At 56.5% G+C, this 57,671-nt stretch carries 48 protein-coding genes (1 of these 48 running past the window's edge); 25 read left to right on the top strand and 23 right to left on the bottom strand.

Features of this window, described 5'->3' with window-relative positions; all coding sequences use genetic code 11:
* Together ACXAG1_RS10135 and ACXAG1_RS10130 are read right to left on the bottom strand one after the other, a co-directional pair.
* A protein-coding gene (locus ACXAG1_RS10135) for a hypothetical protein (protein ID WP_475092626.1) crosses the window boundary here: on the bottom strand, positions 1 to 401 show its 5' portion. The gene continues 55 nt to the left of window position 1, outside the view; only the first 401 of its 456 coding nucleotides appear in the window; it begins with the start codon at positions 399 to 401; its stop codon lies beyond the left edge, outside the window.
* A 127-nt stretch (positions 402 to 528) separates the two neighbouring features.
* A complete protein-coding gene (locus ACXAG1_RS10130; protein WP_475092627.1) occupies positions 529 to 1,062 on the bottom strand; it encodes a PH domain-containing protein in 534 nt (177 codons plus the stop codon).
* A 292-nt stretch (positions 1,063 to 1,354) separates the two neighbouring features.
* Between ACXAG1_RS10130 and gndA the strand changes: the two genes are divergently transcribed.
* Entirely contained in the window at positions 1,355 to 2,875 is a 1,521-nt protein-coding gene (gene gndA, locus ACXAG1_RS10125) for an NADP-dependent phosphogluconate dehydrogenase (protein WP_475092628.1), read from the top strand.
* 80 nt (positions 2,876 to 2,955) lie between these two features.
* Here gndA and ACXAG1_RS10120 read toward each other — a convergent pair whose 3' ends face one another.
* The 7 genes from ACXAG1_RS10120 to ACXAG1_RS10090 all read right to left on the bottom strand — a co-directional run bounded on the left by ACXAG1_RS10120 (position 2,956) and on the right by ACXAG1_RS10090 (position 10,036).
* Positions 2,956 to 3,477, bottom strand: a complete 522-nt coding sequence (locus ACXAG1_RS10120) for a DUF4136 domain-containing protein (RefSeq protein WP_475092629.1) — start codon at positions 3,475 to 3,477, stop codon at positions 2,956 to 2,958.
* Between the two features lie 278 nt (positions 3,478 to 3,755).
* Positions 3,756 to 4,748, bottom strand: coding sequence for a recombination-associated protein RdgC (gene rdgC, locus ACXAG1_RS10115; protein WP_475092630.1), 993 nt, complete (start codon positions 4,746 to 4,748; stop codon positions 3,756 to 3,758).
* A gap of 131 nt (positions 4,749 to 4,879) precedes the next feature.
* Positions 4,880 to 5,191 (bottom strand): YceK/YidQ family lipoprotein, encoded by a 312-nt coding sequence (locus ACXAG1_RS10110; protein WP_475092631.1) that lies wholly within the window; start codon positions 5,189 to 5,191, stop codon positions 4,880 to 4,882.
* A gap of 43 nt (positions 5,192 to 5,234) precedes the next feature.
* The gene (locus ACXAG1_RS10105; protein ID WP_475092632.1) at positions 5,235 to 5,873 is read right to left on the bottom strand and encodes an HAD family hydrolase; all 639 of its coding nucleotides are present in this window, start codon (positions 5,871 to 5,873) and stop codon (positions 5,235 to 5,237) included.
* 44 nt (positions 5,874 to 5,917) lie between these two features.
* Positions 5,918 to 6,385, bottom strand: coding sequence for a Cys-tRNA(Pro) deacylase (gene ybaK / locus ACXAG1_RS10100; RefSeq protein WP_475092633.1), 468 nt, complete (start codon positions 6,383 to 6,385; stop codon positions 5,918 to 5,920).
* A 103-nt stretch (positions 6,386 to 6,488) separates the two neighbouring features.
* Positions 6,489 to 7,961, bottom strand: a complete 1,473-nt coding sequence (locus ACXAG1_RS10095) for an aminoacyl-histidine dipeptidase (RefSeq protein WP_475119651.1) — start codon at positions 7,959 to 7,961, stop codon at positions 6,489 to 6,491.
* Between the two features lie 125 nt (positions 7,962 to 8,086).
* Entirely contained in the window at positions 8,087 to 10,036 is a 1,950-nt protein-coding gene (locus ACXAG1_RS10090) for a VacB/RNase II family 3'-5' exoribonuclease (RefSeq protein WP_475119650.1), read from the bottom strand.
* A 371-nt stretch (positions 10,037 to 10,407) separates the two neighbouring features.
* On the opposite strand from ACXAG1_RS10090, the gene ACXAG1_RS10085 reads away from it, so the two are divergent.
* From ACXAG1_RS10085 to ACXAG1_RS10075, 3 genes are all read left to right on the top strand, one after another.
* Positions 10,408 to 11,496 (top strand): Glu/Leu/Phe/Val dehydrogenase dimerization domain-containing protein, encoded by a 1,089-nt coding sequence (locus tag ACXAG1_RS10085; protein WP_475119649.1) that lies wholly within the window; start codon positions 10,408 to 10,410, stop codon positions 11,494 to 11,496.
* 240 nt (positions 11,497 to 11,736) lie between these two features.
* Positions 11,737 to 14,547, top strand: a complete 2,811-nt coding sequence (locus ACXAG1_RS10080; RefSeq protein WP_475119648.1) for a M16 family metallopeptidase — start codon at positions 11,737 to 11,739, stop codon at positions 14,545 to 14,547.
* Positions 14,548 to 14,691: 144 nt separating this feature from the next.
* On the top strand, positions 14,692 to 16,032 hold the full coding sequence (locus ACXAG1_RS10075; protein ID WP_475119647.1) for a metal-dependent hydrolase family protein: 1,341 nt from the start codon (positions 14,692 to 14,694) through the stop codon (positions 16,030 to 16,032).
* Between the two features lie 179 nt (positions 16,033 to 16,211).
* Here ACXAG1_RS10075 and ACXAG1_RS10070 read toward each other — a convergent pair whose 3' ends face one another.
* Both ACXAG1_RS10070 and ACXAG1_RS10065 read right to left on the bottom strand, forming a co-directional pair.
* Positions 16,212 to 16,937 (bottom strand): SIMPL domain-containing protein, encoded by a 726-nt coding sequence (locus tag ACXAG1_RS10070; protein WP_475119646.1) that lies wholly within the window; start codon positions 16,935 to 16,937, stop codon positions 16,212 to 16,214.
* A gap of 68 nt (positions 16,938 to 17,005) precedes the next feature.
* Positions 17,006 to 18,184, bottom strand: coding sequence for a hypothetical protein (locus ACXAG1_RS10065; RefSeq protein WP_475119645.1), 1,179 nt, complete (start codon positions 18,182 to 18,184; stop codon positions 17,006 to 17,008).
* Positions 18,185 to 18,537: 353 nt separating this feature from the next.
* On the opposite strand from ACXAG1_RS10065, the gene ACXAG1_RS10060 reads away from it, so the two are divergent.
* From ACXAG1_RS10060 to ACXAG1_RS09985, 16 genes are all read left to right on the top strand, one after another.
* Complete coding sequence (locus ACXAG1_RS10060; protein WP_043315848.1) at positions 18,538 to 18,978, top strand: VOC family protein; 441 nt, start codon at positions 18,538 to 18,540, stop codon at positions 18,976 to 18,978.
* 56 nt (positions 18,979 to 19,034) lie between these two features.
* On the top strand, positions 19,035 to 20,147 hold the full coding sequence (locus tag ACXAG1_RS10055; RefSeq protein WP_475092643.1) for a hypothetical protein: 1,113 nt from the start codon (positions 19,035 to 19,037) through the stop codon (positions 20,145 to 20,147).
* Between the two features lie 76 nt (positions 20,148 to 20,223).
* Positions 20,224 to 20,898 carry a GntR family transcriptional regulator gene (locus ACXAG1_RS10050; protein ID WP_475119644.1) on the top strand — a complete coding sequence of 225 codons (675 nt, stop codon included), beginning with the start codon at positions 20,224 to 20,226 and terminating at the stop codon, positions 20,896 to 20,898.
* The gene (locus ACXAG1_RS10045; protein WP_051686841.1) at positions 20,898 to 21,206 is read left to right on the top strand and encodes a DUF6122 family protein; all 309 of its coding nucleotides are present in this window, start codon (positions 20,898 to 20,900) and stop codon (positions 21,204 to 21,206) included. Before ACXAG1_RS10050 ends, ACXAG1_RS10045 begins: the two co-directional genes overlap by 1 nt.
* Before the next feature lie 140 nt (positions 21,207 to 21,346).
* Positions 21,347 to 22,759 (top strand): Type 1 glutamine amidotransferase-like domain-containing protein, encoded by a 1,413-nt coding sequence (locus ACXAG1_RS10040; RefSeq protein WP_475119643.1) that lies wholly within the window; start codon positions 21,347 to 21,349, stop codon positions 22,757 to 22,759.
* An 885-nt stretch (positions 22,760 to 23,644) separates the two neighbouring features.
* Positions 23,645 to 26,353 (top strand): TonB-dependent receptor domain-containing protein, encoded by a 2,709-nt coding sequence (locus tag ACXAG1_RS10035; protein ID WP_475119747.1) that lies wholly within the window; start codon positions 23,645 to 23,647, stop codon positions 26,351 to 26,353.
* 81 nt (positions 26,354 to 26,434) lie between these two features.
* Positions 26,435 to 27,961, top strand: coding sequence for a putative basic amino acid antiporter YfcC (yfcC, locus tag ACXAG1_RS10030; RefSeq protein WP_475119642.1), 1,527 nt, complete (start codon positions 26,435 to 26,437; stop codon positions 27,959 to 27,961).
* A gap of 17 nt (positions 27,962 to 27,978) precedes the next feature.
* Complete coding sequence (gene iadA, locus ACXAG1_RS10025) at positions 27,979 to 29,151, top strand: beta-aspartyl-peptidase (protein ID WP_475092647.1); 1,173 nt, start codon at positions 27,979 to 27,981, stop codon at positions 29,149 to 29,151.
* Positions 29,152 to 29,163: 12 nt separating this feature from the next.
* Entirely contained in the window at positions 29,164 to 29,571 is a 408-nt protein-coding gene (locus ACXAG1_RS10020; protein ID WP_475119641.1) for a helix-turn-helix domain-containing protein, read from the top strand.
* A gap of 80 nt (positions 29,572 to 29,651) precedes the next feature.
* Complete coding sequence (locus ACXAG1_RS10015) at positions 29,652 to 30,908, top strand: cyanophycinase (RefSeq protein ID WP_475119640.1); 1,257 nt, start codon at positions 29,652 to 29,654, stop codon at positions 30,906 to 30,908.
* A gap of 550 nt (positions 30,909 to 31,458) precedes the next feature.
* Complete coding sequence (locus ACXAG1_RS10010) at positions 31,459 to 32,808, top strand: aspartate aminotransferase family protein (RefSeq protein WP_475119639.1); 1,350 nt, start codon at positions 31,459 to 31,461, stop codon at positions 32,806 to 32,808.
* Between the two features lie 81 nt (positions 32,809 to 32,889).
* A complete protein-coding gene (locus ACXAG1_RS10005) occupies positions 32,890 to 34,275 on the top strand; it encodes a glutamine synthetase family protein (RefSeq protein ID WP_475092651.1) in 1,386 nt (461 codons plus the stop codon).
* A 410-nt stretch (positions 34,276 to 34,685) separates the two neighbouring features.
* Positions 34,686 to 35,498, top strand: coding sequence for an OmpW/AlkL family protein (locus tag ACXAG1_RS10000; protein ID WP_475092652.1), 813 nt, complete (start codon positions 34,686 to 34,688; stop codon positions 35,496 to 35,498).
* A 251-nt stretch (positions 35,499 to 35,749) separates the two neighbouring features.
* Positions 35,750 to 37,156: a glycosyltransferase family 4 protein gene (locus ACXAG1_RS09995; RefSeq protein WP_475092653.1), complete on the top strand. Its 1,407-nt coding sequence runs from the start codon at positions 35,750 to 35,752 to the stop codon at positions 37,154 to 37,156.
* Positions 37,156 to 37,932, top strand: coding sequence for a class I SAM-dependent methyltransferase (locus tag ACXAG1_RS09990; protein WP_475119638.1), 777 nt, complete (start codon positions 37,156 to 37,158; stop codon positions 37,930 to 37,932). The genes ACXAG1_RS09995 and ACXAG1_RS09990 overlap by 1 nt, the downstream gene beginning before the upstream one ends.
* The gene (locus ACXAG1_RS09985) at positions 37,929 to 39,104 is read left to right on the top strand and encodes a prenyltransferase/squalene oxidase repeat-containing protein (RefSeq protein WP_475119637.1); all 1,176 of its coding nucleotides are present in this window, start codon (positions 37,929 to 37,931) and stop codon (positions 39,102 to 39,104) included. Before ACXAG1_RS09990 ends, ACXAG1_RS09985 begins: the two co-directional genes overlap by 4 nt.
* On the opposite strand, the gene ACXAG1_RS09980 is transcribed toward ACXAG1_RS09985, so the two are convergent.
* A complete protein-coding gene (locus ACXAG1_RS09980; protein ID WP_475092656.1) occupies positions 39,033 to 39,662 on the bottom strand; it encodes a class I SAM-dependent methyltransferase in 630 nt (209 codons plus the stop codon). The genes ACXAG1_RS09985 and ACXAG1_RS09980 overlap by 72 nt on opposite strands.
* Before the next feature lie 216 nt (positions 39,663 to 39,878).
* Here ACXAG1_RS09980 and ACXAG1_RS09975 point away from each other — a divergent pair, with 216 nt between their 5' ends.
* Both ACXAG1_RS09975 and ACXAG1_RS09970 read left to right on the top strand, forming a co-directional pair.
* Positions 39,879 to 40,601, top strand: a complete 723-nt coding sequence (locus tag ACXAG1_RS09975; protein ID WP_475092657.1) for an acyltransferase — start codon at positions 39,879 to 39,881, stop codon at positions 40,599 to 40,601.
* A gap of 23 nt (positions 40,602 to 40,624) precedes the next feature.
* Positions 40,625 to 41,134 carry a shikimate kinase gene (locus ACXAG1_RS09970; RefSeq protein WP_475119636.1) on the top strand — a complete coding sequence of 170 codons (510 nt, stop codon included), beginning with the start codon at positions 40,625 to 40,627 and terminating at the stop codon, positions 41,132 to 41,134.
* Positions 41,135 to 41,266: 132 nt separating this feature from the next.
* Here the strand turns inward: ACXAG1_RS09970 and ACXAG1_RS09965 are convergent, their stop codons facing one another.
* Positions 41,267 to 41,737, bottom strand: a complete 471-nt coding sequence (locus tag ACXAG1_RS09965) for an Lrp/AsnC family transcriptional regulator (protein ID WP_010131435.1) — start codon at positions 41,735 to 41,737, stop codon at positions 41,267 to 41,269.
* A 267-nt stretch (positions 41,738 to 42,004) separates the two neighbouring features.
* Between ACXAG1_RS09965 and ACXAG1_RS09960 the strand changes: the two genes are divergently transcribed.
* Complete coding sequence (locus ACXAG1_RS09960; protein ID WP_475092659.1) at positions 42,005 to 45,595, top strand: indolepyruvate ferredoxin oxidoreductase family protein; 3,591 nt, start codon at positions 42,005 to 42,007, stop codon at positions 45,593 to 45,595.
* Positions 45,596 to 45,682: 87 nt separating this feature from the next.
* On the opposite strand, the gene ACXAG1_RS09955 is transcribed toward ACXAG1_RS09960, so the two are convergent.
* Together ACXAG1_RS09955 and ACXAG1_RS09950 are read right to left on the bottom strand one after the other, a co-directional pair.
* Entirely contained in the window at positions 45,683 to 46,936 is a 1,254-nt protein-coding gene (locus ACXAG1_RS09955) for an OprO/OprP family phosphate-selective porin (protein WP_475119635.1), read from the bottom strand.
* Between the two features lie 320 nt (positions 46,937 to 47,256).
* A complete protein-coding gene (locus ACXAG1_RS09950) occupies positions 47,257 to 48,204 on the bottom strand; it encodes a TraB/GumN family protein (protein ID WP_475092661.1) in 948 nt (315 codons plus the stop codon).
* A 237-nt stretch (positions 48,205 to 48,441) separates the two neighbouring features.
* On the opposite strand from ACXAG1_RS09950, the gene ACXAG1_RS09945 reads away from it, so the two are divergent.
* Positions 48,442 to 49,593: a glycosyltransferase gene (locus ACXAG1_RS09945; RefSeq protein ID WP_475119634.1), complete on the top strand. Its 1,152-nt coding sequence runs from the start codon at positions 48,442 to 48,444 to the stop codon at positions 49,591 to 49,593.
* 5 nt (positions 49,594 to 49,598) lie between these two features.
* Here ACXAG1_RS09945 and ACXAG1_RS09940 read toward each other — a convergent pair whose 3' ends face one another.
* The 4 genes from ACXAG1_RS09940 to ACXAG1_RS09925 all read right to left on the bottom strand — a co-directional run bounded on the left by ACXAG1_RS09940 (position 49,599) and on the right by ACXAG1_RS09925 (position 53,588).
* Positions 49,599 to 50,648, bottom strand: a complete 1,050-nt coding sequence (locus ACXAG1_RS09940) for a glycosyltransferase family 4 protein (protein WP_475092663.1) — start codon at positions 50,646 to 50,648, stop codon at positions 49,599 to 49,601.
* 209 nt (positions 50,649 to 50,857) lie between these two features.
* A complete protein-coding gene (locus tag ACXAG1_RS09935) occupies positions 50,858 to 51,481 on the bottom strand; it encodes an acyloxyacyl hydrolase (protein WP_475119633.1) in 624 nt (207 codons plus the stop codon).
* Positions 51,482 to 51,598: 117 nt separating this feature from the next.
* Positions 51,599 to 52,750 carry a sigma-70 family RNA polymerase sigma factor gene (locus tag ACXAG1_RS09930; protein ID WP_475092665.1) on the bottom strand — a complete coding sequence of 384 codons (1,152 nt, stop codon included), beginning with the start codon at positions 52,748 to 52,750 and terminating at the stop codon, positions 51,599 to 51,601.
* A 367-nt stretch (positions 52,751 to 53,117) separates the two neighbouring features.
* Positions 53,118 to 53,588: a hypothetical protein gene (locus ACXAG1_RS09925; protein ID WP_475119632.1), complete on the bottom strand. Its 471-nt coding sequence runs from the start codon at positions 53,586 to 53,588 to the stop codon at positions 53,118 to 53,120.
* Between the two features lie 174 nt (positions 53,589 to 53,762).
* Here ACXAG1_RS09925 and ACXAG1_RS09920 point away from each other — a divergent pair, with 174 nt between their 5' ends.
* On the top strand, positions 53,763 to 54,098 hold the full coding sequence (locus ACXAG1_RS09920) for a hypothetical protein (RefSeq protein WP_475119631.1): 336 nt from the start codon (positions 53,763 to 53,765) through the stop codon (positions 54,096 to 54,098).
* Between the two features lie 120 nt (positions 54,099 to 54,218).
* Here the strand turns inward: ACXAG1_RS09920 and murQ are convergent, their stop codons facing one another.
* From murQ to ubiG, 4 genes are all read right to left on the bottom strand, one after another.
* Entirely contained in the window at positions 54,219 to 55,202 is a 984-nt protein-coding gene (gene murQ / locus ACXAG1_RS09915) for an N-acetylmuramic acid 6-phosphate etherase (RefSeq protein ID WP_475119630.1), read from the bottom strand.
* A 146-nt stretch (positions 55,203 to 55,348) separates the two neighbouring features.
* Positions 55,349 to 56,104 (bottom strand): YciK family oxidoreductase, encoded by a 756-nt coding sequence (locus tag ACXAG1_RS09910; RefSeq protein WP_475092669.1) that lies wholly within the window; start codon positions 56,102 to 56,104, stop codon positions 55,349 to 55,351.
* A gap of 53 nt (positions 56,105 to 56,157) precedes the next feature.
* Positions 56,158 to 56,823, bottom strand: a complete 666-nt coding sequence (locus ACXAG1_RS09905) for an HAD family hydrolase (RefSeq protein WP_475119629.1) — start codon at positions 56,821 to 56,823, stop codon at positions 56,158 to 56,160.
* A gap of 18 nt (positions 56,824 to 56,841) precedes the next feature.
* Positions 56,842 to 57,546 (bottom strand): bifunctional 2-polyprenyl-6-hydroxyphenol methylase/3-demethylubiquinol 3-O-methyltransferase UbiG, encoded by a 705-nt coding sequence (gene ubiG, locus ACXAG1_RS09900; RefSeq protein WP_475092671.1) that lies wholly within the window; start codon positions 57,544 to 57,546, stop codon positions 56,842 to 56,844.
* Positions 57,547 to 57,671: the final 125 nt, after the last annotated feature.

The following is a 57,671-nucleotide window of genomic DNA, read 5'->3' as shown; positions in this document are numbered from 1 at the left end:
CTGGTCTTCCGATTGCTAGGGCGGCGGTTGTCGATATCGACACGCAATTTGAAGTCGGCTACCTCGTTGCGGCGGGCGGCACTTCGCATCATGTAAACCTGAATGGTGTAGGTGCCACTCTCTGGCAGGTCTGCTGCAAACCGGCCTCCACTGATTGACCCAATATACATCGCGGCATCGCCGGGCGCTGTGCCCGGGCGAAACACGTTGAAGTAGGTAGCAGTATGTCTGGTGGAAAGTTTGACCACCATATGTTGTCCGGCCTTGGCTGTGACTTTGTAGTTGACGGTATCGTAGCCCTCGATGCGGCTGGTGACAGAAGTTCCTGTCGCACCCTTGGCAAATTTCAATGTCTCAGTGCGGGATTCGTCGGCGAGGCCGGCGCCGCAAATAAGCAGCATACAAACTGCGCTCACCAATCGTATAACTCTCATCCGCATAGCCGATGGGCCTCTGAAACAATTTGTATATCAGTGTAGTTCAGCGCCAGAGTCTGGTGCCGTCTGGTGATGCGTAGCGGGGAACCGGCTAGGCGATCTCGTTGGTATCGCCGACCAGTAATGCGGCACTTTCGGCGAATGACTCAGGGTTGTCTGGTGTAATCACAACTGTTCTGGCTGGTAGGCACAGTATGACGCTGCGGCTCGTATCCGTAGCAAATGCCCGGTAACGACCCAGTTTGCTGTTGCGGAACAGTCCAAGGTACCCAAACAGACCGCCATTTCCGAACAGGCGAATGGAGCCATCCATTGCGGCTGAATCCACAGTCACAGACTGCAGTTCTGCTAGTGACAGCCGGCTGCGCCAACCCGGGCGGAGCACATAGAGCTGGTTGCCTTCAAGTTGGTATCCACGCACGGCAAACATCGCGCTCAGTACAAGTGTTGCCAGCGGAATCCAGATGCCGAGCTGGTAAATGGGGGGAGCCTGAGCTGGTGTGTTCTGTTGCAGTGCGAAACTGATTCCCAGCAAAATCACGCTACAGATCAACGTAAGCAGTTTCAGCTGACGGCTCCAGGGAGCACCGAATCGCTCTGTGACTTTATTTTTCTGGTCCGGCATTGGAGGTTGTCTCGGTAGTCATTCGCGAATGAAATGGTAACCAGGCCTTCTGAGTGACTGGTTCAATTGCAGTTTACCCCTGCGGGCGTCTGCTGCAACCATATTGCTCGGCGGGGAGGGCGGTGATGGAAACCGGTGAATGGGGCCAGTGATTACTACAATGGCCTCAGGTGCAATTTGCGCTCCCGATGCGCCTGCTCGATTGCTATACTCCGCGCCCTTTGAGACGGGGCACCAATCCAGCCCGCCCCAACGCACCCCTTACGCAACCAAGTGTGCACTGGAGATCTACATGAACGAAACACAATGCGATATCGGCTTTATCGGCGCCGGCGTGATGGGGAAGAACCTCATCCTCAACCTGGTAGATAACGGATACCGTGTGTGTGCCTTCGATCTCGATCACAGCCGTCTGGACGCGCTCTTGGAGCAGGATGCAAGAGAGCGGGGGGATAGTGCCCCTCGCGTGGAAGTGTGCAATTCCTATACGGAGCTGCTTTCCCGAGTAAAAGCGCCACACCTGGTTATCCTGTCTGTGCCCGCTGGCGCCCCCGTGGACGACGTGTGCAACAAGCTCCTGGATGCCGGTCTGCAGGCAGATGATATCGTGATCGATACCGGTAACAGTCTCTGGACCGATTCGGTTCAGCGCTGCAAACGCTATGAGGGCAAGCTGATTTTCTTCACCACTGCGGTGTCCGGCGGTGAAGTAGGGGCGCGATTCGGACCGTCTTTGATGCCTAGTGGTGACCGTTATGCCTGGGCGCGTATCGAGCCGGTATGGCACGCCATCGCGGCCAAGGTAGACCCAAAATCCGGCCAGCCCATTGAGCGATTTGAGCCCGGCAACCCGGTAAAAGTAGGGGATCCCTGTGCCGCCTATATCGGCCCGATTGGCTCCGGCCACTTCGTGAAGATGGTGCACAACGGCATCGAATACGCCGACATGCAGATGATCTGCGAAGTCTATGACGTTATGCGCAGCGCGCTTGAAATGACCCCCAGTGAAATTGCCGGTGTATTCCGTGAGTGGAACAAGGGAGTGCTGAACAGCTATCTGATCGATATCAGTGCGGAAGTACTGGACACCCGCGACTCGGAAACCGGCGAGCCCCTTGTCGATGTGATTCTCGATCGTGCGGGCCAGAAAGGTACTGGCCTCTGGACCGCGGTGGGCGCATTGCAGGTGGGTTGCCCGGCGCCCAGTATCGCCGAGGCGGTTTTCTCGCGCTCACTGTCCACGCGCAAGGTATTGCGTGGTCGTGCGGCCAAGAAACTGGTTGGGCCAGAGGTCGCCCCGGTCCCGGCGGATAAGCGTCAGGAGGTGATCGACCAGCTGCACGACGCACTCTACTGCGCAAAAATCTGTGTGTACGCGCAGGGCTTCGACCTGATGAAGCTGGCCGCCCGCGAACAGGGCTGGGAACTGAACTTTGCCGAGATCGCGCGCATCTGGCGCGCCGGCTGCATCATTCGCGCCGTGTTCCTGCAGTCCATTAGCGATGCCTATGAGCGCGACGTGAAGCTTTCCAATCTGTTACTGGATGATTTCTTTATTGAGCAGATTGCCAATCACCAGGGCAACTGGCGCCGCGCCGTCGCTGACGCCACCATCGGTGGTATTCCGGTCCCGGCATTGTCTTCTGCCCTCAGTTACTACGACGCCTTCCGTCGCGAATCCCTCCCGGCCAACTTGCTGCAGGCTCAGCGGGACTTCTTCGGCGCGCACACCTTTTCGCGGGTGGATAAGCCGGAGCAGGAGAAGTACCACGTACTCTGGGGCGAATCGGGTCGACCGATGAAGAAGGTCTAAAGACTCACCAGAAAAATGGCCGCACTAACTTTGAAAAGCTGCGGCCACTTTTTTTGAGTTTTTTGTGAGATTGTCGCGGACTAGTGCACGCGCCGCGGAAAGTTTCGAAATGCTTCATCAACAGCCCGATCCATCGATCGTTGCGGATTATTCAGCACCTCACGGGTGATCGGAGCGACTGTACGGCCTTGCCATACCAGGTGTTTTTGGCGTGCATCAACGAGGTCTATGGTCAGTTGTCCCTCAGTAGCGGATTGACTGACACGGGCGTGCGGGGCGTATGCTGGCATTTGACGAGTGGGATATGCGCGTACCTGCACGTTCACCAGCAGGTCGGGATTGGCGCTCGGCATCATGCCGCGGGCCATCAGTTGTTGGGAGACTTCGTTTTGTGCCAATGACATCGCACGGCCGTTGCTGCCGGTAACCGGTGCAAAGCCGAAAGTCTGGTACTGGCTAAAAGCGGCTGCCGCTGCCTTGTCGGTGGGCGGAGTGGCACAGCCTTGCAGGGTGGTGAATGCCACTGCTAGCGACCCGGTCAGGAAGAGCGCCCGTAGCGCTGCGGTGGTGAAGGGTTTTTGGAAGGAATTCCTGTATTTCATAAGCCAACCCCGAAACGTCGGTAGTGATTACCGACACCAGCATAGGGAAACTCTGACCAAGTCCGTAATGCCTTAGCGTGACCTGAAGGCAGTAGCTGTAAGGCGCAGCTCGCAGTGAATAGCTGGCCCTTTACAAGAGCTGCAACGCAGCAGATGCTGTCTTCAGGTCGCGCCCTGCGGGGCTTTCACGGACTTGGTCAGAGGTTCCCTTGATTCGGGCTGGCGTGAAAACATCGCTGGAACCGGCCGGTCATTTGGGGGCGATTTCGCTCCCGCCTCTACACAACTTCTTCCACTTCACTAACAAGCTGCTGCTCGCGTTCCTCGCGGCTTGCGCGGGCGACGATCTCATCGACACTGGCGGTGTCCGTATTGAGCCCGCCGAAGGCGCTGAGCAGGTCCTTCAGTAGGGCGGAGATTTCCAGGGTCATTACCGAGAATTCAATATCGAATCGCTGGGCCGCGTTGTCCGCATCCACGTTGTCTGCTTTCTCGGTGACCTCATCACTGAATTTCAGCCGCTTGATCGCTAACTGATCGTCCACCATCAGCTCAACACCATCGCGCCAGATCAGGCCAAGCTTGTGCACCTGCATACCGGCCACCAGGTGGTTGTGAATCTCTTCCGCGCACAGGTCCTGGTTCTTACAGCGGATGACACTGCCGGATTCCTGCGGGTCGCGCAGTTCGCACTCATGGCCGAACTCGAAGTTGGCGGGTGCCTCCGGGGCGGTCAGCCAGTGGGTCATGGACTGCTGGGGGATATTTTTCGCGGTCAGCGGAATAACAGACAGGCTGCTGATGGCTTCGCGCAGGTTTTCCAGCAGCTCTTCGGCAGCCTTGGCGGAGGAGGCATTGACCACAATCCAGCCATCTTTCGGGTCGATATAGGCAAACTGCAGCCTGGAGCGTGCGAAGGCTTTGGGTCGCATTTCCAAGAGCACTTCGTCCTTGAGGTTTTGCCGCTCTTTGCGGCCAACACTGCGGGCTTCCTTTTCTGAAATGGCCAGGGCCATCTCTTCGACCTTCTCGTTTACCACCGCGGCAGGGATGACCTTTTCCTGCTTTTTCGCACATACCATCAGATAGCCGTTGGCCGCATGCACCAGCTCGGTACCGTGCCGGCCCAGAGGGGGAACCCAGCCGTAGCGGGCCATATCCTGGCTGCCACAGGGGGTGAAGGTGTCTGGCTCGAGCATTTCATTCAGTTGCTCGGCGGACAGGGAGAATTCGCGGGTGAGACGGTATACGCGCAGGTTTTTAAACCACATACAACAGGCCAGGGATCGATTGCAAAATTTGGCCGCGCATTATGCGATGTAAGCGGGTTGGGAACCAGCCAAAGTCGAGACCGGTGGTTCCAGGCGGGCTTGGCGCAGCCGGAAAGTATTGGTCAGAATTTCTACAGGTCTACACTGCCTTGCTGACTTTGCGCATAGATGGTGTAGGGCAGTGCGACGGTGTCGGTGGCCGCTGAAAATACACTGTCGACCAGGTAAATACCTACCAGTGGGGCAAAGTAAATGGAGCTTCCATTGGAATTCAACTTGCACATATTGTAGGCAACACCGCTGTATACCCGGGGCACACTGACACACCCCGAGTTCTTCTGTTTCAGGTTGCGGGCTATCTCTGAGTCAGAGCTGGTCAGAGTAGTCACGGTGCCACAACCAGAAATAAGCGCGAGGGACAGGGTACATAAAATGCGTTTCACGAGAATTCCTTTTATTTTGCTACCGGCAGTCGGACCACAGAAATCAGAAGATGTTCAGGATTTCGGATGGGTGGCGGAACAGGTGGCTGGGTGAGTGTTTATCGAGCTCTTCTCTGGAGCCGTAGCCCCAGAGAACGCCGGCACCGGGGAGGCCGTTTTGTGCTGCTGCGGACAGGTCAAAGTGCCGGTCGCCGATCATCAGTGAATTGTGCCCAATCCTGTTTTCTTTAAGGAGTCTATTCAGCTGCTGCCCCTTGGCGATACCGACATCGCCGCCACTAACAAACTCGAAATAGTCGCATAACTCAAACTGTTCGAGAATTCGCGTGGCAAAATCGGCCCGTTTTGAGGTACATACACCCAGGCGAATGCCGTCTTGCATACTGAGTTGCTGCAGCATGTCAGTGATTCCTGGGTACAGCCTGTTCTCCGCATAGCCGGTTTCGCCATAGCGCTCGCGGTATTTATCTACCAGGGCACGGATATGGGTGCTGTCTTCGGAGCCTGTAAGGTGCGCGAGGGTCACCTCCAGAGGTGGGCCAATATGCGGGGTAAGTTGAGTTGCGGGCCGCGGTGCGTAATCGAAGGCTTGCAGGGCGTAATTCATGGAATTCACAAAACCATCTGCGGGATCACTCAGGGTCCCATCCAGGTCAAATAACAGCCATTCATATTTACTCATGTATTGCTCCTGAGTCTTATTTCAATTTCCAGCAGGTGCGGAGATTATGTGGCCAGCGAAGCAAGTTTTCCTCGGGTCAGCTCCAATAAGTCATTGGGGGCCAGCTCAATCTCCAATCCGCGGCGGCCGGCACTGACATAAATAGTGTCGTAGGACTTCGCTGTAGTGTGCAGGAACGTAGGTAGCGGTTTTTTCTGGCCAAGCGGGCTTACCCCACCAAGTACATAGCCTGAAGAGCGAGTCACCGCGTTTTTGTCGGCCATCGCCGCTCTTTTTGCGCCCGCTGCCTTGGCGATCAACTTCATATTGAGTTGATCCTCCACCGGTAGCACCGCTACCGCCAGCGATTTTCCATCCAGGGATACCACCAGGGTCTTAAACACCCGTTGCGGTGCCAGCCCCAGCTTTTCCGCCGCTTCCAGTCCGTAGGATTCAGCCGCTGGATCATGGGAATACTCGTGAATTTGAAATTTCACTTTCGCTATTTCGGCGGCTTTGATTGCGGGGGTCATGCTGGGCTACCTACCTATCCGGTTTCCCACATTCTCTCCCGATTACTTGCGGAATACAAAAAGGCCCGGCGTGCTGGCCGGGCCTTTTCGAAGCGGTGACGATTTATTTCTGCGGAATGGCGGAAACCACTTTCACAAAGTAATCCCAGAAGTTTGCCACGCTCTGAATATGTACCCGCTCTTCTGGTGAGTGGGCGCGGCGGATGGTGGGGCCGAAGGAGACCATGTCCCAGTTGGGGTAGGGCTTGGCAAGCAAGCCGCACTCCAGGCCGGCATGGATCACTTTCACTTCTGGCTCTTTGCCTTCCATTTCTTTGTAGACACCTTTCATCAGCGCCAGCAGCGGCGATTGCATATTGGGTGTCCAGCCAGGGTAGGCGTTGTCGAGGCTGGCCTCGGCACCGGCAAGCTGGAATGCGGCAGCGACGTTCAGGCCGTGTTCGTCCCGGGCGCTGTCGGACAGGCTGCGGACCAGGCACTGGATCCTTACCTGGTAATTGCCGCTCTCGCCGGTCTCGGTCACTACGCGAGCAAGGTTGTTTGAGGTGTCGGCGATACCTTCCAGCGCGGTGCTCATTCGCTCCACACCGTTGGGACAGCAGCGGATGCAGTGAATCAGTTTTTGTTGTGTTGACAGATCCATCACCACTGCGGGTGTTTCGGTGGCTTCCAGTGCAATGTCCAGCTTGGGTTCATTATCGAACTCGGCTTTGATGGTTGCGCTTGACTGCTGCACGATTTCCCTGAAGAGCGCAGCGTTACCTTCCGGCACGGTAACAACGCTGAAAGACTCCCGCGGGATGGCGTTGCGCAGGCTGCCACCGTCGAGGCTGCCGATGCGCAGGTCCGGGATCTGCTGCTGCGCCGTATCGATAATGCGATTGGCAATCTTGTTGGCGTTGCCACGACCTTTGTCGATATCCAGGCCGGAGTGCCCGCCGCGCAGGCCGCGCACACTCAATTTGAAGGCCAGGTGGCCCGCTTTAATCGGCTCCGCGGTAAAGGGCAGGGTAGCGTTGACGTCCACACCGCCGGCACAACCTACATAGAGCTCACCTTCATCTTCGGTATCCAGGTTTAACAGCAGATCTGCTTCGAAGTGGCCCGGTTGCAGATGCTTGGCGCCGGTCATGCCCGCTTCCTCGTCTATGGTCAGAAGCGCTTCCAGGGCCGGGTGCGGAATATCGGTGGATTCCATCAGCGCGAGAATGGCCGCGACGCCGATGCCGTTATCGGCTCCCAGGGTAGTACCTTCGGCCGTGACCCATTCGCCGTCGATGTAGGGTTTGATCGAGTCGGTCAGAAAATCGTGCTCGGTATCGGCATTTTTCTGCGGCACCATGTCGACATGGCTCTGCATGGCCAGGATTTTGCGATCTTCCATGCCGGGGGTAGCGGGCTTCTTTATGATGATATTGCCGATCTGATCCAGTTTGACGTCAAGACCGCGATTTTTCGCAAAGTCGACGATATAGGCCACCACCTTGTCTTCGTGCTTGGAAGGACGCGGAATTTCACACAATTTGGCGAAGTGTTTCCACAGTGGCGTAGGGTTCAGCTCTGCAATGGTCGACATGATTTTTCCTGGTTGCTTGGCCCCGGTTGTGGGGCCGGTGACGGCCGCGGACTTTTGGCCCGCGGCTGGAAGTTTAGTCATTTGGCGCTGGCGGCAGGCCGGTAGCGCCCGGGATGTGACTCCGCTTATTCGGCAATGGGGGCTTCGGAGATCAATTCAAACGCAATGCGGCGTTTGTCAGTGTCTACCGCTGATATTTTTACCTGTACCTCCTGGTCGAGCTGGAACCGCTCTTCGCCGCGGGTGATGCGCAGGCGTTTGCCGTCGAACTCAAAAGGGTTCTTTTTATTGTTGAAACGCACAAAGCCATTGATGCCGTTGTCATCGAGGCGCACACCGATACCGGCACCGTTGACCAGAGTGATTTTTCCGCTGAAGGCTTCACCGGTTTTCTTTTCCAGGAACTGGCAGTAAAGCCATTGCTGAAGTGCGCGATCGGCCTGTCTGCCAGTGGCGACACTTTGTTGCAGGGCTTCGCCGTCTTCACTATTGAATGCTGGCAGGGACATCTCATCCGCAGCGGCACGCAGCACCCGGTGATTGTGCAAGTCGTTGAATTTGCGAATCGGCGAAGTGATCGTGGCGTAGTGGGCGAGGCCCAGTCCGAGGTGTGCGGCTGCATTCCCGGAAAGTTCGCCCGGTCGCAGCATACGCTTCAGCACCGCCAGCACGTTTTTCGACTCTTCATCGCCCTGGGATTCAAGGGTCTTGACCAGATTCAGGTAGATATCGAGCTGGTGCAAATCCTGTTCGGCAAACTCGGGCATGGTGTCTTTTAATAGTGCGCGGATTTCCGCCATGCGTTCGTCACGGAAGCCCAGATGTACCGAGAAGCAGCCACCACCCAGCGCGGCGAGTTTTTCGCCGGCGCAGATGTTGGCCGCGAGCATGGCTTCTTCAACCATACGCTGCGCTGACGAGCGCTCCTGTTTCTCGATACGCTCGATTTTGCGCTGCTCGTTCAGGACCAGGTCATAGTCCGGGCGATCTTCCATAACCAGAGAGTGGCCGGCGCGATATTGGGCGCGGGCTTTGCTCAGAGCGTCCAGTTCTTTGAGTGCTGAATGCTGTTCTGCCGGCACAGCGCTGGTATCGCCGTCGATAAACTGAGCCACCTGTGCGTAACTCAACTTGTGCTGGGAGCGAATAGCGGCGAATTCGAAGTCAAAGCCATTCAGGGCGCCGTCCTCTCCCACGGTGATATGCATCACCAGTGCAGGGCGCTGTTCGCCCTCGAGCAGTGAGAAGCTGTTTTCACAAAGGCTGGCCGGGAGCATAGGAAGAGTCTCGCCTGCGAGGTATACGCTGTTGGCCCGGGTGCGCGCCTCTATATCCAGTGGGCTGCCCGGGTCTATTAGGCTGGATGGATCGGCGACGGCGATATGCAGTTTCCAGCCAGCCTCGACCTTGGTCACAGCAATGGCATCGTCCATATCACGGGTGCTTTCTGCATCAATGGTGACAAAAGCCAGATCAGAGAGATCATTTCGCTCGGCGCATACTTTTTCCAGTTGTGCGGGAATGGCCTCGGCCTGTTCCAGGGCGGCCTGGGAAAATTCGTTGGGGAGGCGATGCTGCGCGACTACAAAAGCGTGCTCAATACCTGCCATATCCGGTTTGCCGATGACTTTCTCGACCTTCGCCTGAGATTTGCCATCTTTGAACGGGTGGCGAGTGATGCTGCAGGCGATGAATTCTCCGGGCTGTGCTTTGCCCCGTGCCCTGGGAGGCAGGAAAATCCAGCGGGAGAGTCCGTGTTCGTTGGGCTGAATAAAGTGGCCCTGACCCCGTTGAATATATTGCCCCACAAGATACTTGAGCTCTGACGAGACCAGGCTGTCCAGCTCCGCCGACAGCTTGCCTTTGTCTTCTTCGGTCAGGCTGACCTTAACCCGATCTCCGGGAAAAACACGGTCCATCTCCGACGGTGGCAGAAAAGCCTCGCGCCCATCGTCCAGTACCACAAAGCCAAACTTTCCATTGGCGCCACGCACGCGGCCTTCGGCGAATTCCTTGGTGGAGCGGATATCGGTCTTCAGCTGGGAAAGCTGCTTGAGGGCGTCGGCGTTGAGCATAACCAGGTCTCTGTAACTCTGTCTCTAAATGGGGGAAGTCGGCGGAAGGCCGTATCAGGGCGCGGATTCTACCAGACGAGGGTTTCCAGACCAGTTGCCGGGGGCGCGTGGGAGCGAAAATACCGGATTGATACGGGTGAAAAATGACCACACAGGTTGCGTGATTTCTGTTGAATGTTATGTCCCAAAATAATTTGAAATTTAGGATGAGTAAGTTGCGTTATCGGTTATTTGTGCAAAGATCGCAATGATAATCTGCCGCTGCTGGCTATATTCTTAGTGGCTTACAATAAAGCGCGGTTGCGGGTTGTGTCGACAAAATCGGCCGTGCCTGGCGCCGTAGAAATTCCGCCCTCTGGAGAGGAATGCACATGAGTATTTTTTCCCATCCTGCCTACGACAACCACGAAGAAGTTGCTTTTTACCATGACGCCAAGAGCGGCCTGAAAGCGATTATCGCGGTACACAATACCAATCTGGGTCCCGCACTGGGCGGGTGTCGTATGTGGCCATATGCGGACGACGCAGAAGCACTGAATGACGTGCTGCGCCTGTCTCGCGGTATGACCTACAAATCGGCCATGGCCGGTCTGAAGCTGGGTGGTGGCAAGTCGGTCATTATTGGCGACCCGCGCAAGCAGAAAACACCTGAGCTGCTGCGCGCCATGGGCGATTTCCTGAATACCCTGGGTGGGCGCTATATCACCGCGGAAGACAGCGGTACCAGCGTGGCCGATATGAAGATTATTGGCGAGCGCAGCAAATATGTATCCGGCGTGATTTCCGGCCAGGAACACGGTGGTGATCCATCGCCCTCGACCGCGTATGGGGTTTTCGTTGGTCTGAAGGCCGCGGCTGCTCACCGCTGGGGCCGCACCGACCTTAGCGGTATGAAAGTGTCCATTCAGGGGGTGGGTAATGTGGGCTTCCGCCTTGGCAAGCTCCTGAAAGAGGCCGGCGCCGAGCTGTTCGTTACGGATATTTTCCAGGACAACATCGATCGTGCGGTCAGCGAACTGGGCGCCACTGCGGTAGGCGCCGACGAAATCTTCGATCTCGATGTGGACCTGTTCGCGCCCTGCGCACTTGGCGCCATTTTGAATGACAACACTATTGACCGCCTGAAAGTAGGTGCCATTGCTGGTGCAGCAAATAACCAGCTGGCGGAAGAGCGCCACGCGCAGATCCTCAAGGAGCGCGGAATCCTCTACGCGCCGGACTATGTGATCAATGCCGGTGGCATCATCGATGTGTATTACCAGCAGCTGGGTCAGGAGCAGGGCGAGTACGACGCCGCTCAGGTAAAGACCCATATCGAAAGTATTGCCACCACCATGGAAGAAGTTTTCCAGCGTGCCGATGAAACGGGCGATACCACCGCGCATGTTGCCGACCGCGTTGCCGAAGAGCGTTTCGGCCACAAAGACGCGCTGAATGGCACGGATTCCGCCGCTGCCTGATTTTTCTTTCCTATTCTGGCCCCGGCATAACCCGGGGCCTACCGCTTTCCTCTGACGATCTGTCGTCTCTCTGTGAGGTATTCTTCGGGCGCTACGGCGCCCGCTTTTTTGCCTACACTGTTACTCGCGTACCTCGCGCCAAACTCCCGTCGCCCTGTGCCCATCTGCAATCTGGATGGCGCGCCAAAAGATTCAGGCTAATTGACAATGGATATGCGATTTTTCCGGGTGCTTTTGCCCTTGCTTACTTCACTTCTGCTTGCCGCTCTGGCCGGGTGCGACCGCCACCGGGATGGTGCGGGGGGAGAAGAAAACGTGCACAAGGCACTCACCGTGGATAAGCAGGCGGCAGCGAGTAGCAAAGCTGCTGCCAGTGGCAATGCTGCATTCGTTAAAGCGCCGAAAATTGAACTGCCTTACCATAAAGAAGTTCTGAAAAATGGCCTGACGGTGATCGTGCACGAGGACGACAAGGCACCGGTTGTTGCCATCAACATCTGGTACAAGGTCGGCTCGAAAGATGAAACCCGCGGTAAAACCGGCTTTGCCCACCTTTTTGAACACCTGATGTTCAATGGCTCCGAAAACTATCCGGGCGAGTATTTTGAGCCCTTTCAGCGCTCCGGCGCCACGGATATGAACGGCACCACCAATAACGACCGCACCAATTATTTTGAAACAGTGCCGGTGGGTGCGCTGGATATGGCGTTGTGGATGGAGTCGGACCGGATGGGCCACTTCAAGGGGGCGATCAGCCAGGAGAAGCTGGACGAACAGCGCGGTGTCGTCAAGAACGAGAAGCGCCAGGGCGAAAACGCCCCCTATGGGCAGGCGTTTGATGTGATTGCGACCAGTACTTTTCCCTCGGACCACCCGTATTCCTGGACCACCATCGGCTCCATGGAGGATCTCGATAATGCCAGCCTCGAAGACGTCAAACAGTGGTTCTCGGATTACTATCAGCCGGCCAACGCGATTCTCGTAATTGCCGGGGATATTACCGTGGCCGAAGCAATGGAAAAGGCGCGCAAATATTTCGGCAGTATCCCCAGTACTTCTGTGCCACCGGAGCTCAAAAATTGGGAGCTTCCGACCCAGGTTAAAAAACGCCAGGTGATGACGGATCAGGTTCCCCAGACGCGTATATACAAAGTGTGGAACGTACCGGCTATCGGAAGTGAAGAAGAAAATGCCCTGGACCTGATGACTTCGCTGCTCGCGAATCGCAAGAACTCGTTGCTGTACCGCCGGCTGGTCAGGGATGAGCAGGTGGCTACCAGCGTCAGTGCGTTTTACTACGGTCGTCAGCTCGCAGGGCAGCTGATCATCATGGTGGACGTAAAACCCGGGCAGCCTGTCGAAAAGGTAGAAAAGCTGCTCGACCATGAAATTGAAGAATTCGTGCGCACCGGAATCAGTGCTGAAGAGTTGCGTCGTATCAAGCAAAGTGAATTTGCCAGCCTGGTGAAAGGCCTGGAGAAAATCGGTGGCTTTGGCGGCAAGACGGATATTCTCGCACGCTCGGAATTCTATTACGGCGACCCGGGAGCTTTGATCAGCGGCCTGGATGACTACGCCAAGGTATCTGTCGACGAGGTGCAGGATGCGGCTCAAAAGTGGCTGACCTCTGAGCAGTTCACGCTGATTATTACCCCCAAGGACGAGTACGCGACCTCTGGGCAGGACGTGGACCGCAGCAAAGTGCCGGCGATTGACAAGACTGTCGAATTGGAATTGCCGGAGCAACAGTCGTTCACGCTGGATAATGGGTTAAAGGTCGTACTGGCGGAGCGACACGATACGCCGGCTGTGTTTATGTCGTTACAGTATCGCAGTGGCGCATCCGCCGATGGCGAGACCCCGGGGCTCGCTTCGTTGGTGGCGCGAATGTTGAGTGAAGGTGCGGGGGAGTTTGACAGCCTCACCTTCAGCGCGCGTCAGGAAGAGCTTGGCGCGAGTATTGGCGCTGACAGTGGGCTCGACTACAACACACTCAGTTTCAGTGCGCTGAAATCTCAGCTGAAGCCATCACTGGAGCTGTTTCGTGATGTGATCTCAAGCCCGCTATTCCCAGAGGACGATTTGAAGCGGGTCAAGTCCAACTGGCTGGATTCCATCCGTCAGGAAGAAGCGCAGCCTCAGGGGTTGGCGATGCGAAAATTGCCTCCGTTGCTGTATGGGGAAAATCATCCTTACGGTGCCCCCCTGACGGGGTCCGGGACTCCGGAAGCCATTGAATCCATCACACGAGAAGATCTGGTGAAATTTCACCAAACCTGGTTGCGCCCGGATAACGCTCAGCTCACTGTGGTCGGCGATGGGACCAAGCAGGAACTCAAAGAGTTACTCAATGAAACCCTCGGCAACTGGACGGCGCCGGGTGAGGCGTTGCCTTCGCTGGAGATTCCTGCGGTAGAGCGTCCACCCAATGCGCGGGTGTACCTGCTGGATCGCCCTGGTGCCCAGCAGAGCTATATCATGGCCGGGCTGGTTATGCCGCCGTGGAAGCCCGACGGGGCGGAAGCATTTGATGCGATGGCATCTGCAATTGCCGGTAAATTTACTTCGCGCATCAATATGAATCTGCGCGAGGACAAGCACTGGTCCTACGGTGCGAGGGCTGTTTCGATGGACACTGAAGCCCAGCGCCCGTATATCGTTGTCGCTCCCGTGCAAACGGACAAGACGGCAGCGGCGATGAAAGAATTGATCAAGGAATATCAGGACTATCTCGGCAGCCGCCCGATCAAGGAAAGTGAGCTGAACGATTACAAGGACGACGAAGTGCTGAAACAGAGCGCACGCTTCCAGACCAAAGGACAATTGCTGTCCAGTATTGCCTGGCAGGTGGAAAAAGGGTTGCCAGCGGAATACATCGCCGACTACCCCCAGCGTGTCACTGCACTGACCAAGGAGCAGGTGGAGAGTGCGGCGAAGGAGTACCTCGCACCGGACCAGTTCACATGGCTGGTGGTAGGTGACCTGAAGAAGATCCAGAAGTCGATCGAGGCGCTGAATCTGGGGCCGGTTGAGGTATTGCCGACCAACTAACGGGGTGTGTTATACCTTTGAAAAGCCCGGTGCTGACTGCACCGGGCTTTTTTTATGGCGTCGGAATACGTTAAATTGCACGGGTCTCCAACACGAATAATACCGGGGCGGCAACCGTTCGACCCCGTATCTGCCGGAATACCCATGATCACAATGACTTCTCTACTCGTTCGTATCAGGCGCCGGATCGGCGGCTTGTTCGGTCTGTTCGCCCTTGTTTTCAGTGCCGCTTTCACCTTCAGCACGGCAGCCCAGGCGGAAAATATCGCTGTGCACGCGGGCTGGCTATTCGACAGCGAAAAAGGTCGCCTGCTTGAAAAACGCACGGTGCATATTGTGGATGGCAAGGTGGAATCCGTAGAACGCGGCTTCAATCAGCGTCAGGGCGAACGGGTGATTGATCTCAGTGCCTTTTCCGTACTGCCCGGTTTAATGGATATGCACACGCACCTCTCCTATGAATTTGGCCCCCGTACCTATACCGAGGCCTTTACCTGGAACCCTGCGGATTACACCCTTCGTTCGGTCAATACCGCAGAGCGCACCCTGAAAGCCGGGTTTACCACCGTGCGAGATCTCGGTGACAGCGGCAATGTGACGGTCAGTTTGCGTAACGCGATCAATCGCGGTGACATTGTCGGTCCGCGGATATACACCGCCGGAAAATCCATTGCCACTACCGGCGGCCATGCGGACCCGACCAACGGCCACAGGCACGATCTAATGGGCAGCCCCGGCCCGGCGGAGGGTGTAATCAATGGTGTTGCCAGTGCCCGCGAGGCTGTGCGCCAGCGTTACAAAGAGGGCGCAGATCTGATCAAAATCACCGCTACCGGCGGTGTGCTGAGTGTGGCCAAAAGTGGCCAGAATCCGCAGTTTATGCAGGACGAAGTTGAGGCGGTGGTAGAGACGGCAAAAGACTACGGGTTCACCGTAGCGGTGCACGCCCACGGAAAAGAGGGTATGCAGCGGGCAATTCGCGCAGGCGTGGACTCCATAGAGCACGGAACCTATATGGATGATGAGACCATGCGGATGATGGTGGACCACGGCACCTGGTATGTGCCAACCCTGCTCGCCGGTGACTGGGTCACTCAAAAGGCGGCGGTGGATGGCTTCTTCCCGGAAATGGTGCGTACCAAGGCAGCCAAAATTGGCCCCCTGATCCAGGATACGTTCAATCGCGCGCACAAAAAGGGTGTGAAAATCGCGTTTGGTACTGACACCGGGGTAAGCCGGCACGGGGATAACGCGAAAGAGTTTGCGTTGATGGTACAGGGTGGTATGAGCCCGGCCGATGCGATCCGCTCTGCTACCTGGAATGCGGCGCAGCTGCTTGAGGTGCAGGATCAGTTGGGAAGTATTGCGCCGGGGAAATGGGCGGATATGGTGGGGGTGATTGGCAACCCTTTGGAAGATATCACTACCCTTGAGCGAGTTCGCTTTGTGATGAAGGGGGGGGAGGTTTACAAGCAGCCCGAGTAACAGTTTCTATGAAGCCTGGTGGCGGTGACGCTACCAGGTGCACCCTTGTGAGACACGCCGTGTACCCATCCCTGGGGGCTCTGCACCGCCATCCATGGCGGTGAAGGTCTCACAAGGGTGCACCTGATACCGTCACCTTATCGTCGACTTTAAATTATTCGGTCCATTCGATAGCAAGATTACTTGGCTAGCTCGAATACCAGTTCCACATTAACCGATACCGAAGTCTCCCCCGGTGCCACCGGCGTGCTGGCACTGTCTTTGGCCATGGCGCCTTCTGCGCGCATTACCATCGGGCGCGGCATGCCGCCGTGGCTTCCCTCAGAAATGCTCACAATTCTACGTACCTTGGTGCCCAGAGCTTCCGCATAAGAATCTGCGCGGGCCTGAGCCATTTTCAAGGCTTTTTCACGGGCTTCTGCCAGCAGGGGCTCCGGGTCGTCGATGGAGAAACTGGGGCCGTGGATCTGGTTGGCGCCTTCTGCGGTCAGTGCGTCGATCACTTTGCTCAGGTCATCCAGTTTGCGTACAGTAATGCTCACACTGTTGCGGGCCTGGTAGGCGATGATTTTGCGCTCGCGGTTTGGCTGGTAGTCGTAGCGCGGGTTGAGGCTGATGCCGCTGGTCTGGACATCCTTTGCGTCAATGCCGGCATTCTTTATCGCCTGCATGACTTTTTCCATCTGCTCTGCATTGGCCTCCATCGCCGCCTGACTTTCATCGGCTTCGGTAACCACACCCGCGGAAATGTTTGCGATATCCGGTACCCGGCTGGCCTCTCCCTGTGCAGAGATACTGATTAATGTGCCTGCGGGGCGGTTGCTGGCGTCGCTACCGCATCCGGCTACAAAAATGGCGAGGCCGGCAATCAGGCCAGCGGAGAAAAGCTTCATGGTCTTGTGCATGGCGAATCCTTAAGTTGCCAAAAGTACTTCTCGTTACGGCGGCCATTGTGGCGCCAAAAAGATGAATATCAGGTGAACAGGCGTGTGAAAGTTTCGTTTTCCGGGTGGTACAGGGCGAAACCGAGACGCAGCAGGTGCTGGCGCCGATCGCACAATACATTTTTTTCACGCAGCTCCGCCTGGAGTTTTTCTGCTGCATCGGCACTGCCACAGCGAAAGGTGAAGAAGTGCCCGTGGCCGTTTTGCAGGTCGTGGGCGATGAGGTTTTGCCGGTTCAGGATCGGGTGCGAGGCACTATCCATGGCCTGCAGGAAGCGTTGCTGATTGTTTTGCACATAGCGGTGGATCGCACCCACGGTCAGATCTTCCCGCTGATACAAATCCAGTACAGCAAGCGCCTTGTACAGCGGCGAAAAATCCATAGTGGCGCCGGCGAAGCGCAGCCAGTCATTGCCGAAGCCGACACCTTCAGCGCGGTTCTCCAGCTCCGCCATCTCTGCGAACCAGCCGGTATTGAGTGGTCGCAATTGGCAACCGCGGGGGATGCTCATGAAGCACATGCCCTCACCGGCGCCGAGATATTTGTAAGACCCTGCGGTGTAGAATACCTTATCCGCCACGGCGCCGAGATCAGTGGGGCGGGCAAAAAATCCGTGGTAGCCGTCGATCACCATCTCAGTGGTTGCGGGTTTGCGTTCGGCCAGCGCCAGCAAGTCCGGAAAGGCAACGCCGGAGTCAAAGAAGACCTGGCTGACGTAGGCCAGCTGGTATTGCCCGGACTGCAGCTCTTCATCAAAGCGCTCCGCCAGCGTGGCGTAGGGCAGGGTGGGGATGCGGGTTACCTGCACATTGGGCAATTCTTCCAGGCGCAGCAACTGGCGGGCAAAGCTGTAGAATTCGCCGTCGGTGGTAAGGATGCGCAGAGGCTCGTTCAGATCAAATGCACTCAGCAGGCGGAATACCAGTTCATGGGTATTTGGCGCCAGCGCGATCTGTTCCGGCGCGGGCAGATTGAGTGTGCTTGCAATACTTCGCTGAAAGGCCGGTATCATCTCGCCGAAAATCTTCTCCCACTTTAGGTCGGCCATGGCCGCAGCGTCCTGCCAGTAGGCATTCACCGCGTCCAGGGTGGCGTCGGCCCAGTAGTGGTGGGAGTGGCATGCCATATGCAGAATCGGCAGGTCGCAGCCAGGGGAGGCCGCTTTTTGGGCGGCCTGTAAAAAATGTCGATAGTATTTTTGATACATTTCGCTCTGGTAACTTTTTGTGGGGCGATTAAATTATCGCTCGTTATTTGATGTACTAGGGAGCCTCTGATCAAGTCCGCGATGCCTCAGGCTTTCAGAGCGATTCACAATCAAGGCGTGGTTTCGCAGGAATGTCTAGACCTTTCAAGAAGCCACAACGCAGAGTGTGGATTGCTCTGAAAGCCCCGGAGGGCGCGACCTGACAACAACATCTGCTGCGTTGCAGCTCTTGTAAATGGCCAGCCATTCACTGCGAACTGCGCCTAACAGCTGCTGCTGTCAGGTCACGCTGAGGCATTGCGGACTTGGTCAGAGGTTCCCTGAGATTTTAATCCCGCAAAGGAGGCGTTGCAGTGGAATATTTGCACACAATGGTGCGTGTCACCGACCTGGAAAAATCTTTGGAGTTTTATTGCGACAAACTGGGCCTGTACGAGGTCAAGCGCAATGATTACGAGAAAGGTCGCTTCACTCTGATATTTCTGGCGGCGCCGGGAGACAAGAGCACGGCGGATGCCGACGCACGGCCCTGTCTTGAACTGACCTACAACTGGGACCCGGAATCTTACTCCGGTGGCCGGAACTTTGGCCACCTGGCCTACCGCGTAGACAATATCTACGAAACCTGTCAGCGCCTGATGGACATGGGCGTCACCATCAACCGTCCGCCACGGGATGGTCATATGGCGTTTGTACGGTCCCCGGACAATATTTCCATCGAACTGTTGCAGAAGGGTGATTCTCTGCCGCCGCAGGAGCCCTGGGCGTCTATGGAGAACACCGGGGAGTGGTAACCCGTCACAGGTAATCGCAGTTAACGAAGTACGCTGTAGTTGAGTTGAGAGTAGAGATGGTGAAGCCAAATAAACCCCGAAGCTGTGTGATTCTTGCCGGTGCCAGCGCGGCCCGGCGAGTGCGGGAGGAAGGTCTCAATCAGGGCATGGTGTCCACCCTGGTCGGAGCGTCCGGCGGCCCCAAGTGGTTGTCGATCAGCCAGTTGGATCGGGTACTGATTGGCGAGTTTTTCCGCGACCGCAAAACGCCCATCGCTACCCTCGGCTCATCTATCGGTAGCTTCCGCAACATGTGTTATGCCACCGCCAACCCGATGGCTGCGCTGGAAAAGCTTGAGTACGGCTACGTCAATCAGACGTACGCCAGCGACCGACCGTTACCGGCGGAGATTACCGGTGCTGGTGAGAAGATCCTGCTGGATGTGCTGGGTAAAGAGGGCGCGCAGCAGGTGGCGACCAATGTTATCTGGCGCAGCCACTTTGTAACCGTGCGTGGACGCGGGCCGCTGGCCAGCGAGAAAAAAGCCCTGCTCGCGCCGGCGTTGCTGGCGTCGGCCCTGGCGAACGCGGTCAGTCGCCGCAGTCTGCGTGCGTTTTGGGATCGGGTGGTATTCCACTCTGGCGAGGCGCCGAGTGTGGCTTTTCGCAACCTCAGCACGGTCAACACACCGCTCAGCGCAGATAATGTGTGCCCGGCGGTGCTCGCCAGCGGGTCTATTCCCCTGGTGATGGCCGGAGTGCCCACGCCCGCCGGGGCCCCCACAGGAAACTACCGCGATGGCGGTATCACCGACTACCATTTCGACCTCGGCTTTGAGCACCCGCAGGGGCTGGTTCTGTATCCCCACTTCTTTCCCTATATGGTGCCGGGCTGGTTCGACAAGAGCCTGCGCTGGCGCTGGGTACGTGGGGGCGCCATGGAAAATGTGATTCTCGTTGCACCGTCGCCGTCCTGGGTGGCCAAGTTGCCCTTCAGCAAAATCCCGGATCGGGACGATTTCGTGAAGCTCTCTACCGAGGAGCGCCTCAAGTACTGGAATGCGGTGACCGAGGCGGGCAAACAGGTAGCGGAGGATTTCTTCGAATTGTGGCAAACTGGCGCCATTGCCAGCGAGTTGATCGAAGTTGGCAGCGACCAGGCACCCCACAAGCTGGCCCTTTCCGCTTAGGCGGCGTTCAAGCCGTGCGTGATGGTGCCTGAAGGACTGAATCCGTGATCGCGGGACCAATAGCAAAAGGCCACCAGTGAAAGACGCCGAGTTTACCGAACCGCAGGAAGAATTCCGCACGACCCAGGAACGGGTTTACTATCAGGTACGGGATGCCATACTCCGCGGTCAGTTTCTGCCTGGAAACCCAATTACGATTCGCGGCCTTGCCGCGGAGCTGGGCTGTAGCCCGATGCCCGTGCGCGAAGCGCTGCGCCGATTGACCTCAGAGCGGGCGCTGGAACTGTCGGATACGCGGCGGGTCACGGTGCCTACCATGACCCGGGAAAAACTGGATGAAATCTGTGCGGCGCGAGTGGCGCTGGAGTGTCAGGCCGCAGCCCAGGCTTTGCCCCACGTCGGCGAGCCAGAGCTGGAGGCTTTACGTGCGCTGGATGATCGGGTCACAGCGGCGCTGGATAAAAACGATATTCAGGAATATGTGACAGGTAACCTGGATTTTCACTTCACCCTCTACCGTCTCGGGCGCCCGCATATCATTTTGTCCCTGATCGAAAGCCTGTGGCTGCAAACGGCACCATTGCAGCATCTGGTTTTTCAGCGCTTCGGTGTCCAGGAGTTGCCGGACAGGCACCAGGACCTGGTTGAGGCCATTGCGCAAAAAGACGAGCAAGCTGTGCGAACGGCCATCCGTCAGGATATCGAAGAGGGTCTGGGTTCTATTTCTGCTGAAGAGTTAATGCCGCACTGATGTTCAGTTATTTACATATCGTTTTACATTTCCTGATTCCCCTCGCCATCGCCTGGTATTTCTTTCGTGACGAATGGAAGAAGGCGGCGCTGTTTATGCTGGCGGCAAACCTGGTGGATCTCGACCATCTGCTTGCGTCGCCGATGTACGATCCGGATCGCTGCAGTATCAACTTCCATCCTCTGCACACTATGTTCCCGATTTCTTTCTACGGCGCGATGATGTTTCTGCCGTGGAAGCCGGTGCGTTGGCTGGGTATTGGACTGGTTACCCATATGCTGTTGGATGCCATCGACTGCGGTATTTAGTCCGTTTTCCCGCAAAAACTGTTCTTTTTTTTCCCGAACTTGTCTGTTTTCTCCCGTTGACTGTGAATCGCAAATGCGCAGCCAGCGGTTTGGTTACTCTTGCGAGGCAATAACTATAACGACGCCTCAAGGAGACCAATATGGGAAGTAAATTTATTTCAATTCTGCTGTTATCTGCGTTTAGTCACGGAGCGCTGGCTTGTATTTCCGCCGAAAGTGAATCCAACGACGCGGAGTCCGATGCGGATGGACCTGTGTGTTCCAGTCAGACGATCGATGGCAACATTGCCAATCGTCGGGACCAGGACTGGTATTACTTCAATATCAATTCTCCCGCAAATCTCGATATTTCTCTGAATCACGCCAGTGGCGACGACTTTGACTGGCATCTGTACGACGTGTCCCAGCGGCTTTACAGTGCGGAAACCGGTGATCGTCCGGAAGCCGCCAGTGTCAGTGTGGCTGGCAACGGGCTCTATACACTGAAGGTGACGCGCTACAGTGGACGCGGGGATTACACCTTGAGCGTCGATGGCATCCCTTCGAGCAGTGGTGGTGGAAGTAGTAGTGGTGGAAGTAGTAGCAGTGGCGGGAGCAGCGGTGGCGGCAATTGCGATCTCGGTGCGCGCCCAAATAAGCCCGGTGGGTTGACTCGCTACATCACCGGAAGCGAGACGGATATCTGTGTGAATCAATCCGCGGGTGGGCTGTTGGTAATGGGGGGCGGTAGTGATGTGGATGCCGCCTTCACCCGGAGAGTGGAGCCGCTGATTGATGGTGGCGACGTTGTCGTGCTGCGTACCAGTGGTAGTGATGGCTATAACGATTACCTGCAAGATCTGTTGAATGCAGATTCTGTAGAAACGCTGATTGTGGATCGCCCGCAATATGCGAACGATGATTATGTGGCCTGGGTTGTGCGCTCTGCAGAGTTTGTCTGGATTGCCGGAGGCGACCAGTCGGATTATCTGAACCAGTGGCAGGGAACGGAACTGCAGCAGGCGCTTGATGAGGTCATGGCTCGCGGAGGTGTATTGGGCGGTACTTCGGCGGGCGCCGCTGTGCAGTCCGAGCACATCTATGATCCCGATGGTGTGCCGGGTGCCTACTCGTCGGAAGCAGTTTCTGACCTCTGCCACGAATACATTAATATCTCTTCCAACTTCCTCAGTACGCCCATCATGCAGGGCCTGATTGTCGATACGCACTTTGCCGAGCGCGACCGAATGGGCCGGCTAATGGCCTTTATGGCTGGATTGCCCGCAGGGATCCAGGGGATAGGGGTTGATGAAGCAACCTCCATTTTCTTCACTCCCGATGGAAGCGGTGTAGTCGATGGTGCTGGCAGTGTCTATATCCTGCAGGAAGACGGCCAGACGTCAAGGACGCAGGCCCAGTGCGGACAGCCGGTAGTGTACGAAGATGTGTTGCGCTACAAGCTGGACGAGTTTGACCAGTTCAATATTTCCAATGGCGCCAGTAATGTGACACCGAAGCGCATCGGCATTGATGGGCGCTCGGGCAACTTCTATATCAACCAGCCCTACCAGTAAAAGTACTTAGACCGGATTGGTATTGATCCAGAGTGGGTTGGGAAAGTGTTCTTCTCTCAACCCGTTTCTGGATATATGGTTTCACAGATGTGTGCAAAATTTTCATCGAATCCCGATTTGCGATTGTGCAGATTATTCGGCCGCGCGGCGGTCCGACTTAAAAACTAAATTCCGTAGCAGAAAAGCTTTACAGCATTTTTTCACCGTGATAAAAAATAGGCTCGGTTTGGCTATTGGTTTTAAAAGGCTGACCGGCCTCAAGAAAAACAGCGCGAAAAGAGCAAAATGAATAGTATTGCTGCCATCGAGCGCTGCTCCTCCAACTACTACCTCAGCGAGTGGTTTGACGAGTAGCTTCCCCACCTCGGTATAACCGGGGGCTCCGCGACGTCTTTGATCAAGGCTTTAGAGATTTTTCTAGTCTAGAGACTCTTCTAGAAAGCCTTCAAAGGTCACTGCAGGTTGCGTGAGTGCAAGGAAGCTATAAGTCGGATTTTCCGTTCTTATCTCCAGCCTGATTCATCGGTACTGCTCGTAGCCTGGCTGCGCTCTGTATTTATTGGATTTTGGTTTGTACTGCAATGCCGCCGGTTTTCTTTCTGAACGTCATCATATGTCCGGTTGAGGTTGGCATCCGCCTGCCTGTCCGGAAAAAGATTAAGAAAATCAACAAGAACAATCGGAGACAGGAATTCATTCCTGGAGGGCATAAAAATGGATAGCAAAACCCAGTTGAACAGAACTCAGCTAAATAAAAATCCTTTAAGCAAGGCGGTGCGACTGGCGGTAGGGTGCTCACTGTTGGGCGGTGGCGCCATTGCTTTTGCACAAGAAGTCCCGGAAGTGGCTGATGCGGTAGAAGAGGTTGTTGTTACCGGTACGCATATCAAAGGGCTCGATGCGGAAGGTGCTGTACAGGTTGTGCAGATCGATCGCGATGATATCGAAGCCTCCGGCGCGACCTCTCCGATCGAAATTCTGCAGCAACTGACGCAGACCGGCGGTGGTAGTGGTACTTTTTCAACCGCGACTTCCGGCGCTTTGTCCAGCAGTACCCCGGTGGGTGCAGCGGGTGTTTCCCTGCGCGGCCTTGGTGCGAGCTCAACGCTTGTTCTGGTAAATGGTCGTCGCGTATCTGTCAGCTCCTTTGCCAAAGGGCAGGAATCCTTTGTCGACGTGAATTCCATTCCGCTGTCTGCGATTGAACGTGTTGAAGTGTTGCCCAGTGGCGCTGCAGCAACCTATGGTGCCGACGCTGTCGCCGGCGTAGTGAATTTTGTGCTGCGTGATGACTTTACCGGCAGTGAGATTTCACTGACCCATGGCAACTCCACCGCGGGTACCGATGAAGGTAAATACAACCTGAATTGGGTGTGGGGCCGCGAAGGTGAGAACAGCCACACCATGGTTGTAGTGGACCTGTTTTCCCGCAATGCAATGTATGATCGCGATCGAAAATTGACTGCGGATTCTGTGCGTCCGAGCCAGCAGGGTGTGTATCCGAGCTTTAATGATCTTTTCCTTACCTATTATGATCAGACTGAGGGGGCTGAGTCCGGTGGATGCCCGGCGGATCAATACGGTTTTGGAAGCTTTGGTGACTACTGCGAATTCAATACCAATGCGGTTTCCGCTACTCAGGATGAATACGAAAGCGCCAGTGTTGTAGCGACATTCAATTACGACCTCTCCGACAACCTGGAGTGGTTTAACACCCTGATGCTGCAGACCAGCTCATCTCGCGGTACATCTTCTTCAGCGAATTTCTCACGTGCGCCATTTGACCCGGAAAACCCCTACTGGCCAGAAGCTTTAAAAGCAGATCTCGTTGAGGAAGGTTCCTTTCACGAAGAATACCCCACCAGTGAATTCAGCGATTTTTACGGATACCCGATTTACGCCTGGGGCAAATTCCCGGATGCGCGTGCGGTAGAAGTGGAAAACGAAGCAGTGCGGCTGGTTTCCGGCCTCCGCGGTGAGGTGAATGACTGGAACTGGGAAGTTGCCGCCAACATGGGTCGCAGCGAATCCGAACAGCGCGGAATTTCTGGATTGTACAAGGCGGATGCCTTCTACAACGCAAGCCTGGGCAACCTATGTACCGACGGCTCTGTTGTCGATCGCTGGGAAGTGGACCTGGCACGTCCCGGTGCGAGTTTTGGGGCGGGTGAAACCTGTGAGGATCTGGGAAAAACCACTGCCTGGTACAATCCTTTCGGTGGACAGGTTGATCAGGTCGCCGAAATGGATGGCCTGATTCGCACTGATGCAAAACGTAGCGGTGAATCAAACCTTTACGCGATTGACGGCAATATCTCCGGTAGCTGGATTGAGTTGCCGGCAGGGGCCGTTCAAGTGGCCTTTGGTGGTGAGTTCCGCCGTGAAAGTGTGGTGGATACTCCTTCGGGCGACGCTGTTTCCACTACCGTGAATCCCGAACCTATCATTGGCTTTAGCTCTACTTCTGCCGACGCTGCACGCAATCAGTGGGCGGTATATATGGAGCAGATGATTCCGCTGGCAGCCAATACCGAGTTGCAGTTCGCGCTTCGGTACGATCACTACGATAACTTCGGCGGTGACACTAACCCAAAGATTGCCCTGCGCCACGCGTTTAACGATGCGATTATCTTCCGCAGTAACTGGTCCACCTCATTCCGGGCTCCATCCCTGGCGCAAGTGGGAGCGGGCACCTTGCTGTCCAGTTATTCCGTTGATTGCAGTATTACGCCAGTCGCCTGTGACGGCCTGGCAGATGAGTCGGGTGAATCTCTGCTATCGGAAGATGTGAGCAACGATGATCTGAAACCGGAAACCGCGACCACCTGGGGGGCTGGTTTCCTGCTGAAACCGACCGCCGACACCGAAGTCACTATCGACTATTGGAATATCGAGCACGAAAACCTGATCGGTGTGGAAGAGGATGATTTTATCCTGCGTGCCTTTAACGGTGATTTCGCAGTGGTAGGCGAGGGAGAGCTGCCCACCGGTCAACCTGGCCTTGAAGTGGCCGGTGGTTTCGTGGTGGACGCACACTTCCAGTTATCTAACCTTGGTTGGCAGAAAACCAGTGGGGTGGACATGGCTCTGACCCAGTACTTCGAAACCGAAAATTGGGGGAGCTTCCGGTTTACGCTGGATGGCACTTACCTGGCGGAGTTCGACAAACTGCCGTCTGATGCACTCGGCGTAGTCAGTGAGGCGGGCAACTACACCTACCCACGCTGGCTGGCTAACAGCTCCCTGCGCTGGCGCTACGAGGACTGGTCCTCCACTCTGTCCGCCAGGTACACCCACAGCTACATGGATGATCCCGCTCCTCGTACTCTGGACGCTCTCCTCGAACCGGGTGCTGAGTACTTCATGTCGCGCGTCAATTTCGATGACGATGGCAACGTGGAAGTCGACAGCTGGTTGACCTTCGATCTCAGCGTCTCCCGCGACTTCGACAACGGCAGTTGGCTGAGCCTGCGGGTGAACAACCTGCTGGACGAAGAGCCGCCGCTGGTACTGGGCACTGGCGCCAACGTGGATCACTTCAACCACAACTCTATGGGGCGTTTCTACACCCTGAGCTACGGCTACGCGTTCTGATCGGCGTCTCACAGGGCCCTGATCTCGGCGGGTGTGGGGTTTACGCCCGCCGAACCTTTTTAATTACTGCGGTGTATTTCTATGCAGACCAGCGATTCCCAATCCATCGGTGCCGATATGACCGGTGATGTGGAGCAACCAGTGAACAAAACCTGGGCAATGCCGGATACCTATCTGATATTGCTAGCGGTGGCACTGGTGGCGTTCGCTCTGAACTTTCTGGTTCCTGCGGGCACCTTTGACACAGTGACCAGTGTGGTCAATGGCACTGAGCGCACGGTGATTGACCCCGCGAGCTACCAGCGAGCCTCCGAAGAGCCGGCGGGGATGTCGCTGTTTGCCGAAGGTGGCGGTATCGGTTTCCTTAATTTTGCTTTTGAGGGAATGGTCTCTGGCACTAAGTGGGGCGCTTCTATCGGAGTCTTCGCTTTTATTCTGCTGACCGGTGGTGCCTTCGGCTTGATTTTTGCCAGCGGCTCGGTGGAGCGTGGTCTGTTTCAGGTGATTGCGCGCAATCGCGAAGCGGGACACTTCTATCTGGCAATCCTGTGTTTCCTGTTTTCCCTTGGTGGTGCCGTATTTGGCATGGGCGAGGAGGTGATTCCGTTTACCCTGATTGTGGTGCCGCTACTGGTCACCATGGGGTACGACAGTATTACGGCCCTGCTGGTGACCTATGTGGCAACCCAGGTGGGATTCGCAACATCTTGGATGAACCCTTTCGGGGTGAGCATCGCCCAGGGGATTGCTGGTGTGCCGTTGATGTCCGGCAGCGGTTTGCGTATGGCACTGTGGCTGTTCGCTACCTGTGGTCTCGCGGCTTACACCATTTTCTATGCGCGACGGGTTCAGCGGGATCCGGCGCGGTCATTGGCCTACGAGTCTGACCGGGTATTTCGCGAAAAGTCAGTATCCGTCAAATCACTGCAGACCATGATGCGCGGTGATGGTTGGGTGCTCCTGCTGTTTGGTGCGGGCATCGCCTGGATGATCTGGGGCGTTGTAGAGCGCAGTTACTTCCTCCCGGAAATCGCCAGCCAGTTTTTCACCATGGGCATCGTGATTGCCGCGGTGGCTATCGCCTTCGGGCTGAATGGGCTTACCGCGAACAAGGCGGCTGCGGCCTTCAAAGAGGGAGCTCAGCAGTTGTTACCGGCGGCGATGGTTGTGGCCTTTGCCAAGGGGATTGTTCTGCTGCTCGGCGGAGATGATCCTCAGGGTGCCAGTGTCCTCAATACCATTTTGCATTCCGCCGGCAATGGCCTCGCGGATGTGTCCGGCGCTGTCTCTGCCTGGTTTATGTTGGTGTTTCAGACGGTGTTCAATTTCTTTATCACTTCCGGTTCCGGCCAGGCCGCGTTGACCATGCCGATCATGGCGCCGCTCGCCGATGTGGTGGGTGTCACGCGACAGACCGCAGTGCTGGCGTTCCAGTTGGGCGATGGCTTGACCAACATTGTTGTCCCCACGTCAGCGGCTCTGATGGGTTGCCTGGGCGCGGCGCGCCTGGATTGGGGAGTGTGGATCCGCTTTGTACTGCCATTGCAAGGGGCGCTCTTTCTGTTCGCGTCACTGGCGGTGCTCGTTGCCGCGATTTCCGGATTTTAACGTTTAAGCAGTTTTTTATGTCTCAAATAACTCTGATCAAAAATGCAGAGGTGTTCGCGCCTCGTGGTCTCGGCCGCTGCGATGTTCTGGTGGCCGGGGATCGCGTGGTCAAGATCGATCAGCACCTGGAACTGCCAGATAATATTGGCCAGGTGGTGGATGCGGATGGCGCCTGGTTAATGCCAGGCCTGGTCGACACGCTGGTGCATATCAGCGGCGGTGGCGGTGAGGGCGGCTTTGGCTCGCGCACTCCTGAGCTGGATGTGCGCGAAGCTTTCGCGGCGGGTGTGACGACGGTGGTCGGTGCGCTCGGTACCGATGCGACCACTCGAACCCTGAACGAACTGTTTGGTAAAACCAAGGCGCTGGAAGCGCAGGGTATTACCTGCTTTATGCAAACCGGCTCTTATCAGGTGCCGGTAAACACACTGACCGGTGGCGTGCGCAGCGACATCATGCTGATTGACAACATTATTGGTGTTGGTGAGTTGGCCATTTCGGACCATCGCTCGTCTCATCCTTCCCGGGATGAATTGACACGCATCGCCGCCGATGCGCGTGTCGCGGGACTGTTGAGCGGAAAGGGCGGTGTCATCAGCGTACATGTGGGCGACGGTGCTGCCCGATTACAGCCATTGTTTGATGTGGTGGAAAACTCTGAAATTCCGATTAGCCAGTTTTATCCCACCCATATGAACCGCAATCAGGCGCTACTGGAGCATGGTGTCGCGTTTGCCCGTGCCGGTGGCTTTATCGATTTTACCACCTCGACAACCGATGAAATCCTGGCCAGTGGTGAAATGCGCGCGAGCAAGGCACTGGCACTGGCCCTGGAGCAGGGCGCGTCTATTGATCAGATGACCTTTTCTTCCGATGCCCAGGGTTCGCTGACCAATTTTTGTGATCTTGGGGAGTTGCAGGATATCGAGGTGGGCTCCATCGCCAGCCTGTTCGAAGAATTCCGCCGCAGTGTGCAGGACGAGGGCGTGGCGCTTTCCCGTGCGCTGCAGGTGGTTTCCAGTAATCCGGCGCGGGCGCTTGGTCTCAAGCGTAAAGGACAGGTGGCCGCCGGGCGCGACGCGGATCTGATGTTGGTGGATCCACAGCGATTCCAGATCACACACGTCATGGCGCGAGGCCGCTGGCAGTTGTTCGATCGCCAGCTGCGCACGGCGCGATGTTTTGATTGAGAGGAGGACTCAGTGACCGCTTTAAAGGATCAACAGCTGTTGGATGAGGCGCTGGTACTGATGCGCAACAACCTCTGCGAACCGTTGCGCACCGGCGAGCTGGCGGCGTACCTCAATATCACTGTGAAGAAGTTGGAGCGTGTTTTCTGTCGCTTCAAGGGCGTCTTGCCAGCCCGGTATTATCGGGAGTTGCGATTGCGGCGGGCACGAGCGCTTTTATTTGAGAGTGCACTGACCATTGAAGAGGTGGGGTTACAGTGCGGGTTTCGCTCTGCATCGCATTTCAGCCGCTCTTTTCGTGAAATCTACGGGCGTAGCCCTCGTGCGGAGCGCATGTACGGGGAGCGGGCAGAAGCCGCATATCGCTACTGCTTCCGCCCGGCAAAGTCTGACTACTTGCGAATAGAATTATGTGTATGAATTTTTCTGTAACGTCCCGGTTGTTCTTGATCGCGGTCTGCCTGTTTTCGCTGGGATGCAAAACTGAGAACAAACAACCGTTGAAAGCCGAACGTCATGCTCACGCTGACTCTGGGCGACTCCTGATCGTCGGTGGCGCCCTGCGCAGTGACAACCAGTCTGTTTACCGTGCTTTTATCAATTCTGTTCCTGCCGCCTATCCCCATGTAGCGATTGTCCCCGCCGCATCGGGTCGGCCGGCCCATTATGCAAAGCAGTTCGCCGATGATTTGCGAACCTTCGGGTTCACTGGCGATGTGCGTATATTGCCCATTGCGGTCAAAGATGATGCGTCGACGGAATCGGTAGACGAAAGCCGGTGGCGCGATGGTGCGCACGACCAGGCATTGGCTGACAGCCTGCAGGATGTGGGGGGGATCTGGTTTGTCGGTGGCGATCAGACAAGAACCACGGATACTCTGCTGGCGGCGGACGGGGCGGATACACCGGTACTCAAGGCTATCCGCCAGCAGCTTTCTCGGGGTGCAGTGATCGGTGGGACCAGTGCCGGTGCGGCGATTATGAGCAACACAATGATCGCTGCCGGAGATTCCCTGAGCGCGCTGACGCTGCCTATCGTGAATGAGTACGCGGGGATGGAAAGTCAGGAGTCCGGCCAGTTGTTGCTGACACGTGGCTTGGGTTTTTTACCGGTCGGTATTGTGGATCAGCATTTTGATCGCAAAGCGCGTTTGGGGCGCCTGGTGCGAGCGCTGGGGAACCGTTCTGACGTGGCCGAACAGATTGGTTTTGGTGTCGATGAAGATACCGCACTGCTGGTGGATCTGGGCGGCAAAACCATGGAAGTCCTGGGCGCGGGTAATTTAGTGGTGGCAGATGGTCGCCGTGCGCGCTTTACCGGCAATGGCAGTGCCGGCCAGGCATTTGCCGCGCGGGGTGTCGAGCTCAATGTGCTGAGTGCCGGAGATCGATGGAGCTGGGAGGACGGCGAGGTAATCGCCAACGGAAGCGAGACTCAGGGGAGAGAAGCGTTCGGCTATCGCGCTACCCAGGGCAGTGGTATTGCCCTGGCAAATCCGCGCCTGGATCACTTGCTCGGCTTTTCCCTGCTGGACAACAGCGAAATGCGTGAGCTGCGTCGCTATTCTTTTGATGCCGAGGGCGGGCAGGGTGTGATGTTCCGCTTCCGGCAGACCGACGAGTCTCGTGGTTACTGGCTCTATGGCTCCGGTACCAAAGATCAGTACTCGGTAGTCGGCGTGGTCATGGATATCGAACCGGTGTCTGTTGCGATAACCGAGAGGCCGAATGGAAAGTCGCTAACGGACAGCCGCTAGTGGTCCATGCGGGAAGTTGGGTGACTAAGGAGCACAGCCAAAGCGTTCAAGTCAAGGCGAGAAAGCGCAGGAATAGTGGTGCTATTTCAAGCTTTCTCAACGCAGAGCTGGACGCTTTGGTGAAGCGAACAGTTACACAACTTTCCTCATGGACCACTAGGTTCCCAGTGTAGGGCGCTCCGCCGTTAAAACCGCCGCGGTGGTGCAAGACCTCCGCGACTGATTGGTACTGGTGGCCTCTGGCAGTTATGCCGGTGGCTGCCGGTATGGGGCGCTGATCGCGGATTTCCTTCCCATCGATACTTCTTCTTTTATATTCCCTTGTTCGCCTTTCCGCCCTCAGAGTTCCCCTCAAATGTCGTGCAACCACTAACCGCCAATTGGCACTACGCTTGTGCTAATCGTGTAGTGGTATTCGACCGTTTGTGACTGGGCGGTGAATAGCAGTTGCACAGCTTCCGTTCTTACCCCTAAAATGTGATCACATTTTTGGCGGCCGCTTCGGAGTGCCGTGGTAGCCGTTGGCGTCATTCGAATCAGGAGTGAGTTCATGAACAAGAACCAGTTGCAACAGCATGACCGCGAGCACCTGCTGCACCCGTTTACGGATTTCAGCGACCTGGGTAAACAGGGCACCCGTGTAATTACCAGCGCAGAAGGCGCCTATATCACCGATATCGACGGCCACAAAATGCTCGATGGCATGTCCGGCCTATGGTGCTGCAACCTGGGCTACAGCCGCCGGGAAATCAGCGAGGCCATATACGAGCAGTTGAACAAGCTGCCGTTTTATAACAGCTTCTTCCAGTGCACCACCGTGCCCTCCATCGAGCTTGCCGACCTGCTGTCGGAGGTGACGCCGGCACACATGAACAACGTGTTCTTCACCGGTTCCGGCAGTGAAGCCAACGATACCAACCTGCGTATCATCCGCCGCTACTGGGATCTGCTGGAACAGCCAGAGAAGCGCATCGTTATTTCCCGTACCAACGGCTACCACGGCTCCACCATCGGTGGTGCCAGCCTGGGCGGCATGAGCGGCATGCACAAGCAGTTCCAGAAGCTGGATTACATTGAGCATATCCAGCAGCCCTACTGGTTCGGTGAGGGCGGCGACATGTCACCAGAAGAGTTTGGCGTGCACGCTGCCCGTTGCCTGGATGAGAAAATTCAGGAGTTGGGCCCAGAAAAGGTCGCGGCCTTTATCGCCGAGCCGATTCAGGGTGCCGGTGGCGTGATTATTCCGCCGGAGACCTACTGGCCGGAAGTAAAAAAGGTGCTCGATCAGTACGACATTCTGCTGGTGATGGACGAGGTGATCTTTGGCTTCGGACGCACCGGTGAGTGGTTCGGCGCGGACTACTACGGTATGAAGCCGGACCTGATGACCTTTGCCAAGGCCGTTACCAACGGCTATTTCCCTCTCGGCGGCACCATGGTGAGCGACCGCGTAGCGGAAGTGATCAAAGCCAAGGGCGGCGAGTTCACCCACGGCTACACCTACTCGGCTCACCCCGCGGCCTGTGTTGCAGGAATTGCTACCTTGAGCATTCTGCGCGAAGAAAAGATTATCGAGACGGTGCGGGATACCACCGGCCCGTACCTAGCCAAGCGCTGGGCCGAACTGCAAGATCACCCGATTGTTGGGGAAGCGCGTAGTCTTGGCCTGGTTGGCGCTCTCGAACTGGTGCAGGACAAGGGAAGCCGGGCGCGTTTTGACGATAAGTGCACCGCTGGTGCGGTATGTCGGGATATGAGTATCAAGCATGGCCTGGTTATGCGTGCCACTGGCGATACCATGATCATCGCTCCACCGCTGATTCTGGATACCACACAGATCGACGAGCTGATGGAAAAAGCCCGTCGCGCTCTGGATGATACCGCCAAGGCCATGGCGTAAACTCCGGTGCTGGCGTCCGCTCGCTAAGGGGGGCGCCGATTTCCGTTCAAGCCAATTCTCATCAATCGCGTGAATTCATTTATGGCAGCAGAACAAAAATATCAGCCGCCCACGGATATCCTTCAACCGTCGGAAGCCTTCCTCCAATCGCATCCGGACCTGAAGTGGATCGAGGGTTTTGCTTTCGATATCAACGGGGTGCCCAGAGGAAAATGGCTGCCGGCGGACTCAGCCAAGAAGCTTTTGGCGGGCGGCCTGCAAATGCCGCGCAGTGCCGTCAGTCTGGATATCTGGGGTCGCGACATTGAAAACAGCCCGCTGGTGTTTGCCAGTGGTGATAGTGACGGCGTGTGCCATCCGGTTTCACCCATTTGCCTGGCGCCCTGGCACCGGGAGCAGACTGCACAGCTGCATATGCAGTTGTTTGAGGCGGATGGCAATGTGCTATACGCAGACCCCAGGGCGCAATTACAAAAAGTTGTCGAGCGTCTGGGCAAGCTGGGCTACAAGGCGGTTTGTGCCACCGAGCTCGAGTTTTACCTTTTGCGGGAAGAGGCCGATGAGTTGGGGCGCCCGCGCCCGGTAAGCGACAATGACTCCGATCTGGTACCTTCCACCGACGTGTACGATCTGGCAGAACTGGATGCCCAGCGACATTTCTTTGCCGATGTGCGTGCAGCCTGTGAGGAGCAGGGAATACCAGCGGATTCCATTCTGTCGGAATGCGCGCCTGGTCAATTCGAGATCAACCTACTGCACTGCGATGACCCGGTAAAAGTTGCCGACCAGACCCTGCTGTTCAAGCGCTTGCTGAAAGGTGTCGCCCGCAGTCACGGTTTACGGGTGAGCGCTATGGCCAAGCCGTTTGGTGAATTGGCAGGTAACGGTATGCACGTGCATATGAGCCTGGTGGACAATGACGGCAACAATGTCTTTGACGATGGCAGTGACGAGGGTTCCGAGCTGCTTCGTCACGCCGTCGCGGGAATGATGGTTACCGCCAACGATGCTATGGCGATCTTTGCCCCTCACGCGAATTCCTATCGCCGCTTCCAGGAGAGCAGTCATGCACCGCTGAATCTCTGCTGGGGTTACGACAATCGCACGGTCACTTTCCGTATTCCCGCCAGTGAGGCCAAGGCACGCCGCATTGAACACCGCATCGCGGGCGCCGATGTAAATGCCTACCTGGTGTTGGCGGCCATTCTCGCCGGAGTGTGTCATGGCCTGGAGAATACTTTGCAGCCGCCAGCGCCGGTTGAGGGCGATGCCTATCAGGTAGAAAGCGAACAGCTGATCAACACCTGGGATGGCGCGGTGAAAAAATTCGAGAGCAGCCCGCTGTGGCGGGAATATATGGATCCGGAGTTTGTTGATCTGTTCGTGCTATTGAAGCGCCAGGAGCAGGCGGAAATTGCCGCCCGGGTAACCGATGTGGAATACCAGAGTTATTTGCAGCGAGTCTGAATTTCCTGTCTCCGCTCTGGTATCCAGCTCCATAAACAGCAATTTTTCCGCCGGCTGAACTTCCGGCGTAGTTTGCGTCCACAACCCAATGGGTTTGGTGACACGCGGACTGGCAGAGGGAAATGCTCTGCTATACCTAAACACAGACAGCTGTGTACTTGTGTTCACAGCGGGTCGCAAACTCTCCTCCTGAAAGTGTGTTCGAGAAATCTGGCCCGCCACTTGGCGGGCATTTTTTTTGCCTGAAAACTTTTTTCAGAAATTTCTTCCCATATGCGGGTTAAACCTTAGTCAGTACTTGCTGTTTTCCTGAAAACTCCACCTATACTGAAACTAACCGCACGCACGGGTCACTTTTTATTCTGTGGCCCCGGCGGCCCTGGAGCATTTCGTGTTAAAAGGAGTTACCCATGCGAACCAAGTCCCTTCTTCTGCCGCTGGCGATTGCTGCCGCCAGCGCAACTTCCCCGGCATTTGCCGACTTTAACGCCGGCGATCTTATTGTGCGGGTCGGTGCCGCGTATATGGATACAGAAGACTCTGTCTTCTCCAAGTCGACTCTTCTCGAGGTTGTGGATCCGCTGGATCCAGACAACATGTTTGAAGTGCAAATTGGCGATGCGCTGGATCTGGATGAAGATACTACCTGGTATATCAATGGCACTTACTTTGTTGCGGACCATTGGGCTGTAGAGTTGTACTACATGGATGGTGCGGATCTGGATGCAGACTACACCACTTATGTGGTCGGTGATGGTATAGATTTTCGCAGCTACGATGACCTTGGTGATTTCGAAACTAATGTCAGCAGCTTGTTTGTAAACTGGTATCCAGTTTGTGTAGAGAGCTGGGTTCAGCCCTATGTAGGCGTTGGTGTGAATTACACCGATATTGATCAGGATTACTTGCGTCCGGTATTTGTTGAAGATGTGCGTAATGCCAATGATCAGATCGTCGACCAGGTAAATCGTGGCCTGATAAACTTCGGCAGCTCCTGGGGCTGGACAGCTCAGGTGGGTATTGATATCGAGTTCGGCCGAGACGCCAACTGGTTGTTCAATGCCTCCGCAATGTATGTGGATGCTTCGCCGGAAGTTGAGATCGGCGTCGATGACGTGATTCTGAGCAATGGTATAGCGATCGATAGTATCCGCTACCGGGATGATCTGGATATGGATGCGTGGATATTCAATATGAGCGTGGGTTACAAGTTCAGTTTCTGATCGGCCGAATGCTCCAGACACCATTGCCCCGGCGCGCTTTTTCTGGCGGGTCGGGGCTTTGTCGTACCTGCGCTGGCAAAAAAAGAGTAAAGCGGACACTTCTCGCGGATCGCTCTCACTACCGATAGCCTGAGTAGTCTTGCACTGGTGGTGGACGGATTCTGTCTAGCGGTCATATCCCTGCCAGTGTATTCTTCGCGTTTCTTGGCACCGGATCAGACGCCAGCCAGAACAATAAATACGGGGAAATTATGACCGCCTTGGAGAATCATACAGACGGTCCACCGGCCGAGTCCCGGCCACTGAATATCTGCTTACTGGGGTACCGAAGCCATCCGCACTGTGGTGGTCAGGGTGTTTATCTCCACTATCTGAGCAAGGCCCTTGTTGAAGCGGGGCACAAGGTTGATGTCATTTCGGGGCAGCCGTATCCGGAACTGGATTCGCGCGTGCGCCTGATAAAAATGCCTGGTCTCAATCTCTACGAGCATGACAACCCCACTCGCGCACTGAAACTCAAACACCTGCTGAGTTGGGCCGATTTCTATGAATGGTTCGGCAAACTGACCGGTGGTTTCGTTGAGCCCTACACCTTCGGTCGTCGTGTGGCGCGGTATCTGCGTCGGCACCGCGAGCGCTACGACGTGGTGCACGACAATCAGTCCCTTTGTTACGGGTTACTTGAGATTGAAAAGGCCGGCTTGCCGGTGGTTGCCACCATTCACCATCCAATCACCCGAGACCGCCAGCTTGCGTTGGATGCGGCACCAGACTGGTTCTACCGGTTGCTGGTGCGCCGCTGGCACAGTTTCCTCGGTATGCAGATCAAGGTCTCGCGCAAACTGCGGCACATTGTCACCGTATCGACACAGTCCCTGAATGATATTGTGTCTCAGTTTGGGGTCAGCCGTGGGCAGTTAACACTGATTTATAACGGTATCGATACCAGCGTATTCGCGCCGCAACCAGGTGTAGCGCAAAACCCGATGCGTATTATGACGACCGCCTCTGCTGACCAACCGCTGAAAGGATTGCGCTTCCTGCTGCAGGCGATGGCACTGCTGCGTGCGCGCCACCCCGAATTGTCGTTGCTGGTGGTCGGGAAATTGAAAGAGGGTGGAGCCACCGAGCAATTGCTGCAAGACTTGAAGTTGCAGGACTGCGTGCAATTTGTCTCTGGCATTTCCAATGATGAAATGGTTTACCACTACGCATCTGCGGGTATGGTGGTTTGCCCATCGCTGTACGAGGGCTTTGGTTTACCCGCCGGCGAGGCGATGGCCTGTGGTGTCCCTGTCATATCCAGTGATGGTGGCGCACTGCCCGAAGTAGTTGGCGACGCGGGTATTGTGGTACCGGCCGGTGACAGCGGTGCCTTAGCGCGCGCTATCGAGCAATTGCTGCAAAGCCCGGATTTGCGTGCGACTCTGGGTGAAGCCGGGCGCCGGCGGATTGAGGAGCAATTCTCCTGGCAGGTAGCTGCCAGGCATCTGGTTTCCTATTACCGGGAGATTCTCGCCGGCACGGGTATTCGTGCCGGGCGCGAGGGAAGGGCGGCTGCGGTGGTATCCACCAGCGCAAAGGCTGGCAATACCGACCTCGCTTGCGCCGATGCGGAAGCCGCAGAAGGCGCAGCGCGTCGCGGAGAGGCGGCCTGATGATTACCGTGGATCCTAAATTATTGAGCCTGAAATCCGGCCAGCGAGTGCTGGATCTTGGCTGTGGTGAGGGTCGCCACGCGATCCATTTTGCGATCACGGATAACGTGGACATTTTTGGTGTAGATCTGAGTGAGAATGATCTGGCCACTGCCGCCGAGCGAGCGCAACCGTTTGTCGAGGGCGGCCAGCAGTCCGGTCGTTTGCAGCTGTGCGTGGGGAATGCCCTGCAGCTGCCTTTTCCCTCAGGTTTCTTTGATGCGGTGATTTGCTCGGAGGTTCTGGAGCATATCGAGGATTACCGGGGAGTGCTCGGCGAGATTTTTCGCGTGCTCAAGCCCTGTGGCATTTTTGCCGCGACGGTGCCGTCGTTTTTTCCGGAGTGGGTGTGTTGGAAATTGTCTGATGCCTACCACGAGGTCGAAGGAGGGCATATCCGGATTTTCCGCGAGAAGAAGTTACGACATGACATTGAAGCCTTCGGCCTGAAGTATTTTGCCCGTCATAAAGCCCATGCGCTGCATGCTCCGTACTGGTGGCTCAAATGCCTTTTCTGGGGGCAGGACGACAACCCTGTTGTGCGTCAGTATCACCGCATGCTGGTATGGGACATGATGGAGCGTCCGCGTACAACCCGCTGGCTGGAAACCCTGTTAAATCCTCTTCTGGGCAAGAGTATTGCGTTGTATTTCGTAAAGCCTTCCGTGGCGGAAAGCGCAGATGCAGCACTGTCAACAGCCAACACCGATGACTCTCGAGAGGAGCAGGCTGCATGAGCCGATATATGGAAACCCTGCAGCGTGACGGGGATACGCACGCCTCTAAGGCGTTGGCGAGTCAAGAGCTTCCACTTATACCAGAAGGCTTTCTGCGCAGTAGCGCTGACTACATCCTTTCCCAGCAGCAGCCCGATGGCTGTATCCCCTGGTTTGAAGGGCATTACGCCGACCCTTGGGATCATGTGGAAGCGGCCATGGGGCTCAGTATTGCGGGCGAGTTTGCCGCAGCGGAGCGGGCCTACAACTGGCTTGCGAGCAAGCAGTTGCCGGATGGCAGTTGGTGGGCGGCTTACCGCGATGGCGAGGTCGATACCAGCAGTCAGAGTGGCGAGCGACGCGAGTCTAACTTTGTTGCTTACGTGGCTACCGGTGTTTGGCAGCACTATCTGATCTGCGGGCAGCGGGCGTTCCTTGAGCATCACTGGCCGATGGTCGAGGCTGCTCTGGAATTTGTACTGAAACTCCAGTCTCCCCATGGTGAGATTCAGTGGGCCGTCGATAAAAACGGAGCCCCAATGGAGGACGCGCTGATTACCGGCTGCGCGTCTATCTTCAAAAGCCTTGAGTGCGGAATAAATATCGCGGCAGTTATGGGGCGACCCAGACCCGAGTGGGTGGATGCCCGTGTGCGGTTGGGTTCAGCACTGCGTGAGAAACCCCATCGATTTGATCGCACCTGGGAAAGCAAGGACCGGTTCTCGATGGACTGGTTTTACCCGGTGCTGACGGGTGCCGTCAGTGGAGACGCGGCCAAATTACGCCTGCAAAAAAAATGGGGAGAGTTTGTGGTTGCGGGGCTGGGGTGTCGCTGTGTCAATGACGAACCCTGGGTTACTGTGGCTGAGTCCTGTGAGTTGACCATGGCATTGCTGGCGGCCGGAGAGCCGGTCAAGGCGCGCACCCTTTATCGGGGTTTGCACCGCTGGCAGGACAGCGATGGCGGCTACTGGACTGGCTATGTATACCGCGACAGCGCTGTATGGCCGGAAGAAAAAACCACCTGGACAGTGGGCGCCATGCTGCTGGCCGCGGATGCACTGGCCGGTTTGACGCCGGCCAGCGGGCTGTTTACCAGTGTAAACTTGGTTGGGGCTGTCTCAGAGGCGGCGCAGGATGCCGAGTGTCTCGACCATCTCGACCAATTCGAACTGACCGGAAGCCAGCGCTAATTTGTAGATGTCGTAAGGTGCCTGGCCACCGTCTTCCGGGTTGGGAAAAATATCGTGAATGGCCAGGTAGCCGCCGGCGACGATATGTCGGGACCAGCTGCGGTAGTCGGTAAGTGCTGCCTCCAGCGAGTGGCCACCGTCGATAAACACGAGACCCAGAGGAGTATTCCAGTGGCGCGCGGCGACCGCCGTTGGCGCGACCACCGGCACCACGTGATCCTCCAGTTGTGCGGCGCGCATATTCGTGCGAAACGTGTGGAAACTGTCCATCAACTGGCTGCGATCATCGAACAGTTCGCGGTCGTGGTACTCCTCACCGGGTTGATGTTCTTCTGACCCCCGGTGGTGGTCCACCGCAAACAGGGTATTGCCCATCAGTTTGCAGGCACTGCCCAGGTAAATCGTGGATTTTCCGCAATAGCTGCCCACTTCCAGGCAGGGGCCGCGGTCACTGGCATCGGCTGCCAGCCGGTAGAGCGCTTTGCCTTCGGCATCAGCGAGAAAGCCTTTCACGGTCGTGATATCCAGGGGGAGTTCCATCGGCAGGGCAGTATCCATAGCAGGGTAATCTCTGTGCGGTAGTTCGTAAGTTTTGCGAGACGTTACGTGCATTAGCGCACTTTGGCAATGTGCGGGAGCGACAGTGTTACTGGCAGAAATTATAAGCCTGGAATTCAGAATAAAAGCAGAACCCGGTACCGGCGGTTGCAGGGCAGCGATTGTTTATCGCGAGCGGGTAGACACGAGCCTGATACCGAAAATAAAAGGCGCACAATGCGAAAAGATCATAGACCATACTGGCTCAAACGCGCGCTGATCAATTTCCGCAATTGGCGCAGTCGGCATTTCCTTTTGCCGCAGTTTGACGCCATCGGCTGCGAGCCTGAAATCATGCACCCGGCTTCAGTCAAAGTGTTTGGCAGTAACATTTGCCTGGGGGATTTTCCGCACCTGATATCGACACCGGATAATTGCATTCGCTTTACCGCCATGGGGCATCGCGGTGGTGATGCGTATATCACGATTGGTGACTACGTGCTGATTTCCCCGGGGGTGCGTATATCCGCGGGAGAATCCATCACCCTCGGTGATGCCTGCATGCTGGCCGCCAATGTGTATATTTCCGATTCCGACTGGCACGGGATCTATAACCGTACCCGGCCGTTTCGCTGCACTGCACCGGTTGCCATTGGCAACAATGTCTGGATAGGCGACAGCGCGATCATCTGTAAAGGGGTGTCCATCGGTGATAATTCGGTTGTCGGGGCGGGCAGCGTTGTCACCAGAGATGTACCGGCGAATACCGTGGTGGCTGGGAATCCGGCCCGTGAGATCAAGCAGATCAATCCGCGCCGGCGGATGATTACCCGGGAGGCGCTGTTTGCGGATAGCTTCCGGCAGGCGCACAATCTGGACGAATTGGATAAAATGCTGCTCACAGGCAATGGCCTGTTGGGTTGGCTGAGGTCGCAGCTGTGGCCGAGGCGCGGGGATTAACGCAGTTTGGATATCGAATAACAATGCATAAACAGGGCAGTGTGGTACTGATCGGGATGCCTGGGGCGGGCAAGAGTACGGTGGGTGTGTTGCTGGCGAAAGAGCTGGCGAAAGATTTTGTGGATACGGATGTTTTGATTCAGCTGCGGGAGGATAAGACCCTGCAGGAGATCATGAACGAAACCGACTATCTGAACCTGCGTCGTATCGAGGGTGAGGTCATCGCCGAAGCAGAGCTGCCCAACCATGTCATCGCCACCGGCGGCAGCGCCGTATACAGCGAAGAGGGAATGCGCAACCTGCTTTCCTTTGGTCCCGCGGTTTTCCTGGATTGCTCTGCAGATGAGCTTCGCCGTCGCATTCACAACTATGAAAGTCGCGGTATCGCCAAGGCGCCGGGGCAGAGTTTTGAAGCGCTGTTTGAGGAGCGTCAGGCGCTGTATCGCCGTTACGCCGATATTGTGGTGGATTGCGATGGCCAGGACCTGGAGCAGGTGCTGGGGCAGGTGATTACCAGACTGGAGGCCCGTTAAGCGCGTAGGTGCTGCGTGTAGGTGCCTGAAATCCATTCAGGGCGGGCAGGTACCTCTCCCGTAATCGCCGCCATCGCCGCCATGCCGGGTCGAGCCCGGCGTGACGGATATTGAAGCTTCTGCGGCGCCGGCTTAAAGCGGCAACTGCGTGGTGTACTTGACCTGCTTCAACGCAAAGGTAGAGTTCACCGATGCCACATTCGGCAAATGCACCAGCGAGCGCTTCAGCAGCTGCTCGTAGTGCTCAACGCTGTCCACCACCACACGCAGGACATAGTCCTTGTCACCACTGGTGGAATAGCACTCCACCACTTCCTGCACATCCTGCACCGCCGACTCGAAATTATTCAAAGAATCTTCATCGTGGTTGTGTATGGTGACGTAGCAGTATACTGTGACCCCTAGGTCAAGTTTGCGCGGATCCAGGAGGGTGACGCGGCCACGGATGATACCTTCGGCCTCAAGGCGCTTGATGCGGCGCCAGCAAGGTGTATGGGACAAACCCACTTTGTCTCCCAGCTCAGCCATGGAATAATCGGCGTTCTCCTGCAGCGCCCTCAGAATCTTGCGGTCGAAATCATCCAGGTCGGTTGAGCGCTTCATATAAACTCCTGTCCTACAGTTTCACTATTGGCCGAGATGGCTGTCATAATTTTACGTGCAAACGTGTAAATAAAGCAATGTTTCAATGCGCTTTAAGCACTAGTATGACCTGACCACGCCGTCGCTATCTTTGGCAGCCCTGGCCGGCACAGACCCGGCCCGATCAATCTGGCGCCAATTTCGGCGATGCGCGTCCCGAATCACAATAATTAGCGGAAGCCCGTGTCCAAGACGGTGCTTCAACGATCAGCGGGAAGAAGTAGGCGTATGAACGAGCAGAAGGTGAATGCCGGATCTCAGGCCGAGGAACAGCAAGGTCTGGATCAGGCGATCAGCGGCAAATCGACGGCAGCGAAAGCCGTCTCTCTCGACGACCGATACACCACCCTCAAGGGGCGAGTGCTGTTATCGGGCATTCAGGCGCTGGTGCGCCTGCCCATTGACCAGATGCGTATCGATGCGGCGCGGGGTCTCAATACCGCCACGTTTATTTCCGGCTACCGCGGCTCCCCTCTGGGTGGGTACGACCAGCAACTGGCTCGTGCCAGTAAACTCCTCGATCAGTTCAATATCCGTTTTACCCCCGGTGTCAACGAAGAGCTTGCGGCGACCTCTGTGTGGGGCTCGCAGCAGGTGGGCCTGTTTGAAGGGGCTGAAGTCGATGGTGTCTGCGGTATCTGGTATGGCAAGACCCCGGGCGTCGACCGCTCCTGCGATGCCTTCCGCCACGCCAATGCGGCGGGCTCGTCGCCGAAAGGCGGGGCACTGATCATCGCCGGTGACGACCATGGCTGTAAGTCCTCCTCGTACCCCGGTCAGTCCGAATTCGCTTTTGTGGATATGCATATCCCGGTACTGAACCCGTCCACGGTACAGGAGGTACTGGACTACGGGCTGTACGGTCTGGAGTTGTCCCGCTTCAGCGGTTGCTGGGTGGCGATGATTACGCTGGCGGAAAATATGGACAGCGCCTCCACCGTGGATGTGGACCCGGCTGGAGTCTCGTTTGAATACCCGGAGATCGAGCGCCCGGAGGGCGGGCTGAATATCCGCAAGCAGGATAACCCTCTCGAGCAGGAGGAGCGCCTGTGGCGTTACAAGCGCCCGGCGGCCCTGGCCTTTGCCCGCGCCAACCAGCTCAACAAGCTGGTGTTGGACAACCCCAATGCCACCCTTGGCATCGTCACTGCGGGTAAGGCGCACCTGGATCTGATGCAGGCGTTTGAGGATATGGGGATTGATGAGGCGCGCGCCCGCGATCTCGGTATCCGAATTCTCAAAGTGGGTATGACCTATCCCCTGGATGTACCGGGGATTCAGGAATTCGCCCGGGGCCTCGATTCTCTGCTGGTGCTGGAAGAGAAGCGCAGCCTGATGGAAGTACAGCTGAAAGAGGAGCTGTACAACGTGCATCTGCGGGACCCCCATTTCCCGCGTATCCTCGGCAAGGTGGACGAGCACGATAAGCCGCTGCTGCCCATGTACGGCGAACTGTCGCCAGCGGTCGTGGCGCAGGTGCTCGGTTACCTGCTGGGGGAAGACAGGCTGCACGATCGCGCCAGGCACCGTCTGATGCGGCTGGATGCGCTGGCCGAGCGGATTTCAGCCCAGGCCGGTTCCAGCGTGGCGCGTCTGCCCATGTTCTGTGCCGGTTGTCCTCACAACCGCTCCACCCGTGTCCCCGAAGGCAGTCGCGCCCTGGCGGGCATTGGTTGCCACTATATGGCCCAGTGGCTGGATCGTGAAACCTACACCTTCACCCAGATGGGCGCCGAAGGTGTCAACTGGATCGGCCAGGCGGCGTTTACCAGCGAGCCTCACGTATTTGTGAATCTCGGGGACGGTACCTATTTCCATTCCGGAATTCTCGCCATTCGCGCGTCCGTCGCGGCCAAGGTCAATATCACCTACAAGATTCTGTTCAACGATGCGGTGGCGATGACCGGTGGTCAGCCCCACGATGGTGAGCTGCACCCGGATATGATCTGTCGCCAGGTACTGGCGGAAGGGGTCAAGCGAGTGGTGTTGGTGATGGACGACACCGACAAGTACAAGGGTGCCCTGAGCTTCCCGTCGGAAGTGGAAGTTCGCCACCGGGACCATATGCCTGCGGTGATGAAAGAGTTGCGCGAGGAGCCTGGCTGTACCGTCATTATTTACGATCAGACCTGCGCCACTGAGCTGCGCCGCAAGCGCAAGCGCGGACTTTTGCCGAAGGCCGAAGGGCGCCCGTTTATCAATGAGCTGGTGTGCGAAGGCTGCGGCGACTGCGTCACGCAATCCAGCTGTATTGCCGTTGAGAAGGTCACCACGGCGCTCGGCGACAAACGCCGGATCAATCAGACCGCGTGTAATCAGGACATGTCCTGCGTAAACGGCTTCTGCCCGTCGTTCGTGACCGTGAAGGGCGGAAAACTGAACAAGCGTGCAGGCGTCGGTGACGCTCTGTGCCAGGCGGCGGACAAATTGCCGGCCCCGCAGATGCCGGATCTGAGTGAGCCGTTCAACCTGCTGGTAACCGGCGTCGGTGGTACCGGGGTGGTCACCATCGGTGCACTTCTGGCCATGGCGGCGCACATTGAACAGAAAGCCTGCAGTACCCTGGATCAGACCGGCCTCGCGCAAAAGGGTGGGGCGGTGTATTCCCATGTGCGCTTTGCAGATCGCCCGGAATCTCTGAAAGCCGTGCGTATTTCCGATGGCCGCGCAGATGCATTGATGGCCTGTGACCTGATTGCCGCGGGCAACCTTTCCGCGAGTCTCGCCAAACTGGATGAGACCCACAGCCGTGCGGTGGTGAATACCCACCTGAGCCCAACGGCGGCATCGGTTCTGGGGCGTGAAGATATTCATTCACCGCAGGCGGTGCTGGACACCATCAAGGATGCCGTGCTGGAACTGGATGTGGTCGAGGGGCACACCCTCACCAAGGCGGCACTGGGAGACACTCTTGCGGCGAATATTTTCATGCTCGGTTTTGCCTGGCAGAAAGGTCTGATCCCGCTGGGGCTCGATGCCATTCGGGAAGCGATCCGCCTCAATGGTGTGGCGGTAGAAAGTAATCTGCAGGGGCTGGCGGCGGGCCGGTTGGCGGCTGCAGATCGCAAGGCGCTGGATCAATTGCTGTCGAAAGAGGAAGAGGTTGTTCTGCCGCAAGGACTTGAAGCGATCGTCGCCCACCGGGTGGGGCATCTGACCGGTTATCAGGGTGCGGCGCTGGCTCGCCGTTACCGCAATCTCGTCGACAAGGTAAAGGGCGCAGAGATTCTCAAGGTGCCGGGCAGTGAGGCTCTGGCCGAGGTGGTCGCTCGGAATTACGCCAAGCTTCTTGCTTACAAAGATGAGTACGAGGTGGCTCGCCTGTATTCTGATGGCCGTTTTGTCGAATCTCTGAAAGAGAACTTTGCCGGAGACTTCGAACTGGAATTCAATCTGGCACCACCACTTTTGAGCCCGTTCGATAAAAATATCGGGCGCCCGCGCAAACTCAAATTCGGTGGCTGGATGCACAAGGCGTTTGGTGTGCTGGCAAAGTTTCGATTCTTGCGCGGTAGCGCGCTGGATATTTTCGGTTACACCGCAGAACGCAAGATGGAGCGTGGCCTGATTACCGAATACGAAAAAATTGTCGACGAAGTACTTGGCCGACTGAATGCTGAGAATCATGCGGCGGCGATAGAGCTGCTGAGCTATCCAGATCAGATTCGTGGTTACGGTGTAATCAAGGAAGAGAACGTACAGCTTGCGCAGCAGGCGCGCAATCAGGCATTGCAGCGTTTCTATAATCCGAAGGCGGAAGCCCCGGGCACATCACAAGTGGAAGTATTTGATCCGGCCAAGGCACAGCAGGTCGGTTAAGTTTCAGGTTGTTCAAACTAAAAAGCGAGCTAAACAGCTCGCTTTTTTGTTTCTCCCGGCAGGATTGCAGGCTCTTCGAAAAGCTGGTTACCATCCCATCTGTACACGTATGCCAAACTGGTTGGTGCCATCGCCGGTAAAATCATCGTCACCAAAGATCATATTCATCATCACGCGCACATTGCGATTGGCGTAGTAGTTTAGGCCGATCTGTGCACTGCTGGCTTCGAGACTGTGAATGTCGCGGTTTTCCATGGTGTCATAGCGAGCGGTCAGCTCCCAAGCTCCGCCCCACAGGCCATCTCCGGAGGGTTTGGCCGAATTGAACGCGCCGCGTTTTTTGCTGTAAGGCTTGTGTTCACCGGTAATCATCCAGCTGCCCTGCACATACCAGGTGTGCACGGACTGATCGTCGATATAACAGCCAAACATCGCGTCGCAGTAGAAGGGTGGTGGCGCGCCAAACTCGTCTTCAAATTCTATTTCTGTCAGGTAGTAATCCGCCTCAAATTCCCCAAGTGCGTATTCCGCCTGGAGGTAAAACGGTCCGTAACTGCCAGCGATTTCAAAGCCAGCATAGGAGGCGTCCTCGCCCAGATCACCGGGTGTCAGCGCCATAAGCTGCGATGGGCCACGACGTCCCGCATAGTCGGCTTCGGCGTATAGATCACCAGAGTCACGGTTGGCATTTTCAAAACTGATAGAGGTGCCCAGGTGGAATACTGCATTGTCGGTATTGATTGGGGCCCAGGCCAGTCGTCCCGCGGCGCCGACTCCTTCATTGCGAGATTCGGCAGCGTCGCGAAGGTTGAAGGCCATCATTCCGAGGGTGAAGCAGTCCAGTACGCCAGTCCAACCGATTCCCTGCTGGAACTGGTAACCGTCATACAGGCCGGTGGCGCTGGAGAAAGGGCGCTCCAGCATGGTGATCTCATTGGAGCTGGTCATTTCCGCCATGGAGCGGAAGGGCTTGAACTGCCCGATGCGAACCTCGCCATCCAGGAATTTATGGGCAATGAATACGTCGCGAAAGCCCGCGTGCGTGTCGCCTGCGGCAAAGTCCTGCTCCAGCACATATTTCCAGTCGTAGATACTGCCTTTCAGGGTGATTCGTGCGCGACGAAATTCGGTGGTACTTACGGGATCTTCGATATCGGTGTCGAAAAGGTAGGTGTCAAAGTGGATGCGCCCCCCCAGCGAGGCAGAAAAATTGCCGTCGTCCGAAGTAATTTTCAGTCCGCCTTTGGTTTCCGCCTCGTCGGCGACGGCGGTGATGGAGAGCAGGCTGTAAGTGGCCACGGCGAGAGCCTTGCTGACCGTCCCTGTAACTGAGGCTTTCATTGAGACTCCTGAGCACAACAGTGAAAAAGCGATGGTGAAAAAATAGCGGCGCATGGAAACATAATTGGGGGTAGAAATGAAATGTTTCTGTAATGTCGTCAGGAAAAGCCATGAAAGGCTTATCCCAAAGCGCCGGTTCGCAGAAGGATAATAGTTCACCAGTGTGTGGGTACTTTGCGCGTGACGCCCGAAAGGTAGCGGAAAGCGCAGAATGCTACGGGTTAATTGCTTTGGCGGCGGGAGTGCCCGGCGATTGATGTGTGGCGCCGGGCTCTGAGGGGGTCACGGGGAGTGGGTGGTGTTTCGCAGCTTATGGTGCACTAGATCTGATCGATCGAATAGCCGGCCTTTTCCAGTAGCTCTGTAACGGATCCTTCACCCACAAGATGTCCGGCACCAACTACCACAAACAGGGTGTTGTGATTCGCGCTGAAGTCGCGGATCTTTTCCGCCATATCGCGATTGCGTTGATAGAAAAGCTTGTCAAAAAGTGGGGCATATGACGGGTTTTCCTCCAGGCTTTCACGGATCACCAGGTCGTAGATGTCATTTTGGTCGCCATTTTTCCACGCCTTGGTGATACGCGGGACAAAGCTGTCCATCTCTGAAACCTGCTCCAGTGTCTGCTGCAGATATAACTCCGGGTTGTCGAGGTTATTCAGCATCTCGATTTGTCCGAGCACGCTTTCCAGCTCGAGGATGGTTCCATTACTGCGGTGTGCCTGGGTGAGAAAATGGCGGTCGATACCCGCTTTGGGGTCGAGACCCCGCGCCTGCATTTCGACCATGCTGAGTGTGATCATGGCAATTGCCGGACGCAGTCGACTGAAGTTTTGCTCGGGAATCTGTCTTTTGCTCAGCCAGTCCTGCAGCTGACGGTATACCGCAGGTGAAATGTGATCTTTCAGTTGTTGGCCGGCGGGGTATACGGATTCCTGCATGATTTTCATTTGCAGTGCCGGGTCAGATTCCATGGCCAGAATATCGGCCTCCACCACCAGTGCATCACTACTGGAATAGGCGCGCTCAATCTGTTCGCGCAGGGGGTAAAAGCTCTTGTCGGCGAGATGGATGGAACCGAGTAAAAAGACGCGCTGCTCACCCTTTTTTGCCTCTAGCAACAGCCCGCGGTCATTGGCTGCATGCGCGGTGCTCAGGCCAAAACACAGAGCCGTAAATAGAACCACGGAGCGGGCAAGTCGGTGCGTAAATAGGCGTGCACCAATGGCGTTCGCGGTGGAGAAAAATGCTGCGTTCAGAATGGTCATTCTTGTATTTCCTTTCACGACTGTCCGTATTATCTGGCGGTACCCACAGGGTTGCCGAAGGTCATGATAACCCTCTTTCAGGCATCGGAGGTGACCGGATTCCGCAGGATTTGTGAACCGATGCGGGGAATATAAAAATGTGCCTTGTGGCGCAGAAATTGTCGGTACAATGTTTAGTACAGGACAGGAGTCGTTTAGGACTGAATTAGCATGCGGATTGTTCAATTGGTGCCGTCCATGGACGGAGACAAACTGGCCCAGGAAACACTGGAGTTTGCTCAGGAGCTGGCTCGTCAGGGGCATGAGTCTGTAGTGATCTCAGCAGGTGGTGATCTGGTTTCTCGCCTGACACTGCACAATTGTCAGCATCTGGAGTTGCCGATAGATCGCCGGGGGCTGATTAACGGTCGACTCCATCGCCGGCTGCGACATCAGCTTGAATCCCTGTCTGCGGATGTTCTTCTGTGCCGCGATTCCCTGTGTAGCTGGCATGGGTGGAAGGTGTGGTCTAGGTTGCCGGATGTGGCGCGCCCGCGATTGGTCACGACGTTACAGCGCTGGCCCGCTGGAGGCCTGTTTAGCGGAGCCTGGATGAACAGTGCTGTGTCACGCGGTGAGCTGGTATTGGTGTCTTCGAAGGATCTCGCCCAGCGATTGTCCCAGCGTTTTTCCCTGCCGGTGTTGGAGGATGGCACCGCCAAGACCGGTATTCAGGTTTTGTACCGGGGCGTCAACACACGAGAACTGGACCGGCGCGCACCGGTATCCGGGCATTGGCAGCAACGCCTGCTGAACAGTTTCCCGCAGATCGAAGGGCGAAGCTGGTTGCTGCTGCCTGGGAGTATTGGCCCGGGGCGCGGGCAGGAGCGTTTTCTGGAACTGCTGGCGCAACTGAAGAAATCGCGCGAGGACCTGTTTGGCCTGGTTGTCGGAGAAGTGGTTCCCGGGCAGGAAAAATTTGCCCGGGGGTTAGAGCAGCGCGCCGAATCCATGGGGCTGGCTGAACATGTTTTGTTTCTCGGGGCGCGCAGGGATATGCGAGAACTATACGCCAGTGCGCGGATCACGTTTGATCTGGCTGCCCCGGCGCTTACCGATGGGCGAGTGATTTCCGAGGCTCTGGCAATGGGTTGCCCCGCCGTTGCGACCGGCGGCCCTGGGTTGGAATTACTGGAGCATTGTTTTCCGCAAGGCGTCGTGAGGGGTGCATCCGAGTCGGCAGACACCGGCTCGGAGCTCGGAAAGCTGGCTCAAACCTGTGAAGCCATTCTGGATACGGCGCAGCCGGTCAACTTTGCCGGTTTCAGCCTTGCGGAAACCACCGCGCAAGCGGTTCAGTGGTTTGGTGAGTTTACTGCGGAGTCTGCACAGCCGTTGGTAGTGGACTAGCGCTTTCAGATAGTGGCTTCCGGCAGCAGGCGGGTGTAAACCTGCCAGGTTGCCTTGGCCATGGAGTCTAGTGTGAAGCTGTCTGCTGCGCGCCCATACAGAGGCTCAAAGTCACTGCCAAGTTGGGCCCTGTGCAGGGCGCTGTGGATTTTTTCGGCGAGATGTTCAGGTTCTGTTGAGTTCAGAAGGTATTCCTCGGGCAGATAGTCGATCGCATTGCCCGCGCGATTGGCGAGTACCGGCTTTCGATGCAGCAATGCCTCAATCAGCGTGTAGGGTGTACCTTCCGCTTCGGCAGGGATTACCACCAGATCGGCTGCTTCCATAAAATGGGATACCACCCCGTTGCCGGAGAAAAACTCTACGCGGCTTTCCAGGTCTGCTGAGTCCGGCCTTATCGCGCTCAGACTTTTTACCTGCTGCTGCAGGTTTTCTTTCTCCGGACCTTCTCCCAATACCATCAGACGCACACCAGGCAGCGACGAAACCGCGTCGATCAGTTTGTCGACCGCACGGGCCTTGATCAGTCGGCTGGCGACCAGGATTGTGGGTTGCTCGGCGCCGAGTGACAGCGCGGCAGAGGGCGCGTTACTGGCCACTGGGAGATCCACACCGTTGGGGATGATGTGCCAATCCAGTTTCGAATTGGCGACCGTATTTTCGCTAATCGCTATGCGCGCGTCGAATGCGCTGGCGAGCTTGTCTCGCGGGTGCCGCACATTGTGCCGGGTGATGACCTGGTGGGTTTCCGTATAGGGTTGAACCGCGGCGAGCAACTGTGCAGATTTCGAGCCGTGGCCGTGGACAATCTGGTATTCACCTTTGCGAATCAGGTTGGCCAGGCGCCAAACCAGGTTCGGGTGATGGCGGCTGCGGTCGGTATTCAGCGGAATAAACTGAATACGCTCATCCAGGGTCTGGAGATATCTGGGGTGGGCAATTACCGCAACCTGCGCATCGGTATTGCGCGCCTGCCAGCGGGACAGGTCGGCGACATGCTTTTCCATACCGCCGTGTTCACGGCTGGCGATCAGGTGGCAGATGGTTTGAATCATACGGCTACACGTCCGATGTCGCTGCGCCGTATTTGGTTTATTGGTTCTCAGGCAGGATAGGCATGTTAATGCGGTATCGGTACGGCGCCAGACTGACCGTGCATCGTGCACGGTTCAGGAATGGCGTTATTGTCCCCCAGGGGTGTGACAGAATTTTGATGTAAATGTTACGGTTTGTTTTGTGTTGGTTGAAAAGTGACCAAAATTCTTTAGAACTTGGTGTGCCAGTTCAGTGAAGCAAAGTCGAATCCCGGGTTTGGGGAGTTGGTATAGCCATTGGAAAAATGGCTGTAACGCAGTGACACCGTGTGCCCGTTTTCCAGGGTGTAGCCACCTGCAAAATGTAGGGAGAAATTCAAGTTAGTTGACAGGTCGATGGCGCCGAAGCTCCGCTCGGTAAGGTAGGCAGCCCCGACACCCACTTCACCGAAAATCCCTTTTGCTTCTTGCTGTGGGTACCAGCGGAGCACCGGCTTTAATTCCCAGATCTGCTGCTTCTGGTCTTCGCCCCGGTAGTCAATCCACATATGGCTATAGCTGACCTGAGCCCACCACTGAAAGTGATGGTTACTCGGGTAGTCATAAAACTGATAAGACCAGTTCACGCCGACCATGTCGGAGCCCGCGATCGACTTCTGCTGGATCAGCGCACTGCCGAGGCCCTTACCGCCGCTCAGTATCAGCTCCTGAGCGCCTTCGCGCCACACTGCACCGGCGTAGGTTGTCGCTGAAGTCAGGGCCAGGTAAACACCGGTTGCCACCAGTGCAACAGCTTTTTTCCAATAGGAGAGTGATGGTGTGGGCACAGGGGCCGACACGAAAGAGTAGGGCATGATGTAGTCGCCGGTTATCGCTGTTAGAGGCAGTATTACAAGGTTAGCCGGAAACGAAATGAAGGCAAGCAGGCGCCCCGTTTCCGGGGCCCTGTTGTTACAGAAATGGCCGCAACCTTAGCGCCACTGACGCTTCAGTTGTCGCAGTGCATCGGAATGTAACTGCCGTGCTCGCTCCTGACTAAGGCCTAGTTGCTCACCAATGACCCGGAATGAGCAGTCCCGGTCCGAGATGAGTCCGTAGCGCAAGCTGAGAACGGTGCGCTGGCGTGGTGGCAGCTTGGCAACCGCGTCCCGCAGACGCTGGGCCAGTTCCTGATTGGAAACCAGCTCGTCGGTATTGAACATATCTCCCGCGGGGGCATAGTCCAGCCGCGTGCTGTTCTGGTCGTCGGAAATCGGATCATCCAGAGAGCCGGTTGGGCCGGGTAACTTAAGCAGGCTCTGCACGCGCTCCAGGTCGAGCCCCGTCTGTTTCGCCACATTTTCATCGGAGGCCGGTAGCCCTTCTGAGCGCACCTGGTTTATTGCCCGGTAAATATTGCGCAAATCGTCCTGCACATTGGCGGGCTGGCGTACCATGTCATCGTTGCGTCGCAGGGTCAGCTGGATTTCCTGCTGAATCCACCAATAGGCGTAGGTGGAAAAGCGGTAACCCATCTGGGGTTTAAAGCGCTCAATCGCCTTCATCAGGCCAACGTTGCCTTCCTGAATCAGGTCGATAAACGGCACCGAAGGATTGCGAAAACGCTTGGCGATGGCAATGACCAGTCGCAGATTGCACTGAATGAGCTTTTTGCGCTGCGCCTTGAATTTTTTCATCAGGTTTTGCAGGGCACTGCGGTCGCGCTGGGAGATATTACCGCTCGCTAACAGGTCGTCAGCTTTGGCAATAATCAATCCGTGATCGTAGGCCCCGGTACTCCCACGTTGCTCAACTCCTTCACTGCGCAAGTCCACCAGTGTCACGCCGCGTTTTTGCAGTAGCGCGATAATTTTTTCCTCCAGCTCCCGCAGTAGGCAGGTGGTGGTGTGTTCGTCTTCCGGGGTCAACAGGTCAAGCCGATAGAGATGCTTGAGGTAATTCTGCATCGGCGTGCCGACGTTATCGCCAAGGGAGTCTTCTGAGCCTGAGTCTTCTTCGATTGCCTCCGCGCGGGGTTGCATGGATGGATCCGGGTCTTCCTGTTGGAAGCTGCTCCCGGTTGCGTTGTTGCTATTTTCCTTCAGCCACTGGTCATCCCTTGTTTCAATATTTACTCGGGACAAAAGTCTGAACCTTATGCTGAGGCAGCGCAGTTTTACCTTGTGGACCACGCTGCTGCCGTAAAACTACCGGCGTCATCCTTTCGCAGGATCGCGGCATGGCGCAGAAATTGCCATGCGGACCAATTGACTATAGATGACTGCGTAGGGCCTGTGGAAACTGGCGCCGCAAAAATCGGGACCCGCGGGTACTGATGACTTGAGGAGGAGGAGTGGGATTGGTATTTAGCGGTAGAACCCCGCAGATTTCCGGGATTTCACCGCTTTTTGCCGGAAAATAACCTTTAGAGGTGTTCTCAGTTAACCGGTGCTGGCTTATTTGGTCCGGTTATAACCGCACCTGACGGTGCGGTTTTACCGACGTAGACGACTATCTGATGCGCTTGACCCGCAGCGAGCGGCCGCCCGTTGCCTTGCGCATAAAGAAGGAGCCCAGGGCTCCACGCTCCAGCGTGATCTGCTCGCCGTCGCGCCAGATGGCGCGGCCACTACCGGTTTGCCGCCACACCTGGCCGTTATCCAGCGTGAAAGTGTATTTCCCGTGGGCGCCTTCCACTGCGCTGGTAATCGTGGCCGAGATGGATTCCGGCGCGTCTTCAACGGCATCTTTTCCTTCGTGGCCAAAGCGCAGCTCGGCACGTGCCTTGAGATTGCCGGCAGCCTTGTCAAAGCACGCGAGTCGTTTTTGGTCATCGCTGAATTCAGTGCAGCGGCGCAGGGCGTCTTCCAGGGTTTCGGCGCTGGTGGTGGGCGACAAAAAGGAAGCGATAGCGAGCAGAAGAAACAGAGGTGCCAGAAAAGGTTTGGGATAGGGCAAAGAGGTAGCGCCTATTTTTCGCATAATGTCAGGTCCGTTCGTTGGGTCTGTTGAATATTGCACCACTCGTGCACGCCACACAATGTAATTTGAGTTGCCTGTCACATTTCCGATTGGCACGCCGTGGAAGAATATTCGAGGCGTAAGCATACAAAAATCATAAAACATCATAAACAACACTCAGGGGTGTAGCCGAATATGAAAAAGCTGTTGATTCCCGCAATTGCCATTGCCGCCGTCGGTGGTTATTTCTATTACACCAACCTCGAAACGACTGCGCCGCAGGCGGAAGAGGTTGTTGTCGAGGAAGAGCTAATCGTTGACGAAGTCGAATCCGCCGTAGCAGAAGCAGAGGCGGCAGCAGACGACTCTCTTGAGGCCGCAGGCGATATGATGGCCTCTGCAGAAGGGGATGTATTTGCCGACGTACCAGAAGCCATGGGCCACGCTCTGGATGAAACGTCAGAGGCAGTGCACGAGATGGCCGACGAAGCGGAAGAGCTGGTTGAGGAAATTGATCACAGCGAAGAGTAACGCTCGCTAAAGTTTACTTCTCGCTATCGTTTACTGCAGTCATTGAACAATACCCGAGTCGCGGGAGGAGTTATCCTTTTCGCGACCCGGGTATTTTTTTGTGGTAATTCATCGTTCTGATTAGTGCTGCTGCAGGTTCTGCAGTGCCAGGCGCAGGAAGCCGTCGGCTCTTTCCAATGCGTGTTCCGCTTCCGCGCGCTCGAGTCCACTCAGTATCATCATGATGGCCAGCTTGGCGTTGTGATCGCAGCGTATCAGCACCTCATCGGCTTCCGCGTAGCTCACACCGGTGGCCTCGACAACAATTCGCCGAGTGCGGTCCACCAGTTTCTGGTTGGTGGCTTTCACATCCACCATCAGGTTGTAAAAGCTCTTGCCGATGCGAATCATGCTGGCGGTGGTAAGCATATTCAGCACCAGTTTCTGTGCGGTGCCGGCTTTCATGCGCGTGGAGCCGGTTAATACTTCCGGTCCCACCTCTGGCAGAATGGCGATGTCCGCTTCTTTGGCAATGGCTGCGGATTTGTTGCAGGCAAGGGCTACCGTTGTGCAACCGAGGCTGCGCGCGTAGCGCAACCCGCCGGTGACATAGGGCGTGCGCCCGCTGGCCGCAATCCCTACCACCATGTCCTTGCTGGTCAGCTTGATGCTGCGGAGGTCTTGTTCACCCAGGGCGGGGTTGTCTTCCGCACCTTCCTGAGCGCGGTGTACCGCCTGTTCACCGCCGGCGATCAGTGGCACCACCATCCCTTCTGGAACGCCATAGGTTGGAGGACATTCCACTGCGTCCAGCAGGCCGATACGCCCGCTGGTGCCGGCACCCATATAGATCAGGCGGCCGCCGGCCTTGAAGGCCTCTACCGCTTTATCCACCGCCTCCGCGATCTCCGGCAGTACTTGCCGCACCACGCCGGGGACACCGCTGTCAGCGTCGTTGATCTTCTCGAGAATCCCGTAGGTGGGGAGCAGATCGATGTCCTGAGTGTCCGGATTGCGGGACTCACTGGTAAGTACGCCCAGATCCTCTTTTTGAGTGTCGCTAGTGCGATTGGGTGCAGCGCTGGCGCCTGAACTGGCGATCGATTTGGAGCTGTGGTCGGTCATATCCCCTCGCCGGCGATTGATTTATGCCCGGAACCTGGCGGTCGACCTGAAATGCGTGTTGGTCGAGATTGGGGAAAGTGTAATCACCCGGGCTGCAGTGCACCACTGCAGCCCGGATCTTTCGAATTGACTGGGGAAGGAGGGGATCAACCCTGAGCGTTGAACTGCTTGCCGTTTACGCCAACGCTGTCGTCACCCATCAGGTACAGATAGGTAGGCATGATGTCTTCCGGTGTGGTCACCGAGGCCGGGTCTTCCGCCGGGTAGGCTGCGGCACGCATATTGGTGCGGGTGGCGCCCGGGTTGATACTGTTGACCCGGATATTGGAAACACCGTCCACTTCATCCGCCAGGGTCTGCATCATGCCTTCGGTCGCGAATTTGGAAACCGCGTAAGCGCCCCAGTAGGCGCGACCTTTCAGGCCTACACCGGAACCGGTAAAGATTACCGATCCCGCCTTGGATTCTTCCAGTAGCGGCAGCATTGCCTTGGTCAATCCGAACGCGGCATTCACGTTGATCTGCATCACCTGTTGCCAGGTCGCATAGTGGTAGTTGGCCATGGGGGTGCGCTGGCCGAGTACGCCGGCGTTGTGCAGCAGGCCATCTAAACGACCGAATTCCTGGTCTACGCCCTGGGCCAGGTATTCCAGCTCTTCCCAGCGTACTTCGGAAAGATCCACCGGCAAAATTGCCGGCTTGGCGCCGCCCGCGGCTTCGATTTCGTCATAGACCGCTTCCAGCTTGGGTACAGTGCGGCCAAGCAGAATGACCGTGGCACCGTGGGCAGCGAAGGTTTTGGCGGCAACACGACCGATGCCGTCGCCAGCGCCGGTGACCAGAATAATTTTTTCTTTGAGCAGGTTGGCAGGTGCCTGGTAGTTGGAAATGATTTCGGACATTGCAGTATGCAGACTCGTTGATCGCGTATTTTTGTGGAAATTGCGCAGTGCAACTATGGGTTCAGGTAGTGTTTTTGCAGCAGCGGCCAGATCTCTTCCGCGTGGTGGATCAGGTGGTCTGCCTGCCAGTTTTCCGGGTCATCACCGGTGTCGATATAGCCATAGCTGCAGGCGATGGTGGGCATTCCGGCGGCGCGGCCAGCCATGATGTCGCGCTCGTGATCACCGACGTAAATCGCTTCCGAGGGATCACAGCCGATGCGGCTGCAGGCGAGCAGAATGGGCTCGGGATCGGGCTTGCGATGGGTAACGTCGTCGGGGCAGATGATGGCTCCGGGGGTAGGGAGGTGCGCGAAGGCTTGCATCAGGGGAATGGTGTAGGCCGAGGGTTTATTGGTCACCACGCCCCAGGCGATACCGTTTTCCGCCAGTTGATTGAGCAGTTTTTCAATGCCCGGAAAGGGTACGGTATGTTTGGCCAGGTGCATCAGGTACAGGTCCAGCAGGCGTTGGCGCAGCATGTCGAACCCGGGTTGCCCTTCGTCGACGCCAAAACCCAGATGCACCATGGCGCGGGCGCCATTGGAGACCACTTCGCGAATGGTGGCGTCTGCCAGAGGCGGCAGTTTTTCCTGTTCGCGCAATTGGTTGAGCACCACCACAAAATCTGGAGCGGTGTCGAACAGGGTGCCGTCGAGATCAAAGAGTACAGCTTTCATAGTCGGGTAATTCTGGATTTATTCGGCGGGGCGAATGGCGTGCATCAGGTAGTTGACGTCGACGTCCCTCGGATTCAGTTTGTACTGTTTGGTGAGGGGATTGTAGGTCATACCGGTGATGTCGCGGGTTTGCAGGTCTGCTTCCCGTACCCAGCGCCCCAGCTCCGACGGGCGGATAAATTTGCCGTATTCGTGGGTGCCTTTGGGAAGCATGCGCAAGACGTATTCGGCTCCCACTACGGCAAACAGCCAGCCCTTGGGGGTGCGGTTGATGGTGGAGAAGAATACATGGCCGCCGGGTTTGACGAGCTTGGCGCAGGCACGGATCACGGAAGACGGATCCGGTACATGCTCGAGCATTTCCAGGCAGGTGACGATGTCGAAGTTACCGGGCTGCTTTTCGGCGAGCTCTTCCACGGGGATGCGTTGGTAATCGATTTTTACGCCGGATTCCAGGGCGTGCAGTTTGGCTACATTGAGCGGTGCTTCGCCGAGGTCGATGCCGGTGACATCGGCGCCGCGCTGTGCCATGGCTTCGGTGAGAATGCCGCCGCCACAGCCTACGTCGAGTAGCTTCTTGCTGGCGACGGGGGCGCGCTGGTCGATGTAATTGGCGCGCAGGGGATTGATCTCGTGCAGGGGTTTGAATTCACCCTGCTGGTCCCACCAGCGGCTGGCCAGTTGTTCAAATTTGGCGATTTCCGCCGGATCTACGTTGATCATCAGATATGGGTTGCCATGTTGATGCTTTTAGATGGCCCTGTGGCGGCCGTGCTGGCGGTGGCTTCTCGCGGGACACGCCGTAAACCCATCCCTGGGGGCTCGTCTGCGGCCGTCCAGGCCGCAGA

The sequence above is a fragment of the Microbulbifer sp. ABE4_465 genome, assembly GCF_056160765.1.
The sequence above is the reverse complement of the archived record's forward strand: the minus strand, read 5'-3'. Positions and strand labels throughout refer to the sequence as shown.

What these genes read in the sequence shown, in the direction of transcription:
- ACXAG1_RS10130 (WP_475092627.1), bottom strand. Translation starts at nt 1,062, where the DNA reads ATGCCGGACCAGAAAAATAAAGTCACAGAGCGATTCGGTGCTCCCTGG.
- gndA (WP_475092628.1), top strand. Translation starts at nt 1,355, where the DNA reads ATGAACGAAACACAATGCGATATCGGCTTTATCGGCGCCGGCGTGATG.
- ACXAG1_RS10120 (WP_475092629.1), bottom strand. Translation starts at nt 3,477, where the DNA reads ATGAAATACAGGAATTCCTTCCAAAAACCCTTCACCACCGCAGCGCTA.
- rdgC (WP_475092630.1), bottom strand. Translation starts at nt 4,748, where the DNA reads ATGTGGTTTAAAAACCTGCGCGTATACCGTCTCACCCGCGAATTCTCC.
- ACXAG1_RS10105 (WP_475092632.1), bottom strand. Translation starts at nt 5,873, where the DNA reads ATGAGTAAATATGAATGGCTGTTATTTGACCTGGATGGGACCCTGAGT.
- ybaK (WP_475092633.1), bottom strand. Translation starts at nt 6,385, where the DNA reads ATGACCCCCGCAATCAAAGCCGCCGAAATAGCGAAAGTGAAATTTCAA.
- ACXAG1_RS10095 (WP_475119651.1), bottom strand. Translation starts at nt 7,961, where the DNA reads ATGTCGACCATTGCAGAGCTGAACCCTACGCCACTGTGGAAACACTTC.
- ACXAG1_RS10090 (WP_475119650.1), bottom strand. Translation starts at nt 10,036, where the DNA reads ATGCTCAACGCCGACGCCCTCAAGCAGCTTTCCCAGCTGAAGACCGAT.
- ACXAG1_RS10085 (WP_475119649.1), top strand. Translation starts at nt 10,408, where the DNA reads ATGAGTATTTTTTCCCATCCTGCCTACGACAACCACGAAGAAGTTGCT.
- ACXAG1_RS10075 (WP_475119647.1), top strand. Translation starts at nt 14,692, where the DNA reads ATGATCACAATGACTTCTCTACTCGTTCGTATCAGGCGCCGGATCGGC.
- ACXAG1_RS10070 (WP_475119646.1), bottom strand. Translation starts at nt 16,937, where the DNA reads ATGCACAAGACCATGAAGCTTTTCTCCGCTGGCCTGATTGCCGGCCTC.
- ACXAG1_RS10065 (WP_475119645.1), bottom strand. Translation starts at nt 18,184, where the DNA reads ATGTATCAAAAATACTATCGACATTTTTTACAGGCCGCCCAAAAAGCG.
- ACXAG1_RS10055 (WP_475092643.1), top strand. Translation starts at nt 19,035, where the DNA reads ATGGTGAAGCCAAATAAACCCCGAAGCTGTGTGATTCTTGCCGGTGCC.
- ACXAG1_RS10045 (WP_051686841.1), top strand. Translation starts at nt 20,898, where the DNA reads ATGTTCAGTTATTTACATATCGTTTTACATTTCCTGATTCCCCTCGCC.
- ACXAG1_RS10040 (WP_475119643.1), top strand. Translation starts at nt 21,347, where the DNA reads ATGGGAAGTAAATTTATTTCAATTCTGCTGTTATCTGCGTTTAGTCAC.
- yfcC (WP_475119642.1), top strand. Translation starts at nt 26,435, where the DNA reads ATGCAGACCAGCGATTCCCAATCCATCGGTGCCGATATGACCGGTGAT.
- iadA (WP_475092647.1), top strand. Translation starts at nt 27,979, where the DNA reads ATGTCTCAAATAACTCTGATCAAAAATGCAGAGGTGTTCGCGCCTCGT.
- ACXAG1_RS10010 (WP_475119639.1), top strand. Translation starts at nt 31,459, where the DNA reads ATGAACAAGAACCAGTTGCAACAGCATGACCGCGAGCACCTGCTGCAC.
- ACXAG1_RS10005 (WP_475092651.1), top strand. Translation starts at nt 32,890, where the DNA reads ATGGCAGCAGAACAAAAATATCAGCCGCCCACGGATATCCTTCAACCG.
- ACXAG1_RS10000 (WP_475092652.1), top strand. Translation starts at nt 34,686, where the DNA reads ATGCGAACCAAGTCCCTTCTTCTGCCGCTGGCGATTGCTGCCGCCAGC.
- ACXAG1_RS09995 (WP_475092653.1), top strand. Translation starts at nt 35,750, where the DNA reads ATGACCGCCTTGGAGAATCATACAGACGGTCCACCGGCCGAGTCCCGG.
- ACXAG1_RS09990 (WP_475119638.1), top strand. Translation starts at nt 37,156, where the DNA reads ATGATTACCGTGGATCCTAAATTATTGAGCCTGAAATCCGGCCAGCGA.
- ACXAG1_RS09985 (WP_475119637.1), top strand. Translation starts at nt 37,929, where the DNA reads ATGAGCCGATATATGGAAACCCTGCAGCGTGACGGGGATACGCACGCC.
- ACXAG1_RS09980 (WP_475092656.1), bottom strand. Translation starts at nt 39,662, where the DNA reads ATGGATACTGCCCTGCCGATGGAACTCCCCCTGGATATCACGACCGTG.
- ACXAG1_RS09975 (WP_475092657.1), top strand. Translation starts at nt 39,879, where the DNA reads ATGCGAAAAGATCATAGACCATACTGGCTCAAACGCGCGCTGATCAAT.
- ACXAG1_RS09970 (WP_475119636.1), top strand. Translation starts at nt 40,625, where the DNA reads ATGCATAAACAGGGCAGTGTGGTACTGATCGGGATGCCTGGGGCGGGC.
- ACXAG1_RS09965 (WP_010131435.1), bottom strand. Translation starts at nt 41,737, where the DNA reads ATGAAGCGCTCAACCGACCTGGATGATTTCGACCGCAAGATTCTGAGG.
- ACXAG1_RS09960 (WP_475092659.1), top strand. Translation starts at nt 42,005, where the DNA reads ATGAACGAGCAGAAGGTGAATGCCGGATCTCAGGCCGAGGAACAGCAA.
- ACXAG1_RS09955 (WP_475119635.1), bottom strand. Translation starts at nt 46,936, where the DNA reads ATGAAAGCCTCAGTTACAGGGACGGTCAGCAAGGCTCTCGCCGTGGCC.
- ACXAG1_RS09950 (WP_475092661.1), bottom strand. Translation starts at nt 48,204, where the DNA reads ATGACCATTCTGAACGCAGCATTTTTCTCCACCGCGAACGCCATTGGT.
- ACXAG1_RS09945 (WP_475119634.1), top strand. Translation starts at nt 48,442, where the DNA reads ATGGACGGAGACAAACTGGCCCAGGAAACACTGGAGTTTGCTCAGGAG.
- ACXAG1_RS09940 (WP_475092663.1), bottom strand. Translation starts at nt 50,648, where the DNA reads ATGATTCAAACCATCTGCCACCTGATCGCCAGCCGTGAACACGGCGGT.
- ACXAG1_RS09935 (WP_475119633.1), bottom strand. Translation starts at nt 51,481, where the DNA reads ATGCCCTACTCTTTCGTGTCGGCCCCTGTGCCCACACCATCACTCTCC.
- ACXAG1_RS09925 (WP_475119632.1), bottom strand. Translation starts at nt 53,588, where the DNA reads ATGCGAAAAATAGGCGCTACCTCTTTGCCCTATCCCAAACCTTTTCTG.
- ACXAG1_RS09920 (WP_475119631.1), top strand. Translation starts at nt 53,763, where the DNA reads ATGAAAAAGCTGTTGATTCCCGCAATTGCCATTGCCGCCGTCGGTGGT.
- murQ (WP_475119630.1), bottom strand. Translation starts at nt 55,202, where the DNA reads ATGACCGACCACAGCTCCAAATCGATCGCCAGTTCAGGCGCCAGCGCT.
- ACXAG1_RS09910 (WP_475092669.1), bottom strand. Translation starts at nt 56,104, where the DNA reads ATGTCCGAAATCATTTCCAACTACCAGGCACCTGCCAACCTGCTCAAA.
- ACXAG1_RS09905 (WP_475119629.1), bottom strand. Translation starts at nt 56,823, where the DNA reads ATGAAAGCTGTACTCTTTGATCTCGACGGCACCCTGTTCGACACCGCT.
- ubiG (WP_475092671.1), bottom strand. Translation starts at nt 57,546, where the DNA reads ATGATCAACGTAGATCCGGCGGAAATCGCCAAATTTGAACAACTGGCC.